57 protein-coding genes and 1 riboswitch (2 of these 58 cut by a window edge) are annotated in these 54,266 nt (G+C 72.7%); of the genes, 35 read left to right on the forward strand and 22 right to left on the reverse strand.

Annotation, left to right across the window (positions count from 1 at the left end; all coding sequences use genetic code 11):
* The 3 genes from ACIG0D_RS30875 to ACIG0D_RS30885 all read right to left on the reverse strand — a co-directional run.
* Positions 1-874 carry the 5' portion of an acyl-CoA dehydrogenase family protein gene (locus tag ACIG0D_RS30875; protein ID WP_399807402.1) on the reverse strand. Its footprint begins 311 nt before the window's first position, so the window shows 874 of its 1,185 coding nt (coding positions 1-874); its start codon is at positions 872-874; its stop codon lies off the left edge, out of view.
* Positions 871-1,836 carry an NADPH:quinone oxidoreductase family protein gene (locus ACIG0D_RS30880; protein WP_399807404.1) on the reverse strand — a complete coding sequence of 322 codons (966 nt, stop codon included), beginning with the start codon at positions 1,834-1,836 and terminating at the stop codon, positions 871-873. Before ACIG0D_RS30880 ends, ACIG0D_RS30875 begins: the two co-directional genes overlap by 4 nt.
* Positions 1,837-1,949: 113 nt before the next feature.
* Positions 1,950-2,531, reverse strand: a complete 582-nt coding sequence (locus ACIG0D_RS30885; protein WP_399807407.1) for a helix-turn-helix domain-containing protein — start codon at positions 2,529-2,531, stop codon at positions 1,950-1,952.
* 78 nt (positions 2,532-2,609) lie between these two features.
* On the opposite strand from ACIG0D_RS30885, the gene ACIG0D_RS30890 reads away from it, so the two are divergent.
* The 5 genes from ACIG0D_RS30890 (at position 2,610) to ACIG0D_RS30910 (ending at position 7,463) form a co-directional block, all read left to right on the forward strand.
* Positions 2,610-3,614, forward strand: a complete 1,005-nt coding sequence (locus ACIG0D_RS30890; RefSeq protein ID WP_399807410.1) for an NAD(P)/FAD-dependent oxidoreductase — start codon at positions 2,610-2,612, stop codon at positions 3,612-3,614.
* Positions 3,615-3,684: 70 nt separating this feature from the next.
* Complete coding sequence (locus ACIG0D_RS30895; RefSeq protein WP_399807413.1) at positions 3,685-5,223, forward strand: ATP-dependent DNA ligase; 1,539 nt, start codon at positions 3,685-3,687, stop codon at positions 5,221-5,223.
* Positions 5,220-5,684, forward strand: a complete 465-nt coding sequence (locus ACIG0D_RS30900; RefSeq protein WP_399807416.1) for an NUDIX domain-containing protein — start codon at positions 5,220-5,222, stop codon at positions 5,682-5,684. The genes ACIG0D_RS30895 and ACIG0D_RS30900 overlap by 4 nt, the downstream gene beginning before the upstream one ends.
* A 134-nt stretch (positions 5,685-5,818) precedes the next feature.
* The gene (locus ACIG0D_RS30905; protein ID WP_399807418.1) at positions 5,819-7,204 is read left to right on the forward strand and encodes an NADP-dependent succinic semialdehyde dehydrogenase; all 1,386 of its coding nucleotides are present in this window, start codon (positions 5,819-5,821) and stop codon (positions 7,202-7,204) included.
* A 25-nt stretch (positions 7,205-7,229) separates the two neighbouring features.
* Positions 7,230-7,463 (forward strand): DUF6213 family protein, encoded by a 234-nt coding sequence (locus tag ACIG0D_RS30910; RefSeq protein ID WP_165996104.1) that lies wholly within the window; start codon positions 7,230-7,232, stop codon positions 7,461-7,463.
* 175 nt (positions 7,464-7,638) lie between these two features.
* Here ACIG0D_RS30910 and ACIG0D_RS30915 read toward each other — a convergent pair whose 3' ends face one another.
* On the reverse strand, positions 7,639-8,865 hold the full coding sequence (locus ACIG0D_RS30915; RefSeq protein ID WP_399807423.1) for an acyl-CoA dehydrogenase family protein: 1,227 nt from the start codon (positions 8,863-8,865) through the stop codon (positions 7,639-7,641).
* Positions 8,866-9,034: 169 nt separating this feature from the next.
* Here ACIG0D_RS30915 and ACIG0D_RS30920 point away from each other — a divergent pair, with 169 nt between their 5' ends.
* Complete coding sequence (locus tag ACIG0D_RS30920; RefSeq protein ID WP_399807426.1) at positions 9,035-9,679, forward strand: TetR family transcriptional regulator; 645 nt, start codon at positions 9,035-9,037, stop codon at positions 9,677-9,679.
* Between the two features lie 89 nt (positions 9,680-9,768).
* Here the strand turns inward: ACIG0D_RS30920 and def are convergent, their stop codons facing one another.
* Entirely contained in the window at positions 9,769-10,314 is a 546-nt protein-coding gene (def, locus tag ACIG0D_RS30925; protein WP_399807429.1) for a peptide deformylase, read from the reverse strand.
* A 155-nt stretch (positions 10,315-10,469) separates the two neighbouring features.
* On the opposite strand from def, the gene ACIG0D_RS30930 reads away from it, so the two are divergent.
* The 7 genes from ACIG0D_RS30930 (at position 10,470) to ACIG0D_RS30960 (ending at position 18,569) form a co-directional block, all read left to right on the forward strand.
* The gene (locus ACIG0D_RS30930) at positions 10,470-11,708 is read left to right on the forward strand and encodes a MurT ligase domain-containing protein (protein WP_399807432.1); all 1,239 of its coding nucleotides are present in this window, start codon (positions 10,470-10,472) and stop codon (positions 11,706-11,708) included.
* 22 nt (positions 11,709-11,730) lie between these two features.
* On the forward strand, positions 11,731-12,459 hold the full coding sequence (locus ACIG0D_RS30935; protein WP_165996115.1) for a type 1 glutamine amidotransferase: 729 nt from the start codon (positions 11,731-11,733) through the stop codon (positions 12,457-12,459).
* Between the two features lie 230 nt (positions 12,460-12,689).
* Complete coding sequence (locus tag ACIG0D_RS30940; RefSeq protein ID WP_399807435.1) at positions 12,690-13,715, forward strand: 6-phosphofructokinase; 1,026 nt, start codon at positions 12,690-12,692, stop codon at positions 13,713-13,715.
* A 157-nt stretch (positions 13,716-13,872) separates the two neighbouring features.
* Positions 13,873-14,823, forward strand: coding sequence for a cytochrome c oxidase assembly protein (locus tag ACIG0D_RS30945; RefSeq protein ID WP_399807438.1), 951 nt, complete (start codon positions 13,873-13,875; stop codon positions 14,821-14,823).
* 68 nt (positions 14,824-14,891) lie between these two features.
* On the forward strand, positions 14,892-16,520 hold the full coding sequence (locus tag ACIG0D_RS30950; RefSeq protein ID WP_399807441.1) for a DUF6777 domain-containing protein: 1,629 nt from the start codon (positions 14,892-14,894) through the stop codon (positions 16,518-16,520).
* Between the two features lie 26 nt (positions 16,521-16,546).
* Positions 16,547-18,385: a protein kinase gene (locus tag ACIG0D_RS30955; protein ID WP_399807444.1), complete on the forward strand. Its 1,839-nt coding sequence runs from the start codon at positions 16,547-16,549 to the stop codon at positions 18,383-18,385.
* Positions 18,386-18,398: 13 nt separating this feature from the next.
* The gene (locus tag ACIG0D_RS30960) at positions 18,399-18,569 is read left to right on the forward strand and encodes a hypothetical protein (RefSeq protein WP_165996125.1); all 171 of its coding nucleotides are present in this window, start codon (positions 18,399-18,401) and stop codon (positions 18,567-18,569) included.
* A 19-nt stretch (positions 18,570-18,588) separates the two neighbouring features.
* On the opposite strand, the gene ACIG0D_RS30965 is transcribed toward ACIG0D_RS30960, so the two are convergent.
* The 4 genes from ACIG0D_RS30965 to ACIG0D_RS30980 are packed head-to-tail and all read right to left on the reverse strand — an operon-like array spanning position 18,589 to position 22,657.
* On the reverse strand, positions 18,589-19,794 hold the full coding sequence (locus tag ACIG0D_RS30965) for a sensor histidine kinase (protein ID WP_399807448.1): 1,206 nt from the start codon (positions 19,792-19,794) through the stop codon (positions 18,589-18,591).
* The gene (locus ACIG0D_RS30970; RefSeq protein ID WP_399807451.1) at positions 19,791-21,500 is read right to left on the reverse strand and encodes a cation acetate symporter; all 1,710 of its coding nucleotides are present in this window, start codon (positions 21,498-21,500) and stop codon (positions 19,791-19,793) included. Before ACIG0D_RS30970 ends, ACIG0D_RS30965 begins: the two co-directional genes overlap by 4 nt.
* A gap of 11 nt (positions 21,501-21,511) precedes the next feature.
* A complete protein-coding gene (locus ACIG0D_RS30975) occupies positions 21,512-21,898 on the reverse strand; it encodes a hypothetical protein (RefSeq protein ID WP_399807454.1) in 387 nt (128 codons plus the stop codon).
* Positions 21,899-21,901: 3 nt separating this feature from the next.
* On the reverse strand, positions 21,902-22,657 hold the full coding sequence (locus ACIG0D_RS30980) for a LytTR family DNA-binding domain-containing protein (RefSeq protein ID WP_365767562.1): 756 nt from the start codon (positions 22,655-22,657) through the stop codon (positions 21,902-21,904).
* Between the two features lie 89 nt (positions 22,658-22,746).
* On the opposite strand from ACIG0D_RS30980, the gene ACIG0D_RS30985 reads away from it, so the two are divergent.
* From ACIG0D_RS30985 to ACIG0D_RS31000, 4 genes are all read left to right on the forward strand, one after another.
* Positions 22,747-23,241, forward strand: a complete 495-nt coding sequence (locus ACIG0D_RS30985; protein WP_399807457.1) for an Lrp/AsnC family transcriptional regulator — start codon at positions 22,747-22,749, stop codon at positions 23,239-23,241.
* Between the two features lie 152 nt (positions 23,242-23,393).
* A complete protein-coding gene (gene ddaH / locus ACIG0D_RS30990; protein WP_399807460.1) occupies positions 23,394-24,218 on the forward strand; it encodes a dimethylargininase in 825 nt (274 codons plus the stop codon).
* Complete coding sequence (rocD, locus tag ACIG0D_RS30995) at positions 24,215-25,441, forward strand: ornithine--oxo-acid transaminase (protein WP_399807463.1); 1,227 nt, start codon at positions 24,215-24,217, stop codon at positions 25,439-25,441. The genes ddaH and rocD overlap by 4 nt, the downstream gene beginning before the upstream one ends.
* A gap of 72 nt (positions 25,442-25,513) precedes the next feature.
* The gene (locus ACIG0D_RS31000) at positions 25,514-26,233 is read left to right on the forward strand and encodes a lysophospholipid acyltransferase family protein (RefSeq protein ID WP_399807466.1); all 720 of its coding nucleotides are present in this window, start codon (positions 25,514-25,516) and stop codon (positions 26,231-26,233) included.
* 63 nt (positions 26,234-26,296) lie between these two features.
* Here the strand turns inward: ACIG0D_RS31000 and ACIG0D_RS31005 are convergent, their stop codons facing one another.
* The 8 genes from ACIG0D_RS31005 to ACIG0D_RS31040 form a co-directional block, all read right to left on the reverse strand.
* The gene (locus tag ACIG0D_RS31005; RefSeq protein WP_399807469.1) at positions 26,297-27,916 is read right to left on the reverse strand and encodes an alpha/beta hydrolase; all 1,620 of its coding nucleotides are present in this window, start codon (positions 27,914-27,916) and stop codon (positions 26,297-26,299) included.
* 146 nt (positions 27,917-28,062) lie between these two features.
* Complete coding sequence (locus tag ACIG0D_RS31010; RefSeq protein ID WP_399807473.1) at positions 28,063-28,827, reverse strand: urease accessory protein UreD; 765 nt, start codon at positions 28,825-28,827, stop codon at positions 28,063-28,065.
* Positions 28,824-29,504, reverse strand: a complete 681-nt coding sequence (gene ureG, locus ACIG0D_RS31015) for an urease accessory protein UreG (RefSeq protein ID WP_399807476.1) — start codon at positions 29,502-29,504, stop codon at positions 28,824-28,826. Before ureG ends, ACIG0D_RS31010 begins: the two co-directional genes overlap by 4 nt.
* A 153-nt stretch (positions 29,505-29,657) precedes the next feature.
* Positions 29,658-30,332 (reverse strand): urease accessory protein UreF, encoded by a 675-nt coding sequence (locus ACIG0D_RS31020; RefSeq protein ID WP_399807479.1) that lies wholly within the window; start codon positions 30,330-30,332, stop codon positions 29,658-29,660.
* Positions 30,332-32,053, reverse strand: a complete 1,722-nt coding sequence (locus tag ACIG0D_RS31025) for an urease subunit alpha (RefSeq protein ID WP_399807483.1) — start codon at positions 32,051-32,053, stop codon at positions 30,332-30,334. Before ACIG0D_RS31025 ends, ACIG0D_RS31020 begins: the two co-directional genes overlap by 1 nt.
* Positions 32,046-32,357 carry an urease subunit beta gene (locus tag ACIG0D_RS31030; protein ID WP_399807486.1) on the reverse strand — a complete coding sequence of 104 codons (312 nt, stop codon included), beginning with the start codon at positions 32,355-32,357 and terminating at the stop codon, positions 32,046-32,048. The genes ACIG0D_RS31025 and ACIG0D_RS31030 overlap by 8 nt, the downstream gene beginning before the upstream one ends.
* Positions 32,358-32,367: 10 nt before the next feature.
* Positions 32,368-32,670, reverse strand: a complete 303-nt coding sequence (locus ACIG0D_RS31035; RefSeq protein ID WP_399807489.1) for an urease subunit gamma — start codon at positions 32,668-32,670, stop codon at positions 32,368-32,370.
* A gap of 187 nt (positions 32,671-32,857) precedes the next feature.
* Entirely contained in the window at positions 32,858-33,487 is a 630-nt protein-coding gene (locus ACIG0D_RS31040) for a TetR/AcrR family transcriptional regulator (RefSeq protein WP_399807492.1), read from the reverse strand.
* 106 nt (positions 33,488-33,593) lie between these two features.
* On the opposite strand from ACIG0D_RS31040, the gene ACIG0D_RS31045 reads away from it, so the two are divergent.
* Positions 33,594-34,565, forward strand: a complete 972-nt coding sequence (locus ACIG0D_RS31045) for an ABC transporter permease (RefSeq protein WP_399807495.1) — start codon at positions 33,594-33,596, stop codon at positions 34,563-34,565.
* 108 nt (positions 34,566-34,673) lie between these two features.
* On the opposite strand, the gene ACIG0D_RS31050 is transcribed toward ACIG0D_RS31045, so the two are convergent.
* Complete coding sequence (locus tag ACIG0D_RS31050) at positions 34,674-34,952, reverse strand: type II toxin-antitoxin system Phd/YefM family antitoxin (protein WP_399807497.1); 279 nt, start codon at positions 34,950-34,952, stop codon at positions 34,674-34,676.
* Between the two features lie 73 nt (positions 34,953-35,025).
* Between ACIG0D_RS31050 and ACIG0D_RS31055 the strand changes: the two genes are divergently transcribed.
* The 3 genes from ACIG0D_RS31055 (at position 35,026) to ACIG0D_RS31065 (ending at position 37,029) form a co-directional block, all read left to right on the forward strand.
* Positions 35,026-35,673: an ATP-dependent Clp protease proteolytic subunit gene (locus ACIG0D_RS31055; RefSeq protein ID WP_399807500.1), complete on the forward strand. Its 648-nt coding sequence runs from the start codon at positions 35,026-35,028 to the stop codon at positions 35,671-35,673.
* Between the two features lie 7 nt (positions 35,674-35,680).
* Positions 35,681-35,989: a hypothetical protein gene (locus ACIG0D_RS31060; RefSeq protein WP_399807503.1), complete on the forward strand. Its 309-nt coding sequence runs from the start codon at positions 35,681-35,683 to the stop codon at positions 35,987-35,989.
* 356 nt (positions 35,990-36,345) lie between these two features.
* A riboswitch (cyclic di-AMP (ydaO/yuaA leader) is annotated at positions 36,346-36,552 on the forward strand.
* Between the two features lie 3 nt (positions 36,553-36,555).
* Positions 36,556-37,029, forward strand: a complete 474-nt coding sequence (locus ACIG0D_RS31065) for a C40 family peptidase (RefSeq protein WP_399807506.1) — start codon at positions 36,556-36,558, stop codon at positions 37,027-37,029.
* 155 nt (positions 37,030-37,184) lie between these two features.
* Here ACIG0D_RS31065 and ACIG0D_RS31070 read toward each other — a convergent pair whose 3' ends face one another.
* Positions 37,185-37,643, reverse strand: a complete 459-nt coding sequence (locus ACIG0D_RS31070) for an ATP-binding protein (protein WP_399807509.1) — start codon at positions 37,641-37,643, stop codon at positions 37,185-37,187.
* Positions 37,644-37,855: 212 nt separating this feature from the next.
* Between ACIG0D_RS31070 and ACIG0D_RS31075 the strand changes: the two genes are divergently transcribed.
* Together ACIG0D_RS31075 and ACIG0D_RS31080 are read left to right on the forward strand one after the other, a co-directional pair.
* Entirely contained in the window at positions 37,856-38,716 is an 861-nt protein-coding gene (locus tag ACIG0D_RS31075; RefSeq protein ID WP_399807512.1) for a helix-turn-helix domain-containing protein, read from the forward strand.
* 9 nt (positions 38,717-38,725) lie between these two features.
* Positions 38,726-38,947, forward strand: coding sequence for a DUF397 domain-containing protein (locus ACIG0D_RS31080; protein WP_365766851.1), 222 nt, complete (start codon positions 38,726-38,728; stop codon positions 38,945-38,947).
* Positions 38,948-38,989: 42 nt separating this feature from the next.
* Here the strand turns inward: ACIG0D_RS31080 and ACIG0D_RS31085 are convergent, their stop codons facing one another.
* A complete protein-coding gene (locus ACIG0D_RS31085; protein WP_399807516.1) occupies positions 38,990-40,117 on the reverse strand; it encodes an 8-amino-7-oxononanoate synthase in 1,128 nt (375 codons plus the stop codon).
* Positions 40,118-40,264: 147 nt separating this feature from the next.
* Between ACIG0D_RS31085 and bioB the strand changes: the two genes are divergently transcribed.
* The 4 genes from bioB (at position 40,265) to ACIG0D_RS31105 (ending at position 44,363) form a co-directional block, all read left to right on the forward strand.
* Positions 40,265-41,503 (forward strand): biotin synthase BioB, encoded by a 1,239-nt coding sequence (gene bioB / locus ACIG0D_RS31090; RefSeq protein ID WP_399807518.1) that lies wholly within the window; start codon positions 40,265-40,267, stop codon positions 41,501-41,503.
* Complete coding sequence (locus ACIG0D_RS31095) at positions 41,496-42,776, forward strand: adenosylmethionine--8-amino-7-oxononanoate transaminase (RefSeq protein ID WP_399807520.1); 1,281 nt, start codon at positions 41,496-41,498, stop codon at positions 42,774-42,776. Before bioB ends, ACIG0D_RS31095 begins: the two co-directional genes overlap by 8 nt.
* A gap of 1 nt (position 42,777) precedes the next feature.
* Positions 42,778-43,506: a dethiobiotin synthase gene (bioD, locus tag ACIG0D_RS31100; RefSeq protein ID WP_399807522.1), complete on the forward strand. Its 729-nt coding sequence runs from the start codon at positions 42,778-42,780 to the stop codon at positions 43,504-43,506.
* A gap of 164 nt (positions 43,507-43,670) precedes the next feature.
* Positions 43,671-44,363 carry a class I SAM-dependent methyltransferase gene (locus tag ACIG0D_RS31105; RefSeq protein WP_399807524.1) on the forward strand — a complete coding sequence of 231 codons (693 nt, stop codon included), beginning with the start codon at positions 43,671-43,673 and terminating at the stop codon, positions 44,361-44,363.
* Between the two features lie 22 nt (positions 44,364-44,385).
* Here the strand turns inward: ACIG0D_RS31105 and ACIG0D_RS31110 are convergent, their stop codons facing one another.
* On the reverse strand, positions 44,386-44,760 hold the full coding sequence (locus ACIG0D_RS31110; RefSeq protein ID WP_399807527.1) for a fic family toxin-antitoxin system, toxin component: 375 nt from the start codon (positions 44,758-44,760) through the stop codon (positions 44,386-44,388).
* A gap of 4 nt (positions 44,761-44,764) precedes the next feature.
* Positions 44,765-45,028, reverse strand: coding sequence for a toxin-antitoxin system HicB family antitoxin (locus tag ACIG0D_RS31115; protein ID WP_399807529.1), 264 nt, complete (start codon positions 45,026-45,028; stop codon positions 44,765-44,767).
* Between the two features lie 138 nt (positions 45,029-45,166).
* Here ACIG0D_RS31115 and ACIG0D_RS31120 point away from each other — a divergent pair, with 138 nt between their 5' ends.
* The 8 genes from ACIG0D_RS31120 to purB all read left to right on the forward strand — a co-directional run.
* On the forward strand, positions 45,167-46,042 hold the full coding sequence (locus tag ACIG0D_RS31120; protein ID WP_399807531.1) for an ABC transporter ATP-binding protein: 876 nt from the start codon (positions 45,167-45,169) through the stop codon (positions 46,040-46,042).
* A gap of 4 nt (positions 46,043-46,046) precedes the next feature.
* Positions 46,047-48,614 (forward strand): ABC transporter permease, encoded by a 2,568-nt coding sequence (locus ACIG0D_RS31125; RefSeq protein ID WP_399807535.1) that lies wholly within the window; start codon positions 46,047-46,049, stop codon positions 48,612-48,614.
* Positions 48,615-48,662: 48 nt separating this feature from the next.
* Entirely contained in the window at positions 48,663-49,553 is an 891-nt protein-coding gene (locus tag ACIG0D_RS31130; RefSeq protein ID WP_399807537.1) for an LLM class F420-dependent oxidoreductase, read from the forward strand.
* Between the two features lie 87 nt (positions 49,554-49,640).
* The gene (locus tag ACIG0D_RS31135) at positions 49,641-50,069 is read left to right on the forward strand and encodes a GNAT family N-acetyltransferase (protein WP_399807540.1); all 429 of its coding nucleotides are present in this window, start codon (positions 49,641-49,643) and stop codon (positions 50,067-50,069) included.
* A gap of 154 nt (positions 50,070-50,223) precedes the next feature.
* Complete coding sequence (locus ACIG0D_RS31140) at positions 50,224-51,573, forward strand: hemolysin family protein (protein WP_399807542.1); 1,350 nt, start codon at positions 50,224-50,226, stop codon at positions 51,571-51,573.
* The gene (locus ACIG0D_RS31145) at positions 51,570-52,592 is read left to right on the forward strand and encodes a hemolysin family protein (RefSeq protein WP_399807545.1); all 1,023 of its coding nucleotides are present in this window, start codon (positions 51,570-51,572) and stop codon (positions 52,590-52,592) included. Before ACIG0D_RS31140 ends, ACIG0D_RS31145 begins: the two co-directional genes overlap by 4 nt.
* Before the next feature lie 343 nt (positions 52,593-52,935).
* The gene (locus tag ACIG0D_RS31150; protein ID WP_399807547.1) at positions 52,936-53,733 is read left to right on the forward strand and encodes an SGNH/GDSL hydrolase family protein; all 798 of its coding nucleotides are present in this window, start codon (positions 52,936-52,938) and stop codon (positions 53,731-53,733) included.
* 135 nt (positions 53,734-53,868) lie between these two features.
* A protein-coding gene (purB, locus tag ACIG0D_RS31155) for an adenylosuccinate lyase (RefSeq protein ID WP_399807549.1) crosses the window boundary here: on the forward strand, positions 53,869-54,266 show its 5' end (the start). Its footprint extends 1,045 nt past the window's final position; the window shows 398 of its 1,443 coding nt (coding positions 1-398); it begins with the start codon at positions 53,869-53,871; the stop codon falls past the right edge of the window.

Consider the following 54,266-nt stretch of genomic DNA (forward strand, 5'->3'; position numbering starts at 1 on the left):
CGACGAGCTGCTGGCGCAGGCGTTCGCCGGTGAGGCGGGCGACCTCGGCCTCCACCCAGAGGGTGAGCAGCCGCTGGTGCAGGTCGGGGGTGCGCAGCTCGGGGCGTTCCCGCCAGGTCTTCACGACCGGGCCGATCATGCCGCCCTCGCGCGGGACGCGCATGCCGCCGATGGCGACGCGCTCGTTGTTCAGGGTGGTCTGCGCGACCCGCCAGCCGTCGCCGACCTCGCCGAGGCGGCGGGAGTCGGGGATGCGGACGTCGGTGAGGAAGACCTCGTTGAACTCGGCCTCGCCGGTGATCTGCCGCAGCGGGCGGACCTCGACGCCGGGGTCGGTCATGTCGCACAGGAAGTAGGTGATGCCCCGGTGCTTGGGCACGTCCGGGTCGGTGCGGGCGATGAGGATGGCCCAGCGGGCGAGGTGGGCGCTGGACGTCCACACCTTCTGCCCGTTGACCACCCAGCCTCCCCCACTCTCACGCACCGCGCGGGTGCCGAGCGCGGCGAGGTCGGATCCGGCGCCGGGCTCGCTGAAGAGCTGGCACCACACCTCCTCGCCGGTCCACAGCGGCTTCAGGAAGCGCTTCTTCTGCTCCTCGGTGCCGTACTGGAGGATCGTCGGGGCGGCCATGCCGAGGCCGATGCCGATGCGGCGGGGGTCGTTGTCCGGGGCGCCCGCGGCCTCGAGTTCGGCGTCGACGACGGCCTGGAGGGAGCGCGGGGCGCCGAGTCCGCCGAGGCCTTCGGGGAAGTGCACCCAGGCGAGCCCCGCGTCGAAGCGGGCCCGCAGGAACTCCAGCCGGTCGGTTTCGGCGGGTGGGTGCGCGGCCAGGAACTCCCGGGTGCGGCGGCGCAGTTCGGCGGCGTCGGTCATGCGGACTCCTCCATCACGACGGCGATCCGGCCGGTGCTGCGGCCGTCCGCGACTTTCTGCACGGCGGCCGCGGCCTCGGCGAGCGGGACGCGCTCGCTGACCAGCGGCTTGATCGCGCCGCGGGCGGCCAGCTCGGTGAGCTGGTCGTGGCAGTGCCGCACCAGCTTCGGGTTCTTGGTGTTGTACAGGCCCCAGTGCAGTCCGAGGACCGAGTAGTTCTTCACCAGGGCGTGGTTGAGGGCGGGGCTCGGGATGGTGCCGCTGGCGAAGCCGACGACCACGATCCGCCCCTCGAAGGCGACCGTCTTGGCGGACTGGGTGTAGGCCTCGCCGCCGACCGGGTCGTAGATCACGTCGGCGCCGCGGCCTGCGGTGGCCTCCTTGACGGCGGCGACGACGTCCTCGGCCCGCCGGTCGATCACCACGTCGCAGCCCAGCTCGCGGGCGACGGCGGCCTTCTCGGCGCCGCCGACGACACCGATGACGGTGGCGCCGGCCGCCTTGCCGAGCTGCACGGCCGCGCTGCCGACCCCTCCTGCGGCAGCGTGGACGAGCAGCGTCTCGCCGGCTTCCAGCCCGGCCCGGCGGTGCAGGCCGAACCAGCCGGTCTGGTAGCCGATGTGCAGGGCGGCGGCCTCCGCGTCGTCCAGCGACTCGGGGGCGGGCAGCAGCGCGGCGGCGTCCGCGACGGCGTACTCGGCGAAACCGCCGTACGGCAGCGCCGGGTTGCCGATGACACGGCGGCCGTCCTCGGTCTCGCCGCAGATCTCCACGCCGGGGGTGAACGGCAGCGGCGGGCGGATCTGGTACTGGCCCCGGCACAGCAGCGCGTCCGGGAAGTTGATGTTCGCGGCGCGGACCCTCACCAGGACCTGGCCGTCGCCGGGCGTGGGCCGCTCGGCCTCCGCCAGGCGCATCACCTCACTCGGCTCGCCGTTCTCGTGCACGTGCCATGCCTGCATGCGGGGCCTCCACGGGACTGCTTCGTCTGACCGGGGTCGAACCGCATACTAAGCGGTCGCTTGCCGATCAGGGAACAGTCGCGTGGGTCACCCGTCCGGCACCTTCACCGTCCTCACCCGTTCGAGGCCGCCTTCGGCCGCGCCCGCACATGCATCCGCTCCCCCTGCGGGCCGAACAGACTCAGGAACTCCACCGGCCCCTCCCCCGCCGACCCGAACCAGTGCGGCACCCGGGTGTCGAACTCGGCGGCCTCCCCCGCCGTGAGCACCACGTCGTGATCGCCCAGGACCAGGCGCAGCCGCCCGGACAGCACGTACAGCCACTCGTACCCCTCGTGGGTGCGCGGCTCCGGCTCCCGGTTGCGCCGCGGCTCGATGATCTTGTACGCGTGGAGCCCGCCCGGCTGGCGGGTGAGCGGCCACAGGGTCCGGCCGTCCCGCGTGAGCGGCTTCGCCCGCACCCGCGGATCGCCGACCGCCGGGGCCCCCACCAGCTCGTCCAGGGGCACATGGTGGGCCTGGGCGATCGGCAGCAGCAGCTCCAGGGAGGGTTTGCGCTGCCCCGACTCCAGCCGCGAGAGGGTGCTCACCGAGATGCCCGTGGTCTCGGAGAGGGCCGCGAGCGTCACCTCCCGCTCCTTCCGGATCCGCCGCAGTCTGGGGCCGACGCCCGCGAGTACCTCTTCCGTCGTCATGGTCGTATTGCAGTTTCGGCAAACATGTTTGTCAATGCCGCACCGCTTCGGCGACCGTCGGACGTGGAGGTGGTCACCATGACCGAGAACCCGAACGCGAACGACAACCCGAACGGGAACGGCACCGGGAACGCGGACGACACCGCGTACGAAGTGATCGTCGTCGGCGGGGGCGCCGCCGGCCTGTCCGCCGCGCTGGTGCTGGGCCGGGCCCGGCGCCGCACCCTGGTCGTCGACGCGGGCGAGCCCCGCAACGCGCCCTCCGCCCATATGCAGGGCTATCTGTCGCGGGACGGCATGCCGCCCGCCGAGTTCCTGGCCCTCGGCCGCGAGGAGATCGCCCGCTACGGCGTCGGCCTCGTCCGGGACCGGGCGGTGGACGTCACCCGCGACGGCGCCGACGGGGACTTCGCCGTGCGCCTGGCGAGCGGGCGGACCGTGCGCGCCCGGCGGCTCGTCGTCACCACCGGCCTCAAGGACGAGCTGCCCGCCGTGCCGGGCGTCGCCGAGCGGTTCGGCCGGGACGTGCTGCACTGCCCGTACTGCCACGGCTGGGAGGTCCGCGACCAGGCCTTCGGCGTGCTCGGCGCGACCCCGCTGAGCGTGCACCAGGCGCTGATGGTCTCCCAGTGGTCCAAGGACGTGACGTTCTTCCTGCACACGGTCGCCGAGGAGGATCTGTCGGACGACGATCTGCGCCGGCTGGCCGCCGCGGGGGTCTCCGTGGTGCCCGGCGAGGTGGCGGGCCTGGTGGTCGAGGACGACCGGCTGACCGGGGTGCGGCTCGCGGACGGGACGGTCCACGCGCGCGAGGCGCTGTTCGTCTCCCCGCGCCCGGTGCCGCAGACCGCGCTGCTGGAGCGGCTGGGCGCCGACTTCCACGACACCCCGTTCGGCAGCTACCCGGTGGTCGACGCGAACGGCCTGACCAGCGTCCCCGGCGTCTGGGCGGCGGGCAACGCGATCGGGTTCGCCGAGCAGGTCGTCCACGCGGCGAGCGGCGGCTACCGGGCCGCCGCGGCCCTCAACGGCGAACTGCTGATGACGGACCTGGACGTTCTGGCACCGGCCTCGCGGGGCTGAGGCCGGTCCGCCCTCTACCCGCCCCCGCCCGCAGGTGTGGAACCGCCCCGACCGGTGCACCATGAAACCCATGCTGCTGGCCCGGCTCGCCCAGGTGTCCCGGGAGGTCGCCGCCACCTCGGCGCGGTCCCGGAAGACCGCGCTGCTCGCACAGCTGTTCCGGGAGGCCGAGGCGGCGGACGCCCCCGTCGTCATCCCGTATCTGGCGGGCCGGCTGCCGCAGGGGCGGCTCGGTGTCGGCTGGAAGGTGCTCGGCCGCCCGGTCGCCCCGGCCGCCGAACCGACCCTGACCGTGCGCGAGGTGGACGCCCGGCTCACCGAACTGGGCAAGGTCGCCGGGCCCGGCTCGCAGGCCGAGCGGGCCCGGCTGGTCGGGGAGCTGATGGGCGCGGCCACCGAGGAGGAGCAGCGGTTCCTGCTCGGCCTGCTCACCGGAGAGGTCCGGCAGGGCGCGCTCGACGCGGCGGCCGTGGAGGGCCTGGCGGAGGCGACGGGCGCGCCGCCCGCCGAGGTCCGCCGCGCGGTGATGCTGGCGGGCTCGCTCCAGACCGTGGCGGAGGCGCTGCTCACCGAGGGCCCGGCCGCGCTGGAGCGGTTCCGGCTCACCGTCGGCCGCCCGGTGCTGCCGATGCTCGCGCACAGCGCGTCCTCGGTGGCGGAGGCGGTCTGCAAGCTGGGCGCGTGCGCGGTGGAGGAGAAGCTGGACGGCATCCGCGTACAGGTCCACCGGGACGGCGGCACCGTACGGCTGTACACCCGCACCCTCGACGACATCACGGACCGCCTCCCCGAGGTGACGTCGGCGGCGCTGGAGCTGCGCGGTGAGCGCTTCGTGCTCGACGGCGAGGTCATCGCCTTCGACGAGGACGGCCGGCCGCGCTCGTTCCAGGAGACAGCGGGCCGGGTCGGCTCCCGGGTGGACGTGGCGACCGCCGCCGAGGCGGTCCCGGTCTCCCCCGTCTTCTTCGACGCCCTCGCCGTCGACGGCCGCGACCTGCTCGACCTGCCGTTCGCCGAGCGGCACGCGGAGCTGGCCCGGCTGGTGCCCGAGCCGATGCGGGTGCGGCGCACGGTGGTGTCCGGCCCCGACGACCTGCCCGCGGCGGAGGAGTTCCTGGCGCGGACGCTGGCCCGCGGCCACGAGGGCGTGGTGGTCAAGGACCTCGCCGCGCCCTACAGCGCGGGCCGGCGCGGCGCGTCCTGGCTGAAGGTCAAACCGGTGCACACCCTCGACCTGGTGGTCCTGGCCGCCGAGTGGGGCCACGGCCGGCGCACCGGCAAGCTGTCCAACCTGCACCTGGGCGCCCGCCGCGCGGACGGCTCGTACGCCATGCTCGGCAAGACCTTCAAGGGCATGACCGACGCGATGCTGGCCTGGCAGACGGAACGCCTGCGAGGACTGGCATTGTCCGACGACGGCCATGTGGTGACCGTACGGCCGGAGCTGGTGGTGGAGATCGCCTACGACGGCCTGCAGCGCTCCACCCGCTACCCGGCCGGCGTCACCCTCCGCTTCGCCCGCGTGATCCGCTACCGCGAGGACAAGCGCCCGGAGGACGCCGACACCGTCGAGACCCTGCTGGCCGCCCATCCGGAGGTACGGCGGTGACGGCGCGGCGCAGCGCGGGCCTGCTGCTGTTCCGGCGCTCCGAGCAGGGCCTGGAGGTGCTGCTCGGGCACATGGGCGGCCCGTTCTTCACCCGGCGGCAGGCCGGCGCGTGGACCGTCCCGAAGGGTGAGTACGACCCGGACGAGCCCGCCTGGGAGGCGGCCCGCCGGGAGTTCCGCGAGGAGCTGGGGGTGGCGCCGCCGGACGGGGAGGCCGTACCGCTCGGTGAGGTCCGGCAGACCGGCGGCAAGATCGTCACAGTGTGGGCGGTGGAGGGGGACCTGGACCCGGAGACCATCGCCCCCGGCACGTTCTCGATGGAGTGGCCGCCGAAGAGCGGGCGGACGCAGGAGTTCCCGGAGCTGGACCGGGTCCGGTGGTTCGGCCTGGACGCGGCGAGGACCGTGATCGTCACCGCGCAGACCGCGTTTCTCGACCGGCTGGCGGAGCACTCGCCCTGAGCGTGAGCCGCCAGGGGCGCCCGGTGCCGGATGGGGCGCCCCGGAGGCGGACAAACCAACACGGACGCCCCGCGTTGCGGCCCCCGCCGCCGCGCGCGAAGGTCGAAGCACAGTCCCTTGCCAGGAGGTCAGCCATGCCCATCGCGACGGTGAACCCGGCGAACGGCGAGACGGTCAAGACGTACGAGGCCATGGGCGAGGAGGAGATCGCACGCCGTCTCCAGCTCGCCGAGGCCACCTTCCGCACCTACCGGACGACCTCCTTCGCCGAGCGGGCCCGGCTCATGCACCGGGCCGCCGACCTCCTCGACGAGGACCAGCAGGACATCGCCCGGGTGATCACCACCGAGATGGGCAAGCCGGTCCGGCAGGCGCGCGCGGAGGCGGCCAAGTGCGCCAAGGCGATGCGCTGGTACGCCGACCACGCCGAGGAGCTGCTGGCCGACGAGGAGCCCGCCGAGGCGGACGTGAAGGACTCGGGCGCCTCCCGCGTGCTGGTCCGCTACCGTCCGCTCGGCCCGGTCCTCGCGGTGATGCCGTGGAACTTCCCGCTGTGGCAGGTGATCCGGTTCGCCGCGCCCGCGCTGATGGCGGGCAACGTCGGCCTGCTCAAGCACGCCTCGAACGTCCCCCAGACCGCGCTCTACCTGGAGGACCTGTTCCACCGCGCCGGCTTCACCGAGGGCGCGTTCCAGACCCTGCTGATCGGCTCCGCGGCGGTCGACGACATCCTGCGCGACGAGCGGATCAAGGCGGCCACCCTCACCGGCAGCGAGCCCGCGGGCCGCGCGGTCGCCTCCACCGCCGGAGAGATGATCAAGAAGACGGTGCTGGAGCTGGGCGGCAGCGACCCCTTCATCGTGATGCCGTCGGCGGACCTGGACCGGGCCGCCGAGGTGGCCGTGAACGCCCGCTGCCAGAACGCCGGTCAGTCCTGCATCGCCGCCAAGCGGTTCATCGTGCACGCGGACGTCCACGACGCCTTCGCCGAGCGGTTCACGGCCGGGATGAAGGCACTGAAGGTGGGCGACCCCACGGACGAGGAGACCGAGGTCGGGCCGCTGTCCAGCGAGCGCGGGCGGGCCGATCTGGAGGAGCTGGTGGACGACGCGGTGCGCGGCGGCGCGAGCGTGCTGTGCGGTGGCGAACGGCCCGACGGGCCCGGCTGGTACTACCCGCCGACCGTGCTCACCGGGATCACCCGCGAGATGCGCATCCACCGCGAGGAGGCGTTCGGACCAGTCGCCACGCTGTACCGGGCGGGCGATCTCGACGAGGCCGTGCTGATCGCCAACGACTCGCCCTTCGGACTGAGTTCGAACGTGTGGACCCGCGACGAGAGCGAGGTCGACCGGTTCGTACGGGACCTGGAGGCGGGCGGGGTGTACGTCAACGGGATGACCGCGTCCCATCCGGCGTTCCCGTTCGGCGGAGTGAAGCGGTCCGGTTACGGGCGTGAGCTGTCCGGGCACGGAATCCGCGAGTTCTGCAACATCACCACGGTTTGGCACGGTGCGTGAGGGCCGCACGGATACGATCCCGGTTGTGAACCGCGAAGTGACTCTGCCTCTGATCGTCGATGACCGCGGGAACCTCCAGGTGGCCGCGGCCGATGTGAGCAAGCTGCTCCGCATGGTGGGCGGGCGGTGGCTGCATCTCGTCGAGGCCGGTGAGGAGGGGCTCGACGAGGACACCGTGGCCGCGTTGACGATCGAGCTGGCGAAGCTGGCCGACCGGATCGACGTGGCGTGCATCGCGCACAGCAGCGGAGCGCCGTAGAACGCGCGTCAGGCGCGCCGCCTGGCCCGGTACTCCTTGCAGAACTCGCGGAGGATGAAGCAGCCCGCGGTGGCGACGGCGAGCAGCACCAGGAGGCCGAGCAGGCCGGGAAGAACGATCATGCGGTCAGCATGACAGACGCCCTTCCCGGCCGGCGCCGGCGGTGTGCCGTTCGCTAGCGGATCGGCATGCCCGACAGGGTGCGGGCGATGACCAGGCGCTGGATCTCGCTGGTGCCCTCGAAGATGGTGTAGATGGCGGCGTCCCGGTGCATGCGCTCCACCGGGTACTCCCGGGTGTAGCCGTTGCCGCCGAGGATCTGGATCGCCTGGGCGGTGACCTTCTTGGCGGTCTCGCTCGCGAACAGCTTCGACATCGAGCCCTCCGCGGCGGTGAACGGCTTGCCGTTGATCGCCATCCAGGAGGCCCGCCACACCAGCAGGCGGGCGGCGTCGATCTGGGTGCGCATGTCGGCGAGCTGGAAGGCGACGCCCTGGTTGTCGATGATCGGGCGGCCGAACTGCTCGCGGGTCTTCGCGTAGTCGAGGGCGACCTCGTACGCGGCGCGGGCGGTGCCGACGGCCATGGCGCCGACGGCCGGGCGGGACGCCTCGAAGGTGGCCATGGCCGCGTTCTTCAGGCGCTCGCCGCCCCCCTTGGCCTTCTCACGGGCCCGGGCGAGCCGCTCGTCCAGCTTCTCCTTGCCGCCGAGCAGGCAGGAGCCGGGGACGCGCACGTTGTCGAGGATGACCTCGGCGGTGTGCGAGGCGCGGATCCCGTGCTTCTTGAACTTCTGGCCCTGGGACAGGCCGGGGGTGTTCGGCGGGATGATGAAGGACGCGTGGCCCTTGGAGCCCAGCTCGGGGTCGACGACCGCGACGACCACGTGGACGTTGGCGATGCCGCCGTTGGTGGCCCAGGTCTTGGTGCCGTTGATCACCCACTCGTCCTTGGCCTCGTCGTAGACGGCGCGGGTGCGCATGGAGGCGACGTCGGAGCCGGCGTCGGGCTCGGAGGAGCAGAACGCGGCGACCTTGACGTCGTTCGCGTCGCCGTACATCTGGGGGATCCAGGTGCCGATCTGCTCCTCGGTGCCGTTGGCGAGGACGCCGACGGCGGCGAGGCCGGTGCCGACGATGGACAGGGCGATGCCCGCGTCACCCCAGAACAGCTCCTCCATGGCCATGGGTATGCCGAGGCCGGTGGGGTCGAAGTACTGCTGGGCGTAGAAGTCGAGGGAGTAGATGCCGACCTTGGCGGCCTCCTGGATGACCGGCCAGGGGGTCTCCTCGCGCTCGTCCCACTCGGCGGCCGCGGGGCGGATCACGTCGGCGGCGAAGCCATGGAGCCAGTCCCTGACCTCCTTCTGTTCGTCGTTCAGCTCCATGGTGAACTCGGCCATGTCCCCTCCAGCGGCGCACGTGCGTGTTACTTGCGGTAACCGCAGTCTGTTACCGGCGGGTAGGAAAAGTCAACTCACCAGAGCCCCCCGGCAGCCCGTTCGATGCGCGAGGGCCGTCGAGTGCTACTTTGCCCAGGCGTTACCGAGAGAGCACGGGTGGGGAGAGACCATGGACACCACGCAGCGGACCGAGCAGCAGCGGTCCGCCGACCGCCGACGGCGCGAGCTGCTGGAGGCCGCGGACCGGGTGGTGCTGCGGGACGGACCGCAGGCGTCGATGAACGCCATCGCCGCGGAGGCGGGTATCACCAAGCCCATCCTCTACCGCCACTTCGGCGACAAGGGCGGGCTGTACGCGGCGCTCGCCAAGCGCCACACCGACGCGCTCCTCGACTCCCTGCGGGCGGCGCTGGACGCGCCCGCGGACCGGCGCGAGCGGGTCGAGTCCACGCTGGACACCTATCTCGCGGCCATCGAGGCGCGGCCCCAGGTCTACCGGTTCCTGATGCATCCGGCGGAGGGCGGCCAGACCGGCGACCAGGGCTTCGACGTCGGCAAGCACTCGGCGCCCGTGCTCCGCAGGATGGGCGAGGAGCTGGGCAAGGTCATCCAGGAGCGGGTCGACCTCGGGCCGGACAGCGAGCGCCTGGCGCGGGTGTGGGGACACGGCATCGTCGGGATGATGCACGCGGCCGGGGACTGGTGGCTGGGGGAACGGCCGTGTTCGCGGCAGGAGTTGGTGCGCGCCCTGGCCGATCTGCTGTGGGGCCGGCTCGCGGCCGCGGGGGACAGGATGGGCGGTCCGGGGTTCTGACGGTCAGCTTTCGGCTGCAGGCCGTGTCTGGTTTCTCGCGCCCACGCGGCGGAGCCGCATAGAGATACGGCCCCGCGCCCCTGACGAGTTCACCCTGGCCGGCGCCAAGAGGCTCGGCTCACTTTTCGCATCAGCCTGCGGTGGCGCCAACCCTGTACGCGGTCCGCGTAGACCTTCCCCTCCAGGTGGTCGCACTCGTGCTGGAGGCAGCGGGCGAAGAAGCCCGTGCCGTGGACCGTGACCGGCTCGCCGGTCATCGTGAAGCCCTCGACGACCGCGTGGTCGTAGCGCTCCGTGCCCGCCTCCAGGCCCGGCAGGGACAGACAGCCCTCCGGGCCACGGATCACCACCCCGTCCGTCTCCACCAGACGCGGGTTCACCACATGCCCGAGATGCCGGACATCCTCGTCGTCCGGGCAGTCGTAGACGAACACCCGCACCGACTCCCCCACCTGGTTCGCCGCCAGCCCCACCCCCCGGGCCGCGTACATCGTCGCGAACAAGTCCTCCACGAGCCGGGACAGTTCGGGGCCGAAGTCGGTGACCTCCGCGCACGGCGTGTGCAGAGCGGGGTCGCCGAACAGGGTGAGGGGCCGGACGCGCCCGCGGGCGCCCGGGATCGAGCCGTGTCGCATGGCCGCAAGGGTACGGTTCCCTCAGCCCTCGCAGTGCCGCACAGCCGCGGGCGCGGGCCGGGATTCGGGAGTGCGAATGGATCTCGATAGGCTGACCACCACCACGTTGCCGAAGGCTTGAGGCGCGGCGCGTACGCAAGGAGGATCGAGAACTGATGGCAGGCAACTCGGACCCGCTCACGCCGCGGGCCAAGCTGGCCGTGACCGCGGGCAAGGCGGTCGCAGCGGCATCCCGTGCCGCGGGACGCGGCAGCGGTTCGGTGATCGGGGGCCGGGTGGCCCTGAAACTCGACCCCGACCTCCTCGCCCGGCTCGCCCAGAACCTGGACGTCGTCCTGGTCTCGGCGACCAACGGCAAGACCACCACCACCCGGCTGATCGCCGAGGCCCTGCGGGCCGCGGGCCCGGTCGTGTCCAACGCGCTCGGCGCGAACATGCCGGCCGGCATCACCTCGGCGCTGGCGGGCGGCTCGGACGCCAAGTACGGCGTGATCGAGGTCGACGAGAAGTACCTCGCGGGCGTCGCCCGGGACACCGACCCCAAGTGCATCGCGCTGCTGAACCTCTCCCGCGACCAGCTCGACCGGGCCGCCGAGACCCGCATGCTCGCCGAGAACTGGCGCGAGGGCCTGGCCGGCTCCAAGGCCGTGATCGTCGCCAACGCCGACGACCCGCTGGTCGTGTGGGCGGCCTCGTCCTCCCCGAACGTGATCTGGGTCGCCGCCGGGCAGATGTGGAAGGACGACGCCTGGTCCTGCCCCGCCTGCGGCGGTGTGATGCAGCGCCCCGGCGACGACTGGTTCTGCGGCGAGTGCGGCTTCCGCCGCCCCACCCCGACCTGGGCGCTCTCCGGCGACCACGTCCTCGACCCGCACGGCTCGGCCTGGCCGATCCACCTCCAGCTGCCGGGCCGCGCCAACAAGGCCAACGCCGCCTCCTCGGCCGCCGTCGCCGCCGTCTTCGGCGTGCCCCCACAGGTGGCCCTGGAGCGCATGTACCAGGTGCAGGCCGTCGCCGGACGCTACGACGTCGTCCAGTTCCAGGGCCGTGACCTGCGGCTGCTGCTGGCGAAGAACCCGGCCGGGTGGCTGGAGACGTTCTCCCTCATCGACCCGCCGCCCACCCCGGTGATCCTCTCCGTGAACGCGCGCAGCGCCGACGGCACCGACACCTCCTGGCTGTGGGACGTCGACTACACCCGGCTCACCGGCCACCCGATCTTCGTCATCGGCGACCGCAAGCTCGACCTGGCGGTCCGCCTGGAGGTCGCCAACCAGCACTTCCAGGTCTGCGACAACCTCGACCAGGCCGTGCAGACGTGCCCGCCGGGCCGGATCGAGGTCATCGCGAACTACACCGCGTTCCAGGATCTGCGCCGCCGCGTCGGCAACTGAGTGAGTCGGAAGGACAGTGACTATGAGCGACAACGGTCTGCGGATCGTCTGGATCTACCCCGACCTGCTCAGCACCTACGGCGACCAGGGCAACGTCCTCGTCGTGGAGCGCCGGGCGCGGCAGCGGGGCCTGGACGTGGCCCGGCTCGACGTGCGCAGCGACCAGCCGATCCCGACCTCCGGCGACATCTATCTGATCGGCGGCGGCGAGGACCGGCCGCAGCGCCTCGCGGCCGAGCGGCTGCGCCGGGACGGCGGTCTGCACCGGGCGGTGGAGAACGGCGCGATCGTGTTCTCGGTCTGCGCCGGCTACCAGATCCTCGGCCACGAGTTCATCAACGACCTCGGCCAGCGCGAGCCCGGCCTCGGCCTGCTCGACGTGGTGTCGGTGCGCGGTGAGGGCGAGCGGTGCGTGGGCGACGTGCTCGCGGACATCGACCCGCGGCTCGGGCTGCCGCCGCTGACCGGCTTCGAGAACCACCAGGGCGTCACCCACCTCGGGCCCACGGCCCGCCCGCTGGCGCAGGTGCGGCTCGGCAAGGGCAACGGCACGGGCGACGGCACGGAGGGGGCGTACAACGACACCGTCTTCGGCACGTACATGCACGGTCCCGTCCTCGCCCGCAACCCGCTGATCGCGGACCACCTGCTGAAGCTGGCCCTCGACGTCAACGCGCTGCCGCCGGTGGACGACCGCTGGTACGAGGCCCTGCGCAACGAGCGCATCGCGGCTGCGCAGCAGCCTGCGTGAACACTGTTGCGCAGCAGCCTGCGTGAACACCTTTGCGCAGCAGCCTGCTTAACCGGTTTTCCATCGGGGGTTCATGAGCCCGTCTGATGGTGCATCCGCACAGGTGAGCGGGGTCGTCCAGCAGGCGGACGCCTGGTTCGGCCCCGCCCCCGAATGCCGCTAGGGTGGCGGGGATTCCCGCCGGACAGCGTGGTCCGGTCACCGGCCCACGTTGAGAAGGTATTCGGGCTATGCGCATTGGTGTCCTCACGTCCGGCGGCGACTGCCCCGGTCTGAACGCCGTCATCCGGTCCGTCGTGCACCGTGCCGTCGCCGACCACGGCGACGAGGTCATCGGTTTCCGGGACGGCTGGAAAGGCCTCCTGGAGTGCGACTACACGAAGCTCGACCTTGACGCGGTCGGCGGCATCCTCGCCCGCGGCGGCACCATCCTCGGCTCCTCCCGGGTCCGTCCCGAGCATCTGCGGGACGGCGTGGAGCGGGCCAAGGGGTATGTCGCGGAGCTGGGTCTCGACGCGATCATCCCGATCGGCGGCGAGGGCACGCTGAAGGCGGCCCGGCTGCTGTCGGACAGCGGTCTGCCCATCGTGGGCGTGCCGAAGACCATCGACAACGACATCGCTGTCACCGACGTCACCTTCGGCTTCGACACCGCCGTCGGCGTCGCCACGGAGGCGCTGGACCGGCTGAAGACCACCGCCGAGTCCCACCAGCGGGTGCTGATCGTCGAGGTCATGGGCCGGCACACCGGCTGGATCGCGCTGCACTCCGGGATGGCGGCGGGCGCGCACGCCATCGTGGTGCCGGAGCGGCCGTTCGACATCGACGAGCTGACCGCGCGGGTCGGCGAGCGGTTCGAGGCGGGCAAGCGGTTCGCCATCGTCGTCGCGGCGGAGGGCGCCAAGCCGAAGCCCGGGACCATGGCCTTCGACGAGGGCGGCAAGGACATCTACGGGCACGAGCGGTTCGCCGGGATAGCGCGTCAGCTCTCCGTGGAGCTGGAGCAGCGGCTCGGCAAGGAGGCGCGGCCGGTGATCCTCGGGCATGTGCAGCGGGGCGGGACGCCGACGGCGTACGACCGGGTGCTGGCGACGCGGTTCGGGTGGCACGCGGTGGAGGCCGCTCATCGCGGCGAGTTCGGGATGATGACGGCGCTTCGGGGGACCGACATCGTGATGGTGTCCCTGGCGGAGGCCGTCGAGTCCTTGAAGACCGTTCCGGAGGAGCGGTACGCGGAAGCGGAGTGTGTGCTTTAACCGTCCGGCGGGTGTGGGTTGTCTGTGGTTTCTCGCGCAGTTCCCCGCGCCCCTGAGGTGAGTCCAGCGGCCCCCGGTCGAAAGGCCGGCCGGGGGCCGCTTTACTCTTGTGGGCGGTACAGACAGCACAAACCCCCCACGAAACAGGAGCCGGCGGATGGATCACAGCGGGCACGGCATGATGATGGATCTGCCGCCGTTCACGCTGGGGAGGGGGTTGCAGTGGTCCGCGGACCCCTTCTTTCTCGTCGCGTGTCTGCTGGGTCTTGCGCTCTACGGCTGGGGTGTCGTCCGGCTGACGCGGCGGGGTGACAAGTGGCCGGTCGGGCGGACCGTCTCCTTCGTCGCCGGTGTGCTCAGCATCGGGCTGATGATGAACACCGCGCTGAACGACTACGGCATGGTCATGTTCAGCGTGCACATGGTGCAGCACATGGTGATCAGCATGCTGTCGCCGATCCTGCTGCTGCTCGGTGCCCCGATCACGCTGGCGCTGCGGGCGCTGCCGCCGGCCGCGCGGGGCAGCAAGGGGCCGCGCGAGCTGCTGCTGATGCTGCTGCACAGCCGGTACATGCGGATCGTCACCCACCCGGTCTTCACGATCCCGCTGTTCATCGCCAGCCTGTACGCCCTGTACTTCACCCCGCTGTTCGACTTCCTGATGGAGTCCAAGCCGGGCCACATCGCGATGATGGTCCACTTCCTCGCGACCGGTCTGGTGTTCTTCTGGCCGATCATGGGCGTGGACCCGGGTCCGCACCGGCCCGGCTATCTGATGCGGATGCTGGAGCTGTTCGCGGGCATGCCGTTCCACGCGTTCTTCGGCATCGCGCTGATGATGGCGTCGCAGCCGATGGTCGGCACCTACGCCGATCCCCCCGCCTCCCTCGGCATCGACGCGCTCTCCGACCAGAACGCGGCCGGCGGTATCGCCTGGGCGTTCAGCGAGATCCCGTCCGTGCTGGTGCTGATCGCGCTGCTGTTCCAGTGGTACGGCTCCGAGCAGCGGCAGGCCAAGCGCAAGGACCGGGCCGCGGATCGTGACGGCGACAAGGAACTCGAGGCTTATAACGCCTATTTGGCCTCACTGAACGCACGAAGCCGCTGAACTTCTTTTCCGGGCGGTTCGGTTCAGTAGCATGAAACGCGTCGGGGGGACCGCCGGGGGGAGCGGTGATGGCCGTTCGCGTTGTGCTGCGCAGGGTCGCGTTCGCGTTGGTGTGCGTACTGATATCGAGCGGGTGTCAGAGCGACGAACGTGCGTTCGCGGTGAAAGCCGTGGCGGCGGGTGTGCCGTCCCTGGCTCCGTTCTTCGACGAGGACGCCGGGCTCGGGCATGACGCGGGCGTACGCTCGCGACCTGCGCCCGGCGGGGTCCAGCAGGGTGACACACCCGGTCTCTACGGCGGCACGAGGGAGCCGGAGATCTGTGATGTCGACCGGCTGGAGGAATTCCTCACGGATCCCGCGAATGAGCGGAAAACACAGGCCTGGGCTTCCGTGCTCGGTGTCACCACCGATGGGATTCCGCGATATCTCGACCGGCTGACACCGGTTCTTCTGCGGACCGACACGCTGGTGAAGAACCACGACTACAAGAAGGAAAAAGCGGTTCCCTTCGATGCCCTGCTCCAGGCGGGAATCGCGATTCTCGTCGACGAGCGGGGGCTGCCCGCCGTGAAGTGCTCGTGCGGAAATCCGCTGCGTCCCTTCGAGGGGGACATCAGGAGGATTTCCGTCCGGTTCGAGGACGGCAACGAGAAGTGGAAGGGCTTCGACCGCTCGTCCGTCGTGGCCGTACGGCCCGCTCCCCGGACTCTGGACCGGCTGGCCCTGGTCGATGTCGAGGACCCGGGCCGGGGCATCCACCGGCCCGCCGGGACGACCGGCCCGGACGACTCGGTCTTCGACGCGAGGGAACCGCGTGCGGTGCCCGAGGTGACCGGGTCGGCCTTCGGGCGGGCGAGCCGGGTGCTGGCCGGGGCGGGGCTCGCCGTCGTGGTCGACGGGGGCGGGCTGCCGCCGCACGACGCCCGGGTCACGGCGTCCGACCCGCCGGCGGGGACCGAGCTGCCGTTCGGCGCGTTCGTGCGGGTGCGGGTGAGCGGCGCGGGCGGGGGTGACGGCGCGGGGGGTGGATCGGGGTCGGTCCCGGGGGCCTCGGGCTCGTCGGGCTCGTCGGGCTCGTCGGAGGTGTCCGGCTCCGGGGGATCCCCGGGTTCGCCGGGTTCCTCCGGCTCGTCGGACGCGTCCGGCTCCGGGGAACCCAAACCCTCGGACTCCCCGGGCTCCCCGGTTTCGCCGGAATCGCCGGAATCGCCGGGCGCGTCGGATCCCGCAGGGTCCCGAGACCCCTCGGATTCGCCCGGCTCATCGGACTCGCCTGGACCGTCCGGGCCCTCGGGGCCGTCGAAGCCGTCTGAGCCTTCGGACTCCCCCGGCTCCTCGGCCTCGCCCGGCCACTCCGACCCGCCGGGCTCCTCCGACTCCCCCGGCTCTCCCAACCGCCCAGGCTCTTCCGGCTCCCCCGGCGACGGCTACCCCGGCTCCCCGGACCCGCCACGCCCGTCCGACTCGCTCAGGCCCCCCGGCTCCCCCAGCTCCGCCGCCCCCACGCGGGCGCCCTCCGAGCGACCACCGTCCCCCTCTCCCCCAAGGGACGAGCCCCCGTCGTCGCCCGCCTCCTCCACGCCGCCGCCGTCACCGCCCCCGCCCAGTGATCCGCCCCCCAGTGCTCCGGCTCCACCCCCCACTCCCGCCGGCGCCCCCGCCAACGTCGCCCCCACCCCCACCACCACTCCGTAGCCCCCCGCAGAACCGGGAGTCACCGGATGTCCTCAGGACCCTCGACGTCGGGAGTGGGCCGGGTCATCGCCGGCCGCTATCTGCTGCTGCACCGGCTCGGCAGCGGTGGGATGGGGCATGTGTGGCTGGCGCACGACCAGAGACTGGCCTGTGAGGTGGCGCTGAAGGAGATCGTGTTCCGGGACCCGGCGGAGGCGTACCACGAGCGGGAGGCGCGGGTCGCGCGGGCCCGGGCGGAGGCCCGGCACGCGGCCGGGCTGCGCGGGCATCCGCATGTGGTGACCGTGCACGACGTGCTGGAGCACGAGGGGCTGCCCTGGATCGTCATGGAGTACGTGGCGGGCGCCGTGGACCTGCGGGAGCTGGTCGCGCGGCGTGGCCCGCTCGCCCCGGCGGAGTGCGCCCGGATCGGCCTCGCGGTGCTGGACGCGCTGACCGCCGGGCACCGGCGGGGCGTCCTGCACCGGGACGTGAAGCCGGCGAACATCCTGCTGGCACCGGACCGCGCGGGGGCGCCGTACGGGCGGGTCCTGCTCACCGACTACGGGATCTCGGTGCGGCCGGACGCCGGGGAGCCGCGCTACACGCTGGCGTCCGCGCTGGTGGGCACGGCCGGCTACCTGGCGCCGGAGCGGGCCACCGGAGGGCCGCCCACCGAGGCCGCCGATCTGTTCTCACTGGGCTGCACGCTGTACTACGGCGTGGAGGGGCGCGGCCCGTTCGAGCGGGAGTCGCAGCTTGCGGAGCTGACCGCCGTGGTCGCCGAGGAGCCGCGCCCGCCGGTGCGCTCGGGCGCCCTGGAGCCCGTCGTACGGGCGTTGCTGGTGAAGGATCCGGCGCGGCGAATGGGGGCGGCGGAGGCAGAGGCGGCGCTGGCGGGGATCGTCGTACCGCAGCCGCGGGACCACGGCCGCACGCGGACGGAGCCCGGGTCGCAGCCGCCGTGGGGCGGGGTGCCGGACGGGCCGGGGTTCGGGCACGCCCCGATGCCGGACGGGCCGGGGTTCGGGCACGCCCCGGTCCCGGACCGGCCGCGCCGGGCGCTCCCCCGGGCGGTGCGGGCGGCGCTCGCGGGCGGGCTCGGGCTGGCGCTGGCGCTGGGCGGGGTCTGGTACGCGACCGCCGACCGGTCCACGGCCGGCGGTGGGACGGCGGACGCGTTGCCGTACGGGGCGGACGTGGGGCTCGCCCGGCCACTGCGGGACGGGGACTGTGTGCTCGCCGAGTGGCCGGGCGCGCGGTTCGCGGGTATGCCCCGGCTGGCGCTGGACCCGAGCTGCGGGGACGCGGCGCCGGACGGGCAGGTGATGGGGTTCGTGCCGGCCGGCTCGGCCGGCGAGGCGCGGGAGCGGGGGCCGGCGCGGTGCGAGGAGCTGACGCGGGAGCTGCGGGAGCGGCTGGCGGAGGTGCGCAGCGTGGCGGTCGTACCGACCGACGAGGGGTTCGAGGCGGCCGGGCGGCGCACCGCGTGTCTGCTGCTGGGGGCGCGCGGGCCGGTGTACGGGCCGCTGGGCGGGCATCGTGCGCCGGGCATGGTGTTCACGCACACGGCGGCCATGCAGAAGCGGGACTGTCTGGACGTGCGCTCTCCGCGGGAGGTGCGGCTGGTCTCGTGCGGCGGCAGGTACGACGAGCAGGTGCTGGGGTTCACCCGGCTGGCGGAGGGCATCACGCCGGCGCAGGCCCGGACCCGGTCGGACGCGGCGTGTGCCCGGGACGTGCCGCCGGGCGACTACGGATTCGACCCCTCCGTGTACGAGTCGGGGTCCTGGACCGGCCAAGGGGCCCGGAAATCGGGCACACATTTGGTCGTCTGCACCGTACGGAAGCAGAACGGGGGCACCATGGAGGGGGACGAACCATGAGGAGGGTGTCGCGATGCCCGGTTCTACGGACGGCTCGACGAAGACCATGGGGGTGCTCACCCTCGGTGGGCTCGTCGTGGTGACGGCCTACACGGTGGCGCTCGGCAGCAACGGCTGGCTGTGGTTCGGCTGGGTCGTGCTGGGTCTGATCACCCTCGGCATGGTGGCCACCCGCAGCACCTGACACCCGTACTCGCCGCCACTCACTCCTCGGCGAGGCGGCCCGCCGAGTGCACGCCCGGCTGGTACTTGGGCAGCCGGGCGGTGACTTTCATGCCCGCGCCCACGGCGGTCTCGATGACGAGGCCGTGGTCGTCGCCGTAGACCTGGCGGAGCCGGTCGTCGACGTTGGACAGCCCGATGCCGCCGGACGGGCTGACCTCGCCCGCGAGGATGCGGCGCAGCAGGCCGGGGTCCATTCCGGCGCCGTCGTCCTCGATGACGACCACGGCCTCGGCGCCCGCGTCCTGCGCGGTGATGCTGATGCGGCAGGTGCCGGCCTTGCCCTCCAGGCCGTGTTTGACGGCGTTCTCCACCAGCGGCTGGAGGCACAGGTAGGGCAGGGTGACCGGCAGCACCTCGGGGGCGATCTGCAGGGTGACCGAGAGGCGGTCGCCGAAGCGGGCCCGGACGAGCGCCAAGTAGTGGTCGATGGCGTGGAGTTCGTCGGCGAGGGTGGTGAAGTCGCCGTGCCGGCGGAACGAGTAGCGGGTGAAGTCGGCGAACTCCAGGAGCAGTTCGCGGGCGCGCTCGGGGTCGGTGCGGACGAACGAGGCGATGACCGCGAGCGAGTTGAAGATGAAGTGCGGGGAGATCTGGGCGCGCAGGGCCTTGATCTCGGCCTCGATGAGGCGGGTGCGGGAGCGGTCGAGGTCGGCGAGTTCGAGCTGGACGGAGACCCAGCGGGCGACCTCGGCGGCGGCGCGCACGAGGACGGCGGACTCGCGGGGCGCGCAGGCGACGAGGGCGCCGTGGACGCGGTCGTCGACGGTGAGGGGGGCGACGACGGCCCAGCGCAGGGAGCAGTCGGGGACGTCGCAGGTGAGCGGGAACGCCTCGCCGCGGCCGGTCTCCAGCGGGCCGGCGAGCCGTGCCATGACCTCGGTGCGGTGGTGGGCGCCGACGCCGTCCCAGGCGAGGACGCGGCCGTCGTCGGTGAGGCAGAGGGCGTCCGTGCCGAGCAGGGTGCGCAGCCGGCGGGCCGACTTGCGGGCGGTCTCCTCGGTGAGTCCGGCGCGCAGCGGGGGCGCGGCGAGGGAGGCGGTGTGCAGGGTCTGGAAGGTGGCGTGTTCGACGGGGGTGCCGAGGCCGCCGAGGTGCTGGGTGCGGGCGGTGCGCCGGCCGAGCCAGAAACCGGCGGCGAGGAGGGGCAGGACGGCCACGCACAGCCCGGCGAGGAAGCCGGTCATGTCTTGACCTCCGTGCGCAGCTGTTCCGGTAGGTGGAAGCGGGCCAGGACGGCCGCGGTCCCCTCGGGGACGCGGGCCGGGGTGGCGAGCGACACCAGGATCATGGTGAGGAAGCCGAGCGGCACCGACCACAGCGCGGGCCAGGCGAGCAGGGCGTGCAGCGGGCCGTCGGCGAAGCCCGCCATGGTGGCGGCGACGGCGGCGAACGCGGAGCCGCCGCCGACGAGCATCCCGGCGGCGGCGCCGGGCGGGGTGAGCCGCCGCCACCAGATGCCGAGGACGAGCAGCGGGCAGAAGGAGGACGCCGAGACGGCGAAGGCGAGCCCGACCGCGTCGGCGACGGGCAGCCCGCCGACGAGCACGCTCGCCGCGAGGGGTGCGGCCATGGCGAGCAGGGTGCCGAGCCGGAAGTGGCGGACGCCGCGGGAGGGCAGCACGTCCTGGGTGAGCACCCCGGCGACGGCCATGGCGAGTCCGGAGGCGGTGGACAGGAACGCGGCGAAGGCGCCGCCGGCGAGCAGCGCGCCGAGGAGGTCGCCGCCGACTCCGCCGATCATCCGGCCGGGCAGCAGGAGGACGGCGGCGTCGGCGTCGCCGGTGAGGGTGAGCTCGGGGGCGTAGAGGCGGCCGAGGGCGCCGTAGAGCGGGGGCAGCAGGTAGAAGGCGCCGATCAGGGCGAGGACGGCGACCGTGGTGCGGCGGGCGGCGACGCCGTGTGGGCTGGTGTAGAAGCGGACGACGACGTGCGGCAGGCCCATGGTGCCGAGGAAGGTGGCGAGGATCAGTCCGTACGTGGCGTAGAGGGGGCGTTCCTCGCCGCCCGCGGTGAGGGAGGTGGACATGGCGCCGTTGCCGCCGCGGTCGGCGGCGGGGACGGGTGTGCCGGGGGCGAAGGTGAGGTGGGTGCCCTGGTCGATGCGGTGGGTGCCGGCGGGCAGGCGGAGTTCGGTGCCGTCGTGGGCGCGGCCGTCGACGGTGCCGTCGACGGTGACGGTCAGGGGGCGTTCCAGGCGCAGGTCGAGGGTGGCGTCGACGCGGACGGAGCGCTGTTCGCGGAAGGCGGGCGGTTCGTCGAAGGCGCGGCGGGGGGCGCCGTCGGCCTGCCAGGCGAGGACGAGGAAGAAGGCGGGGACGAGCAGGGCGGTGAGTTTCAGCCAGTACTGGAAGGCCTGGACGAAGGTGATGCTGCGCATGCCGCCCGCGGCGACGATGGCCACGACGACGACGGCGACGATGATCCCGCCGAGCCAGTCGGGCGCCCCGGTGAGCACGGTCAGGGTGAGTCCGGCGCCCTGGAGCTGGGGCAGCAGGTAGAGCCAGCCGACGCCGACGACGAAGGCGCTCGCGAGGCGCCGTACCGCCTGGGAGGCGAGCCGGGCCTCGGCGAAGTCGGGCAGGGTGTAGGCGCCGGAGCGGCGCAGCGGGGCGGCGACGAAGAGCAGCAGGACGAGGTAGCCGGCGGTGTAGCCGACGGGGTACCAGAGCATGTCCGGGCCCTGGACGAGGACGAGGCCGGCGATGCCGAGGAAGGAGGCGGCGGAGAGGTACTCGCCGCTGATGGCGGCGGCGTTCAGGCGGGGGCCGACGGTGCGGGAGGCGACGTAGAAGTCGGAGGTGGTGCGGGAGATGCGCAGGCCGAAGGCGCCGACGAGGACGGTGGCGAGGACGACGAGGGCGACGGCGGGGACGGCGTAGTTCGAGTTCATCGCGGAAGGGTTCAGCGGTCCTCGACCAGGCGGACGAAGTCGCGTTCGTTGCGTTCGGCGCGGCGGACGTACCAGTGGGCGAGCAGGACGAGCGGGGCGTAGAGGCAGAAGCCGAGGACCAGCCACTGGAGGCGGCCGGCGTCCGGGGCCGCCGCGAAGAGCAGCGGGAGCGGGCCGATCAGCAGGACGAGGACGGCGCACACGGTGAGGGCGGCGCGCAGCTGGGTGCGCATGAGGGAGCGGACGTAGGTGTGGCCGAGGGTGGTCTGTTCGTCGATCTCGGTGCGGGGACGGTAGGCGTGGGGGTGCCGCCCGCGTGAGCGGAGCCGGGCGTGCGGGTGGGTGCGGCGGGGCGGGGCGGTGACGACGACCCGGCGGTCGGCGGCGCTGTTCGGCACGGGTCAGGTCCTCCTCATCAGCAGATCCCGCAGCTCGCGGGCGTGGCGGCGGCTGACCTGGAGTTCCTCGGAGCCGACCAGGACGCTGACCGTGCCGGCGTCGAGGCGGAGTTCGCCGATGTGGCGCAGGGCGACGAGGTGGCGGCGGTGGATGCGGACGAAGCCACGGGAGCGCCAGCGCTCCTCCAGGGTGGACAGCGGGATGCGGACCAGGTGGCTGCCGCCCTGGCCGGTGTGGAGGCGGGCGTAGTCGCCCTGGGCCTCGACGTGGGTGATGTCGTCGACGGCCACGAAGCGGGTCACCCCGCCGAGCTCGACGGGTATGTGGTCGGGGTCGGGTTCGTGGACGGGGATGCGGGGGGTGGCGGTGCCGCGCAGTTCGGCGGCGCGGCGCACGGCTTCGGCGAGGCGTTCCTTGCGGACGGGTTTGAGGACGTAGTCGATCGCCTTGAGGTCGAAGGCCTGGACGGCGAAGTCCTCGTGGGCGGTGACGAAGACGACCAGCGGGGGCCGGGCGAAGCCGGTGAGCAGGCGGGCGAGGTCGAGGCCGTCGAGGCCGGGCATCTGGATGTCGAGGAAGACGACGTCGATCGCCTCGGGCCCGTCGGGTCCCGACTCCAGGGCGCGGTTGATGCGGCGCAGTGCCTCGGTGGCGTCACCGGCGCCCTCGGCGCTGCCGACGCGCGGGTCGGCGTGCAGGAGGTAGAGCAGTTCCTCCAGCGAGGGGCGTTCGTCGTCGACAGCCAGGGCGCGCAGCATGAACCCGGAGTGTAGGAGCAATTCGTACGTCTGCACACGGGCTGTCGCGGGACCGTTGTCAGGACGTTCCCGCTGGATACAGTGCGGCCATGAACAGCAGGCCGGCACCGTTCGACGACCTCGACCGGAAGATCGTCACCGCGCTGATGGCGAACGCGCGGACCAGTTTCGCCGAGATCGGGGCGGTGATCGGGCTGTCCGCGACGGCGGTGAAGCGCCGGGTGGACCGGTTGCGGGAGACGGGGGTGATCACGGGGTTCACGGCGACGGTGAAGCCGTCGGCGCTGGGGTGGCGTACGGAGGCGTATGTCGAGGTGTACTGCGAGGGCGCGGCGCCGCCGCGGCGGCTGGCGGAGGTGGTGCGCAACCATCCGGAGATCACGGCGGCGATGACGGTGACGGGCGGCGCGGACGCGCTGCTGCATGTGCGGGCGCGGGACGTGGAGCACTTCGAGGAGGTGCTGGAGCGGATCCGTGCGGAGCCGTTCATCCGGAAGACGATCAGTGTGATGGTGCTGTCCCATCTGCTCCCTGAGAGTCCTGAGGCGGGTGCGAATCAGCCCGCTCCGGACGACGGAGGGTGACCGAGGTAAACGCAGGAGACGTGCGTCTTCCCTGATCACAACGCAGCGATCCTGCGTGAGCGCGCAGCTTTCGTTTCTTGTCGGTCGTCCGCTCGCTTTCTACCGTTGTGTCAACCCCCAGTAGACACCGCAGGAAGCGGAGGAACCCCTCTGTGTCCGAAAGCCGTGCGCCGCGCCGGCGGCGCTTTCTCGTCTGCGAACCCAGACACTTCGCCGTGCAGTACGCGATCAATCCCTGGATGCACCCCGACGTCCGGGTCGATGTCGATCTCGCGCAGGAGCAGTGGCAGAAGCTGATCGCGGCCTACCGCGCGCACGGGCATACGGTCGAGGCCGTGGAGCCGGTGGCGGGCCTGCCGGACATGGTCTTCGCCGCGAACTCGGCGTTCGTCGTCGGCGGCCGGGTCTTCGGCTCCCTCTTCCACGCCCCCGAGCGCCGTCCGGAGTCCGTGCACTACGAGACCTGGTTCAAGGCGGCGGGCTACGACGTGTACCGGCCGGAGTCGGTGTGCGAGGGCGAGGGCGACCTGGTGTGGACGGGCCGGTACGTGCTGGCCGGCACCGGGTTCCGTACGACGCGGGAGGCGCACCGCGAGGCGCAGGAGTTCTTCGGGCACCCGGTGATCAGCCTGACGCTGGTCGACCCGTACTTCTACCACCTGGACACGGCGCTGTTCGTGCTGGACGACTCCGCCGACGGCAACAACATCGCGTACTACCCGGAGGCGTTCTCCCCGGGCAGCCGTGAGGTGCTGCGGCGGCTGTATCCGGACGCGGTGCTCGTCGGCCGCGACGACGCGATGGCGTTCGGCCTGAATTCGGTGTCCGACGGCCGCCATGTCTTCATCGCGCCCAGGGCCGAGGCGCTTGCCGCCCGCCTGGACGACCACGGTTACATCCCCGTCCCCGTCGACCTGTCGGAGTTCCACAAGGCCGGCGGCGGCATCAAGTGCTGCACTCAGGAGATCCGTTCATGACCGCACCCGCCCGCACCGCCCGTGACTCCGCCGAGCTGATCGCCGCGGAGCGGCCCGTGCTCGCGCACAACTACCATCCGCTGCCCGTGGTGGTGGCCCGCGCCGAGGGCTCCTGGGTGGAGGACGTCGAGGGCCGCCGCTACCTGGACATGCTGGCCGGTTACTCGGCCCTGAACTTCGGCCACCGCCACCCGGCGCTGATCGAGGCCGCGCACCGCCAGCTGGACCGCCTCACCCTCACCTCCCGCGCCTTCCACAACGACCGGCTCGCCGAGTTCGCCGAGCGCCTGTCCGCGCTCACGGGGCTGGACATGGTGCTGCCGATGAACACCGGCGCGGAGGCGGTGGAGAGCGGCATCAAGGTGGCCCGCAAGTGGGCGTACGACGTCAAGGGCGTACCCGCCGACCGGGCGACGATCGTGGTCGCGGCGGAGAACTTCCACGGCCGTACGACGACGATCGTCAGCTTCTCCACGGACGAGGTGGCGCGGACCGGCTTCGGCCCGTTCACGCCCGGCTTCCGGATCGTGCCGTACAACGACCTGGCGGCGCTGGAGGCGGCGGTCGACGAGACGACGGCGGCGGTGCTGATCGAGCCGATCCAGGGCGAGGCGGGTGTGATCATCCCCGACGAGGGCTACCTGGCCGGGGTCCGGGAGCTGACGCGCCGGGCGGGCTGTCTGTTCGTCGCGGACGAGATCCAGTCCGGCCTGGGCCGCACCGGCCGCACCCTCGCCGTCGAGCACGAGGACGTCGTCCCGGACGTGGTGCTGCTCGGCAAGGCGCTGGGCGGCGGCATCGTGCCGGTGTCCGCGGTGGTCGCCCGCCGGGAGGTCCTGGAGGTGCTGCATCCGGGCGAGCACGGCTCCACCTTCGGCGGCAACCCGCTCGCCGCCGCCGTCGGCACGGCCGTGGTCGAGCTGCTGGAGACCGGCGAGTTCCAGCGGCGCGCCGCCGAGCTGGGCGTGGTCCTGCGGGGCGGCCTGACCGATCTGGTCGGCAAGGGCGTGGTCGGCTTCCGCGCGCGCGGTCTGTGGGCGGGCGTCGACATCGACCCGGCCATCGGCACCGGCCGCGAGATCAGCGAGCGTCTGATGGGCGAGGGCATCCTCGTGAAGGACACGCACGGCTCGACGATCCGGCTGGCGCCGCCGCTGACCGTCACGGGTGAGGAACTGCGCTCGGCCATCGGGGCGTTGGAGAAGGTGCTGGCACAGGGCTGAGCCCGGGGCCTTCCCCTGGATCGCCGAGTCTTCAACGATGATGGGGAACCCCTGACAGGAGGTGCGTTCCCCTTGTTCTACCACCTGCTCAAGCACGTACTGCTGGGACCGCTGCTGAGAGTGGTGTTCCGGCCGAGGATCGAAGGTCTGGAGCATGTCCCGGCGTCGGGTGCGGCGATCGTCGCCGGGAACCATCTGTCGTTCTCGGACCACTTCCTGATGCCGGCGGTGCTGAAGCGGCGGATCACCTTCCTGGCGAAGGCGGAGTACTTCACCGGGCCCGGGCTGAAGGGACGGCTGACCGCCGCGTTCTTCCGCAGCGCGGGGCAGATCCCGGTGGACCGCTCCGGGAAGGACGCGGGGCAGGCGGCGATCCGGGAAGGGCTCGGGGTGCTGGGCAGGGGCGAGCTGCTCGGGATCTACCCGGAGGGGACGCGGTCGCACGACGGGCGGCTGTACAAGGGGAAGGTCGGGGTCGCGGTGATGGCGCTGAAGGCCGGGGTGCCGGTCGTGCCGTGCGCGATGATCGGCACCTTCGAGGCGCAGCCGCCCGGCCGGAAGCTGCCCCGAGTCCACCCGGTGGTGATCCGCTTCGGCGAGCCGCTGGACTTCTCGCGGTACGCCGGGATGGAGAACGAGAAGGCGATCCTGCGGGCCGTCACCGACGAGATCATGTACGCGATCCTGTCGCTGTCCGGGCAGGAGTACGTCGACCGGTACGCGGCCGACGTGAAGGCGGAGGAGGCAGCCGCCGCGAAGGAGCGCAGGCCGCGGCGGCTGCCGCCGCGCTGAGTACGCGGGAGGGGCGGCCGGTGGTGACACCGGCCGCCCCTCGCGTCGTATCGCCGGTACGGCTTACGGCTTCGGCGTGGTGTGCGGCTCGCAGGTCACGTCCCGGGCGTCCAGCTCGCCGGTGAGCAGGTAGGCGTCCACCCGGTTGTTGACGCAGGAGTTGACCAGCCCGGTCACACCGTGGGAGCCGGCGTCCTTCTCGGTGATCAGGCGGGAGCCCTTGAAGCGCTGGTGCAGTTCGAGGGCGCCGCCGTACGGGGTGGCCGCGTCGCGCTCGGCCTGGACGATGAGCACCGGCGGCAGGCCCTTGCCGGTCTTCACGTCGACCGGGGTGTGCTGCTTGACCGGCCAGGTGGCGCAGGGCAGGTTCATCCAGGCGTTGGACCAGGTCAGGAACGGGTGGTCACGGTGCAGCCGGGTGTTGTCCCGGTCCCAGCGCTCCCAGCTCGTCGGCCACTTGGCGTCGGCGCACTCGACGGCGGTGTAGACGGCGTTGCCGTTCTCGGAGGCGGCGTTGCCCGCGGTGTCGGACAGGTCCGGGGCGGCGGCGTCGACCAGGGCCTGGGTGTCACCGGCGACGTACTTGCTGAAGACGGTGGCCACCGGCACCCACGCGGAGTCGTAGTACGGGGCGCTCTGGAAGAAGCCGATCAGCTCGGCCGGACCGACGACCCCGCCGATGGGCTCCTTCTTGGCGGCGGCGCGCAGCTCGAGCCACTTGGCCTGGACCTCGGCGCGGGTGGTGCCGAGGTGGAAGGTGGCGTCGTTCTTCGCGACCCAGTCCTGCCAGTCCTGCCAGCGCATCTCGAAGGCGACGTCCTGGTCCAGGTTGGCCTGGTACCAGATCTTCTCGCGGGACGGGTTGACCACGCTGTCGACGACCATGCGGCGGACGTGGCCGGGGAAGAGGGTGCCGTAGACGGCGCCGAGGTAGGTGCCGTAGGAGACGCCGAGGAAGTTGAGCTTCTTCTCGCCGAGCGCGGCGCGGATGACGTCGAGGTCGCGGGCGGTGTTCGGGGTGGTCATGTGCGGCAGCATCTCGCCGCTGCGCTCGTAGCAGCCCTCGGCGTACTCGCGGGCCAGCTTGCGCTGGGCGAGCTTGTCGGCCTCGGAGTCGGGCACCGGGTCCATCTTGGGCGCCTTGACGAACTCCTGCGGGTCGACGCAGGAGATGGGCGTGGACTTGCCGACACCACGCGGGTCGAAGCCCACGAAGTCGTAGGCCTTGGCGACGTTCTGCCACACCGGGGCCTTGGTGGTGACGCGGCGCGGGAAGCGCAGGCCGGAGCCGCCGGGGCCGCCCGGGTTGTAGACGAGGGCACCCTGCCGCTCGGACTTCGTGCCGGTGTTGCCGACGCGGTCGACGGCGAGCTTGATCTGCTTGCCGTACGGCTTCGCGTAGTCGAGCGGCACGGTGACCCAGCCGCACTGGATCGGCTTCTCCAGCCCCCAGCCGGCGGGGCAGTCCTGCCAGTCGATGCCCTTGTGCGCGGCGCGGGCCGCGGCGATCGCGACGCCCCGGGCCTCCCGGTCTCCACCGTGGCGGGACTCGGTGGCGGTCGTGGCGCCCGCGTCCGCGCTCGCCGTCGGTGCCGCGACCGCCCCGGCTATCAGGGTCGCCGCGACGAGCACCCCGGCCGAACCGAGCGTCGCCGTCCGCCTCTTTGGTCTGTTGTCCCTCAAGTGGGGCCTCCCCCTGCGTCGTTCGCTGGACAAGGGGAGATCCTGGCCTCTGCGGGACCGCCGGGAACAGGGGTGACCCGTCTTCTTTGCCAATCCGATAACCGGATAAGCCGACACCGCTGAGCGGGCGAACGCGGTGCGTACCGCTACCCGAGGTCCGCGCGGGCCGCGTCCAGCAGCCGGCGCAGCCGCAGGGCGTCCGGGGCGACGGCGGTGACCAGGGCGGCGGGACCGGCGAGGGGCATCAGGGCGGCACCCTCCCCCAGGAGCCGCGCCGGCACCGGCCGCGCCGCGAACTCGGGTCGTACGACCACCAGTTGCCCCACCGCGCGGTGCCCGCCGAGCCCGGCCGGGCCGTCCCACCCACCGGGCGCGCCGGTGCCGCACGCCAGCTCCTGGTCGAGCACGGTGCGCCCGGCGACCCGCAGGGTCAGACGGCTGGTCAGCCGCCCCGGCTCCTCCCCCACCCGGCCGAGCACCTGCTCCTCGCGCAGCACCAGCCGCCCCGCCGCCCCCAGCTCGGCACGGGTCCGCACGGTCAGGTCGCTGCCCGCGGCGCAGATCAACTGCTCCGGCAGCCAGTGCAGTTCCCCGCCGTCGGCGACGCTGAGCCGTACGTCGTAGTGGGCCCCGCCCCTGGCCTGGCCCGGCAGCGCGATGGTGGCGGCGGCCGAGCCGATGTGCAGCCGTGCCCCTTCGGCCACCTCCGTCTCCACCGTGAAGTGGTCGCCGCCGAGCGGCCCGCTCATCGCGCCGACGAGCATGACCCGGGCCTCGCCGCCACTCCCCCGGGTCCGCCGCGGCGCGAGCGGCCCCTCGCCTTCGAGCACGGGCAGCGCCGTACCGCCGCGCCCGTCGTCGGTGGCGCGGATCCGTGCCGTGGCCCGCACCCCGGCGGTGGCGGTGCTCATGCGGTCCACGCGGCGAGCCGCTCCCGCACCCAGCCGGCGACGTCCGCGACACCGGTCTCGCCGCGCAGCGACTGGAAGACGACCGGCAGATCACCGCGCTGCGCCTTGGCGTCCGCCGCCATCCGGGCGAGGTCGGAGCCGACGTACGGCGCGAGGTCGGTCTTGTTGACCACCAGCAGGTCCGCGGTGCTGACCCCGGGCCCGCCCTTGCGGGGGATGTCGTCGCCGCCCGCCACGTCGATCACGAAGATCTGCGCGTCCACGAGCCCCTTGGAGAAGGTCGCCGTGAGATTGTCCCCACCCGACTCCACGAGGATCAGATCCAGCGGCCCGACCTCGTCCTCCAGGTCCTCCACCGCCTCCAGGTTGGCGGAGATGTCGTCCCGGATCGCGGTGTGCGGGCAGGCGCCGGTCTCCACCGCGGTGATCCGCTCCGGCGGCAGCACGGCCTCCCGGAGCAGGAACTCGGCGTCCTCCCGCGTATAGATGTCGTTCGTGACGACGGCCAGCGACAACTCCTCACGCAGCGCCCGGCACAGGGCGGCGACGGTGGCGGTCTTCCCGGACCCGACGGGCCCGCCGAGTCCGATACGCAGGGCCCGCCGGGTGCCGTCGGGCCGCCGCGCGTCGGCGCTCACGGCGGCGGGGCCCGGGTGGTGGGAGTGATCGAGATGCATGAGAAGCAGCTCCTTTTCGTGAGGATATGGGGCCTTGGGGCAAAACCAGCCCGTCCGGCGTTTGAGGACGAGGCCGTTCAGGCCGACAGGGGGGTCTGGGCGGCAACGCCCCCCAGGGTCGGGAACGGGAAGGGGCGGCGGGGGCGAAACCCCCTAGGACGCGAACAGCCGCACGGCCCACCCCGCATGCGCCTCGGCCCCCATCTCCAGCAACACCCCGGACGCCGCGGGCAACGCGTCGACCCCCTCCACGACAACCGCCCGCGCCGCCCCGACCGCCCGCTCCACGACGAGATCCAGCTCCGGCGCCAGCCGCGCCAGCACCCCCGTCCCGTCGAACGGATCGAGACTCAGCAACCGCACGGCCGCACTCACGGGCCCGCTCACACTCTCGTACGCCGCGCAGTACGCCGCGTCGACCGCCCCCAGCCCCGCCGCCCGCGCCACGACCCCGAGCACGACGGGCTGGTGCGCGCCCTTGGGAAACGACCGCGCGAGAGCGTCGAGTTCAGCCGACGGCCACGTCGCCCGCGCCGCCCGCATCAACTGACGCCCCAGCCTGCGCGCGACCAGGCGCAACGCCGGCGACGGCGTCCGCGCGTCCGCGGCGGCGTCCAGCTCCAGCGGGTCGTACCCAAGTGCGGCAGCGCCCGCCAGCCCGGCCGACACCAGCCCCGCCGTGTGCAACCGCCCCCGGCAGAACTCCTCCAGGCTCGCCGCTCCCGTGATCCGCCCGGCCTTGACGGCGGCCTCCGCCCCGCCGGAGTGGGCGTGCCCACCGGCGGGGAAGCGGCCGTCGGCCAGGACGAGCAGTGCCGCGCGCCCCATCAGAAGAGGAAGTAACGCTGGGCCATGGGCAGTTCAGCGGCCGGAGTGGCCTCGACCAGCTCCCCGTCGATGTACACGGCGAAGCTGTCGGGGTCGATCCGTACGTCGGGCCGCGCGTCGTTCTCGAGCATGTCCGCCTTGGTCACCGCGCGCGTCGACCGGATCGCGGTGAACCGCTTGCCGAGCCCGAGCCGCTCCGGCAGCCCGTCCTCGACGGCGAGCGGGGCGACGAAGTTGACCGAGTTGGCGGCGGGCGCCCGCCCGATCGCGCCGTACATCGGACGCGGCAGGATGGGCTGCGGGGTGGGGATGGAGGCGTTGGCGTCGCCCATCTGCGCGTACGCGATCTGCCCGCCCTTGAGGACGAGGAGCGGCTTCACCCCGAAGAAGGCCGGTTCCCACAGCACCAGGTCGGCGAGCTTGCCGCTCTCCACGGACCCGATCTCGTGGGCAAGGCCCTGGGCGAGCGCCGGGTTGATCGTGTACTTGGCGACATAGCGACGCACCCGGCGGTTGTCCGCGCGCCCGTCGCCGGGCAGGGCTCCGCGCCGCCGCTTCATCACGTGCGCGGTCTGCCAGGTGCGCAGGATCACCTCGCCGATCCGGCCCATGGCCTGGGAGTCGGAGGAGATGATCGAGATCGCGCCGAGGTCGTGCAGGATGTCCTCCGCCCCGATCGTGGACGGCCGGATCCGGGACTCGGCGAACGCCAGGTCCTCGGGGACCGCCGGGTTGAGGTGGTGGCACACCATCAGCATGTCGAGGTGTTCCTCGGTGGTGTTGACGGTGAAGGGCCGCGTCGGATTGGTCGAACTCGGCAGCACGTTCGCCTGGGAGACCACGGTCATGATGTCCGGCGCGTGGCCGCCGCCCGCGCCCTCGGTGTGGTACGAGTGAATGCCGCGCCCGGCGATCGCCGCGAGGGTGTCGCCCACGAACCCGGCCTCGTTGAGGGTGTCCGTGTGGATGGCGACCTGGATGCCGGTCCGGTCGGCGACGGTCAGCGCGGCGTCGATGACGGCCGGGGTGGAGCCCCAGTCCTCGTGCAGTTTCAGCCCGAGGGCGCCGCCGCGGATCTGGGAGAGCATCGCCTCGTGGGAGACGGTGTTGCCCTTGCCGAGGAAGCCGATGTTGAGCGGGTACTGCTCCATCGCCTCGAACATCCGGGCGAGATGCCAGGGTCCGGGGGTGACGGTGGTGGCCTTGGAGCCCTCGGCGGGTCCGGTGCCGCCGCCGACCAGCGTGGTCACGCCGGAGGCCAGCGCCTCGTCGGCGATCTGCGGGCAGATGAAGTGGACGTGCGCGTCGATGGCGCCGGCGGTGACGATCCGTCCGTTGCCCGCGATGACCTCGGTCTCCGGGCCGATGACCAGCTCGGGGTGGACCCCGTCCATGGTGTCGGGGTTGCCCGCCTTGCCGATGCCGGTGATCCGGCCGTCGCGGATGCCGATGTCGGCCTTGACGACGCCCCAGTGGTCGACGATCACGGCACCGGTGATGACGGTGTCCGGGGTCCCCTCGGCCCGGGTGGCCCGGGACTGGCCCATGGACTCCCGGATGACCTTGCCACCGCCGAACACCGCCTCGTCACCGGAGCGTCCGGGGCCGCCCGAGCGGTCCTCCTCGATCTCGATCAGCAGATCCGTGTCGGCGAGCCGAATGCGGTCGCCGGTGGTCGGGCCGAACAGATCGGCGTACGCGGCACGCGAGATCTCAGGCATCGAGGGCACCTCCGGTCTCGCCGCGCAGCCCGGGCACGATCCGGGCGCCGGTGAGCGGGACGAGTTCGACGTCGACGGGGATCCCGGGCTCGAAGCGCACGGCGGTGCCGGCGGCGACGTTGAGCCGCTTGCCGCGCGCGGCGGCACGGTCGAACTCCAGGCCGGGGTTGGCCTCGGCGAAGTGGTAGTGGGAGCCGACCTGGACGGGCCGGTCGGCGGCGTTGAGGACGGTCAGCCGGGTGACCTCGCGGCCCTCGTTGTACACGACCGGGTCGTCGGCGAAGAGGACCTCTCCGGGAATCATCGAGGCCCCTTCAGACGATCGGGTGGTGGACGGTGACGAGCTTGGTGCCGTCCGGGAAGGTCGCCTCGACCTGGACGTCGTGGATCATCTCGGGCACGCCCTCCATGACGTCGTCCCGGGTGAGCAGCTTGCGCCCGGAGGCCATGAGTTCGGCGACGGTGCGGCCGTCCCGCGCGCCTTCGAGGATGTGCGAGGTGATGAGGGCGACCGCCTCGGGGTGGTTCAGCCGCAGTCCGCGGGCGCGCCGCTTCTCGGCGACGTCGGCCGCCACATGGATCAGCAGCCTTTCCTGTTCGTGCGGGGTCAGTTGCACGTCCCACCTCACATCCTCGCTCCGGGCCGTGCGGGGCCCGGTTGCCGCCGCCACCGCGACAGGGGATAGATGTAACACACAGACAGATGGCGCGATTGGCGCGATCGGGAAAGAAAAACCCCTGGTGGCGTGGATGGGCAGGCTAGTTCGCCGGAGTTTCAACGACGTTAACCGGGCCTTGGTCACCTCATGACCCGGAGCTGGTCTCCCCCATACTCATCAGCGCCCGCAGCCCGTTGCGCAGCACCTCCACGGGCACCGGCCCGAACAGCGACTGCTGGACGATGAATCCCTGCACGGTGGAGATCATGGTGCGGGCGACGTCGTCCGCGGGCACGTCGGCCCGCATCATCCCGCTCTCCTGATAGGCCTCGACGACCCGGGTCCAGGCGGCGCGCACCGCGGCGTAGCCCTCGTCGAGCACGGCCGCCAGCCGCTCGTTGCGCACGGTCTCCGTCCAGACCTGCACGACCAGCCGCGCGAAGGCCGGCTCGCCGTCGGCCGTGACGAAGGCGCGGGCGTCCAGGGTGCGGCCGAGGACCGAGGCGACCAGCTCGTCCGGGGGCGGCGGCGGGCTCTGCCGGGCGGCCTCCTCGAAGGCGGTGCGGACCTCCCCCATCACCTCGGCGACGATGGCGCCGATCAGCTCGTCCTTGCCGCTGAAGTACCGGTAGACGGCGCCCGCGGACAGGTCGACCTCCTTCAGCACGTCCTGCATCGACGTGGCGTGGAAGCCGTTGCGGGCGAAGCAGGCCGCGGCGCCGTCGAGGATCTGCCGGCGGCGGGCGTCGAGGTGTTCCTGGGATACACGGGCCATGGTCCACAACCTAAAACGAACGTTCATTCTTGACAAGACGCCGCCACGGCGTGACGGTGAGAGGGAAGAAAAACGAACGATCCTTCTCTTTGACTGGGGAGCCCCCATGTCCGCCACCCGCAGGCCCCTCGCGGTCGCCCTCCTCGTCCCGCTCCTGGCCGCCCTGGCCCTGTGGGCCTTCGCCTGGCCCGCCGCCCGCACGGCACCGCGCGACCTGCCGCTCGGCGTCGCCGGCCCGGCCGCCGCGGTCGCCCAGACCGAGCAGCGGCTGTCCCGGCACGAGGGCGCCTTCGAGATCCACCGCTACGCCGACGAGGCCGCCGCCCGCGACGCCATCGAGGACCGCACGGTCTACGGCGCGATCGTCGTCACCGAGCAGGGTCCCCGGCTCCTCACCGCCTCGGCCGCGAGCCCGATGGTGGCCCAGCTGCTCCAGCAGGCGGTGGCCGGCGACACCCCGGTTCCGTCGGTCGACGTGGTGGCCGCACCCGAGGACGACCCGCGCGGCGCGGCGTTCGGCGCGAGCGTGCTGCCGCTCACCCTGGCCGGGATCGCGGCCGGTTCCGCGGTGACCCTGCTGGGGCTGCGGGGCGCCCGCGCGGTCGCCGTACTCGTCGCCGCCTCCGCGCTCGTCGGCATCGCCGCGGCGGCGATCACGCACAGCTGGCTGGGGGTCCTCACCGGCGACTGGTGGGCGGAGGCCGGGGCGCTCGGCCTGACCTCGCTGGCAGTCGCGGGCGCGGTCGCCGGGCTCGCCGCCCTCATGGGCCCCGCCGGGATCGCGCTGGGCGCCGCCGTGGTGATGCTGCTCGGCAACCCGTTCTCCGGCGCCTCCTCCGCGCCGCAACTGCTGCCCGAGCCCGCCGGAGCGATCGGCCAGTGGCTGCCGCCGGGTGCCGGAGCGTCCCTGCTGCGCTCGGTGTCGTACTTCGACGGCGCGGCGGCGACCGGCCCCGCCCTCACCCTGACCTGGTGGGCGGTGCTGGGCCTGGGGGCGGTGCTGCTCGGCTCGGCACTGAGGTCGCGTACGGCGAGGACCGAGCAGACGGCGGAACGGAAGCCCGCGCTCACCGGCTGACCACCGGCCATCGGCCGGTCATGACCGACCGTGCGTCCCCGCAGTAGCGGACGGGGGCGCACGGTCTTCGTTTCCCCGCCTTCGCCGCCTTCGCTTCTCCGCGGGCCGCTACGAGGGCTCGGGCCCCCGGTGCTCCGCCGCGATGCCGAACCGCTGCCGTTCGCGGGGAGCGGACGCGACCTCGCGGACCCGGGAGACGGCGCTGATCACCTGCTCCTCCTCCGCCTCCCCCAGCTCTTCGAGTCGCTGCAGGTCAGCGGCGGAGACAAGGGCGACGAGGGGCTTGCCGTGACGCGTCACGACGACGCGCTCACCGCCGTAGACCACGCGGTTGATCAGGTCGGCGAGCTCAGCCCTGGCTTGCGTCACCGGAATCTCGTAGGCCATGGCCTCCACATTACGTCATGTACGTCCTGTACATTTTTTACAGAGACTGCTCTGCCGTGAGGAGGCGTCCGCCATGACCCGAGAGTCCGTCCCGCCGTCCGCCCGCTACGTCCTGCCCGAGTTCACCGAACGCACGGGCTTCGGCCACCGCACCCTGGATCCGTACTCCAAGCTGCTGGAGGAGCGGATCGTCTTCCTGGGCACACCGATCGACGACACCGCGGCGAACGATGTGATGGCCCAGTTCATGCATCTGGAGTACCAGGCCCCGGACCGGGACATCTCGCTGTACATCAACTCCCCCGGCGGCTCGTTCACCGCCATGTCGGCGCTCTACGACACGATCCGGTACGTGAACTGCGACGTGGAGACGATCTGCCTCGGCCAGGCAGGCTCCTCCGCCGCCGTGCTCCTGGCCGCCGGGACGCCGGGCAAGCGATACGCCCTGCCCGGCGCCCGGGTGGTGATCCGTCAGCCCGCGTTGCCGGAGCCGGTGCGGGGACAGGCCGGCGATCTCGCCATCCAGGCCGAGGAGTTGGTCCGCGTCCGGTCCCGCCTGGAGGAGATGCTGGTACGGCACACCGGGCGCAGCCGGGAGCAGGTGACCGCCGACATCGAGCGGGACACGATCCTCACCGCCCGGGAGGCGCTGGAGTACGGCCTGATCGACCGGATCATCACCGACCGCAGGGCCTCGGGCACCGCGCCCGGCGGGAGGTGAGCCGCCGATGCTGCCGCCCGAACTGCCGCCGCTGCCCGCGCTGACCCGCGCCGAGAGCGAGTTGATCGACCGTTACCTGGAGGTGGTGGACCTGCTCGGCCGGATCAACCCCGGCCGCCACGGTCACACGTACGGCGGACTGCGGGCCGCCCAGGCGCTGGTGGGCAAGGCCGCCGCCCTGCGCGACGCGCTGGCGCTGATGCACCAGCGGGGCGAGACGGAGCTGCACGCGCCGACGCTCGCGCGGGCGCTGCGCGTGCTCGACGGCGAACGCCGCACGGCGCGCGTCACCCTTCCGCCGCGCTCCGACAGTTGACGGCCCGGCACGCGTGAGCGGGGCTCGCCGCGCAGGTGGCGAGGCGTGCGCGGTCCGGCTGAAACGGACTGAACGGATTACCCACGTTCGGCGTAGCCACACCTCCTTTTTCGAGCTGGCTCAGGTTGCGCCGAGGGCGGTCCCTCGGGGCGGAATTGGGCATTCCGTCGCTGGTCCGGGGGGCAGTTGCGGTCTTGACTTCCGATCGCTCGTCAGGGTGTCCACCCGAACGGGTGAGTGGTGAGGAAGACCACAAATCCCCGGTTGCGTTGGGATTTTCGGACATGTGTGAGTCAAGATCCCTGTCTGACGACAAGACCCCGCCACCGCGGCGGGGCGATCCGGGCGGACGCCGAGTCCTGCCGCCGCCTGGATGCCCGGTCGACAGGAAGTGGATCGGCAGGAGTGGAGGACCCAAGCACGACGGGTCGCCGGTACGGACGGCTCCGCGAGGAGACGCCGGATCGAGCAGCCCTTGGGGTGAAGCCGCGGCAACGCGGCCGGGCTACTTCGCCAGCCCGAATCCGACAGGTCATCCTTCACAGGCGGCTGACGAAGGGTTGCGCATGAACGCGCTCAATCGTGTCCCGTCGCTCATGGCCCGGGCCGGCACGGCCTCGGCCCTGACCCTGGCCGCGGTCGGCGGCTCCGTGGTCGCCCCCGGCTTCGCCCCGGAGGCCGCGGCCGCCACGCCGGCAACGAAGGCCCTCCAGGTCGCCGCGTCCAAGAAGGGCTCCCCCTACAAGTGGGGCGCCACCGGACCGAAGCGGTTCGACTGCTCGGGGCTCACGCTCTACTCGTACAAGAAGGCGGGCAAGACCCTGCCGCGTACGGCCGCGGCGCAGTACAACAAGACGCGCCACATCTCCGCGAAGAGCCGCAAGGCCGGAGACCTGGTGTTCTTCCACTCGGGGTCCAACGTGTACCACGTGGGCATCTACGCCGGAAAGGGGAAGATCTGGCACGCCCCGAAGACCGGGGACGTCGTGCGGCTGCAGAAGATCTGGACGAAGAGCGTCTGGTACGGCCGGGTCAAGTGACCCCTGCGGGCCGGTGACGGCGCCCCTGACCCGCCGTCACCGCGCCCGGCAACGTCCGTGAGCGACCAGCCGGGCCCGCGCGCACCCGCGCGCGGGCCCGGCCTGCTTGTCGTGGGGCCGGCGCGCGCGTCGGTTTCGCGGCCGGGAGAGCCGGGTCAGGGTTCCTGCTGCTGTACCGCCGTCACCGGCCGGGCCGGGACCTTCCAGGGGAGTTCGATGGCGACGGTTTTGCCGCCCTCGCGGGTGGGGCGCACTCTCAGCCGGCCGCCGCACTCGGCGGTGAGACAGCGGATGATCACCATGCCGCGGCCGTTGTCCTGCTGCACCGCGTCCGGCAGCCGCTTGGGGAACCTCGGGTGGCTGTCCGTCACACCGATGCGCAAGTGTTCGTCACGGTCCACTTCCACGTCCACCGTGAAGGTGGGTGACTCCCCGAAGGTGTGCTGTACGGCGTTGGTGGCGAGTTCGGAGACGATCAGCCGGATGGTATCGGCCACCTCCGCGTCGGACGGCAGACCCCACTCGGCCAGGGTGCCGACCACATAGGCGCGAGCCGCGGAGACCGAGGCTGGATCGCTCGGCAGAGTGACGGATGCTTCCAGATGGTCTGCCATGGCGATGTCGTCCCTTTCCCACGGGACCGCGGACCGACACGAGGGCGAACGTTCGAGTACGGTCCCGGACTGGTGCTTCGTCGCCAGACTGCCACCATCGGGGCGATCCCGGTGGCGATCCACCAAGATATGCATATATCTGTCGCTCGAAGCGGTGAACTCTGCGACGACAGACCGTATTTGGGCGGCTCGGTTGGAGTAAGGAGGAGCCCATGCAGCACGGTCCTGCGGTACGCCGCCGGAAACTGGGCGCCGAACTGCGTGCGCTGCGCACGGGTGCGGGCCTGACGAGTGGTGAGGCGGCGCGGCTGGTGGGTTGGCACCAGTCCAAGGTGAGCCGGATCGAGACGGGCGCGAGCGGGGTGAAACCGGCCGATGTGCGGTTACTGCTGGATGCCTACGGGGTGAGCGATCCCCAGCTGCGGGAGTTGCTGCTGGTGCTGGCGGGGTCGGGCTGCGGGCAGGGCCGGGACCACTGGTGGCACGCCTATCGCGGGGTGCTGCCGCCCACCTACCGGGACTTCATCAGCCTGGAGTCGCAGGCCAGCGGCATGCGCACCCTGGAGACCTCGGTGGTGCCCGGGCTGCTCCAGACGCCCGAGTACGCCCGCGCGGTGACCCGGGCCGCCGTGGAGGGCCTGGACGAGGACCGGCTGGACACGCTGGTGGAGGTGCGGCTGGCCCGGCAGGACGTCCTGCGCTCCCAGCCGCCGCTGCGGCTCAGCGCGGTGCTGGACGAGGCGGTGCTGCGGCGCGAGGTCGGCGGCCCGGACGTCATGGAGGACCAGCTGCTCCGGCTGATGGAGGCGGCGCGGTTGCCGCAGGTGGGGCTCCAAGTGCTGCCGTTCGCCGCGGGGGCCCACATCGGCGTCACCGGGCCTTTCGTTATCTTCTCATTTTCGAACACTTCTGATCTGGATGTGGTTGTTCTCGACCACTTGACGAGTAGCCTCTATCTCGAACGGAAAGAAGATGTTGGGGCCTACACCGAGGCTTTCGACGCGCTTCGGAGGCACGCCCTGTCACCCGAGGAATCGTTGGAATACATCGCCGGGATAGCTGACGGCGCGTAAGGAGGCACCATGACCGTTCTGCCTCGGAACGTACCTTCCACGACCCATCTATCCGATGTCCACTGGCTGCGCAGCAGCTACAGCACGGGAGCGAACAACTGCGTGGAGACGGCCAGGCCCCGCTCGGGCGCCTGGGCCGGACTGCTCGCCGTACGCGACTCCAAGGACCCGGCCGGGCCCGCGCTGGTCTTCTCACCCGAGACCTGGGCGCACTTCACGGCCGCCGTCTGACCCACCGTCCACCGGGAGCGACGCACGGCCGTGGACGCCGACTCATGGCCGCGTTTCGCCGATCACACGTACAGCGCGTTCGATCTGGTCCCCGGAGAGGTCCGCGCGGGCGGTCAGCCGCAGCCGGGAGATGCCGTCGGGCACGGAAGGAGGTCGGAAGCAGCCCACGGCGAGTCCGGCGGTCCGGCAGTCGGCCGCCCAGCGCACGGCGCTCTCCGGGGACGGAGCGCGCACCGACACCACAGCGGCGTCCGGCCGTACCGCCTCGTGGCCCGCGGCCGTCAGCCGGGCGTGGAGTTCGCCCGCCACCGCGCGCGCCCGCTCCGCCCGCTCCGGCTCGCGGCGCAGCAGCCGCAGGGCCGCCAGGGCCGCGCCCGCCGCCGCCGGGGCGAGCCCCGTGTCGAAGATGAACGTCCGGGCCGCGTTGACCAGGTGGTCGATCACCCGGGCCGGGCCGAGCACCGCGCCGCCCTGACTGCCCAGCGACTTGGAGAGGGTGAGCGTGACGACGACGTCGTCCGCGCCCGCCAGGCCCGCCGCGTACGCGGCACCCCGGCCGCCCGCCCCGAGCACCCCGAGGCCGTGCGCGTCGTCCACCACCAGCCCGGCCCCGTGCTCCCGGCAGGCCGCCGCCAGCTCCGCCAGCGGGGCCGCGTCGCCGTCCACCGAGAAGACCGTGTCGGACACCGCGACGGCCGGCCCGTCGTGGGTCCCGATCGCCTTGCGGACGGCGTCCGGGTCGGCGTGCGCCACCACCTGAGTGGTGCCGCGGGCCAGCCGGCAGCCGTCGATGAGGGAGGCGTGGTTGCCCGCGTCGGAGACGATGAGCGAGCCGTGCGGGGCCAGCGCGGTGACCGCGGCGAGGTTGGCCGCGTAGCCGGAGGAGAAGACCAGGGCGGCCTCGAAGCCGCAGAAGTCGGCCAGCTCGCGTTCGAGTTCCCCGTGGAGTTCGGTGGTGCCGGTGACCAGCCGCGAGCCGGTCGAGCCGCCGCCCCAGACGCGCGCCGCGCGGGCCGCGCCCTCGGTGACCTCGGGGTGGCGGGCCAGGCCCAGGTAGTCGTTGCTCGCGAGGTCCAGCAGGGGCGAGTCGGCGGGCCGGGGCCGCAGGGTGCGGACGAGTCCCGCGCCGCGGCGCAGTTCCGCCTGCTCGTCGATCCAGCCGAACGCCATGGGTCCTCCGGGGATTTTGTAGGCAGTGCACAGACACTAGCGGCCCGTCCCGCGGGCCAGGATGTGGCAATCCACACACCACGAAGTGACGCTGTTGTGCGAACTCTCCTTGGCCCGGAGCACCTCCGTAGGACAGGATCGGCTCTCATGGACCTGCTGAACACGCTGGTGGACAAGGGGCTTCGGCGCGAGCTGCCGACCCGCGAGGAGGCGCTGGCCGTCCTCGCGACGACCGACGACGAACTGCTCGATGTGGTGGCCGCGGCCGGAAAGGTACGCCGCCACTGGTTCGGCCGACGGGTGAAACTCAACTATCTCGTCAACCTGAAGTCCGGCCTGTGTCCGGAAGACTGCTCCTACTGCTCCCAGCGGCTCGGCTCCAAGGCCGACATCCTGAAGTACACCTGGCTCAAGCCCGACGAGGCCTCCAAGGCCGCCGCCGCGGGCCTGGCCGGGGGTGCCAAGCGGGTCTGCCTGGTGGCCAGCGGGCGCGGTCCGACGGACCGGGACGTGGACCGGGTCTCCGAGACCATCAAGGCGATCAAGGAGCAGAACGAGGGCGTCGAGGTGTGCGCCTGCCTGGGTCTGCTCTCCGACGGCCAGGCGGAGCGGCTGCGCGAGGCGGGCGCCGACGCCTACAACCACAACCTGAACACGTCCGAGGGGACGTACGGGGAGATCACGACCACGCACACCTACGCCGACCGGGTCGACACCGTGCAGAAGGCGCACGCGGCGGGCCTGTCGGCGTGCTCCGGCCTGATCGCGGGCATGGGCGAGAGCGACGAGGACCTGGTCGACGTCGTCTACTCGCTGCGCGAGCTGGACCCGGACTCCGTCCCGGTGAACTTCCTGATCCCGTTCGAGGGCACCCCGCTGGCGAAGGAGTGGAACCTCACCCCGCAGCGCTGCCTGCGGATCCTGGCGATGGTGCGGTTCGTCTGCCCCGACGTGGAGGTGCGGATCGCGGGCGGCCGTGAGGTGCATCTGCGCTCCATGCAGCCGCTGGCGCTGCACCTGGCGAACTCCATCTTCCTCGGCGACTACCTCACCAGTGAGGGCCAGGCCGGCAAGGCCGACCTGGAGATGATCGCGGACGCCGGGTTCGAGGTGGAGGGCGCCGACCAGGTGACCCTGCCGGAGCACCGCGCGCAGGCCGGCGGCGGCTGCGGCTCGCACGCGAGCGCGGGCGGCGGGTGCGGGTCCCACGAGGACGCGGGCGCCGGGTGCGGGTCCCACGAGGACGCGGGCGCCGGGTGCGGGTCCCACGAGGGCGGCGGCGTGTGCGGTACGGCCGCCGCGGTGCCGGCGGCGACCGAGCCGCGCACCGACCTGGTCGCCGTACGCCGCCGGGGCGCCGGGACGGATCTCGCGCCCAATGCCTGAGCTGAGCGTGCCGGAGCTGCTCGAACTCGACCGGCGGCACGTCTGGCATCCGTACGGCCCGATGCCGAACCAGCAGGTCCCGCTCGTCGTGGAGTCGGCGAGCGGGGTGCGGCTGAAGCTCGCGGGCGGCTCGGAGGAGCTGGTCGACGGCATGTCGTCCTGGTGGTCGGCCATCCACGGCTACAACCACCCGGTGCTGAACGAGGCGGCGCGCGAGCAGCTGGGGCGGATGAGCCACGTCATGTTCGGCGGGCTCACCCACGAGCCCGCCGTCCGGCTGGCGAAGCTCCTTGTCGACTTGTCGCCCGAGGGGCTGGAGCATGTGTTCCTCGCCGACTCCGGTTCGGTGTCGGTCGAGGTCGCGGTCAAGATGTGCCTCCAGTACTGGCGTTCGCTGGGCCGCCCCGAGAAGCACCGGATGATGACCTGGCGGGGCGGCTACCACGGGGACACCTGGCAGCCGATGGCGGTCTGCGACCCCCAGGGCGGGATGCACCAGCTGTGGACCGGCGTCCTGCCGCGCCAGCTCTTCGCGGACCCGCCGCCCGCCGAGTACGAGGAGGCGTACGCCGACCACCTGCGCACCCTGATCGCCGAGCACGCCCACGAGCTGGCCGCGGTGATCGTCGAGCCGGTGGTGCAGGGCGCGGGCGGGATGCGGTTCCACTCCCCCGCCTATCTGCGGGTGCTGCGGGAGGCGTGCGACGCCCACGACGTGCTGCTGGTGTTCGACGAGATCGCCACCGGGTTCGGCCGTACGGGCGCGCTGTTCGCGGCGGAGCACGCGGCGGTGTCGCCGGACGTGATGTGCGTGGGCAAGTCGCTCACCGGCGGCTATCTGACGCTGGCGGCGACGCTGTGCAACCCCCGGGTGGCGGACGGGATCTCGCAGGGCGAGGTGCCGGTCCTCGCCCACGGCCCGACCTTCATGGGCAACCCGCTGGCCGCCGCGGTGGCCTGCGCCTCGATCGAGCTGCTGCTCGGTCAGGACTGGCTCGCCGACGTCAAGCGGATCGAGGCGGGCCTGCGGGACGGGCTGGCCCCGGCCGCCGGGCTGCCCGGGGTACGGGACGTACGGGTCCTCGGCGCCATCGGGGTCGTCCAGCTCGACCATCCGGTCGACATGGCGGCGGCCACGGCGGCGGCCGTGCGCGAGGGCGTGTGGCTGCGGCCGTTCCGCGATCTGATCTACACGATGCCGCCCTACATCACGGGCGACGCCGACGTGGCACGCATCGCGCGCGCGGTGTGCGCCGCGGCACGGGAGGGATGACATGCCGGTCCTGGTGATCACGGGTACGAACACGGAGGTCGGCAAGACCGTCACGACGGCCGCCGTCGCCGCGGCGGCCCTCGCGGCGGGGCGGTCGGTGGCCGTGCTCAAGGCCGCGCAGACGGGCGTACGGCCCGACGAGCGCGGTGACGCCGACGAGGTGGCGCGGCTCGCGGGCCCCGTCACGGCGGCCGAACTCGCCCGCTACCCGGAGCCGCTGGCGCCGGGGACGGCGGCCCGGCGGGCCGGGATGGCGCCGGTGCACCCGCAGGACGTCGCCGAGGCGGCGGCCAAGCTGGCCACCGAGCACGATCTGGTGCTGGTCGAGGGCGCGGGCGGGCTGCTCGTCCGCTTCGACCCGGCGGGCGGCACGCTCGCCGACGTGGCCGCGCTGCTCGGGGCGCCGGTGCTGCTGGTGGCCTCGGCGGGCCTGGGCACGCTGAACATCGCCGAGCTGAGCGCCCGCGAACTGCGGCGCCGGGACGTGGAGTTGGCGGGCGTGGTGATCGGCAGCTGGCCCGACGAGCCCGACCTCGCCTGCCGCTGCAACGTCGCGGACCTGTCCGAGGTCTCCGGTGCCCCGCTGCTCGGCGCGGTCCCGGAGGGCGCCGGGTCGCTGGACCCCGCGGCGTTCCGCACCGCGGCGCCCGGCTGGCTGGCGCCGCGGCTGGACGGGTCGTGGGACGCGGAGGCGTTCCGGGTGCGGCAGGCGCCGGCGCCGGGACGGTAGCCGCGGGCGTGTGCCGGTGCAGGTGCACGCGGCCGTGTGCTCTCGTGAGGGTGTACGTGGACGTGTGCCCGTGAGGTGTACGCGGGCCTGTGCCGGTGAGGGTGCATGGGGGCCGTTCCGGGGGACAATCCCCGAAGGAGCAGTCCGCCCTCAGGGAGGTCCCCATGCCCCTACGGTTCGCCGGTGCCGGCAAGGCGGCGCGGGATCCCGTGCACCATCCGGTGTTCGCCCGCTGGTACGCCCGGGCCAGTGTGGCCGCCGAGACCCGGATCGGCATGGCGGGGGTGCGCGACCGGCTGCTCGCCGGGCTGTCCGGGCGGGTCCTGGAGGTCGGGGCGGGCAACGGCCTGAACTTCGCCCACTATCCGTCGGGGGTCGCGGAGGTCGTCGCCATCGAACCCGAGCGGCTGCTGCGGCAGTTGGCCGTGGAGGCCGCCCTGCGCGCCGAGACGCCGGTGGACGTGGTGCCCGGTGCCGCGGAGGCGCTGCCGGTCAAGAGCGAGGGCTTCGACGCGGTGGTGCTGTCACTGGTGCTGTGCAGTGTGCGGGACGTGCCGCGGGCGCTCGGCGAGGTGCGGCGAGTGCTCCGGCCGGGCGGTCAGGTGCGGTTCTTCGAGCACGGCCGGGGCGGCGGGCGGGCGATGCGGCTGACCCAGCGGGCCCTGGACCGCACGGTGTGGCCGCCGCTGACCGGGGGCTGCCATGTGGGGCGCGACCCGGTCGCCGCGCTGCGGGACGCGGGGTTCGAGCTGGGGCCGTACCGGCGGCTGATGATGCCGGAGAAGGGTCCGGCCCTGCCCGCCTCGTACTGCGTGCTGGGCACCGCCTGGCGGCCCGCCGCACCGGACACCCCCTAAGGGGAGTCTCCCCGGGCCGCCGCTACCGGCACCACTGGCGCAGTTCGCGCGCGATGTCGGGCAGCGACGCCTCGCCGTTCTTGACCAGCCGGGCCAGGTCGCGGACCTGCTCGGGCGAGGTGACGACCTTGAAGCCGCTGGCCACCAGGTAGGCGTAGGCGACCGCGGAGGCGAACAGGGCGTTGGAGCGCTCCAGCGCGGGAATGTGGATCAGCTGCTGGAGCAGGGCGGCGGCGCGGGTGTGCGGGGTGTCGTAGACGGGGACGTCGAATATCTCGGCCTGGTGCCGGGCGACCGCGGCGACGAGCGCGCCCCAGTCGGTGACCTGTGGGTCTCCGGGGGTCTTGCGCTCGGCGAGCATCAGCAGCCAGGCGAGGTCGATGCGCACGTCGCTCAAGGGATCAGCGACCGCCCTCGCCGAGGCCGCCCTCGCCACGGCCGCCTGCGCCGCGAGCGTTCTCGCCGAACTCGTCGGCGAACACCTTCTCGTACTGCTTCATGAAGTCGGCCGCGGCCTCCACGAAGGTGTGCCCGACCTCCCCGGTGTCCTGCCGGACGAGCTCCTCGATGTAGCGGTTCACGCTCATCCCGCGGGCGAGGGCGCGTTCGCGGGCGGCCCGGGCCGTGTCCTCGTCCACCCGCACGTTCAGCTGGGTCTTCGCCATACCTCGACGCTAGCGCCGGGGCGCTAGCACCGGCAAGGGCGCCCGACCCGCACCGATGGGGATACCGGGTGTGCGCCGGATCACATTACGCTCGACCAGGACAAGGAAGTCCGTCCGTCCCCGAGCTAGGAGGCAGCCTTGTCCACATCTGCGGAGCACACCCCGGTGCCGGTGTCCGCCGACGGGGTCGCGGCCCGCGCCCGCGGGCTGACCAAGGCGTACGGCTCCGGTGAGACGGCCGTGGTCGCCCTGCACTCGGTGGACGTGGACATCGTCCGCGGACGGTTCACGGCCGTCATGGGTCCCTCGGGTTCCGGGAAGTCCACGCTGATGCACTGTCTGGCCGGGCTCGACACGGTCACGGCCGGGCAGGTCTGGCTCGGCGGCACCGAGATCACCGGTCTGAAGGAGCGGGAGCTGACCCGGCTGCGGCGGGACCGGATCGGGTTCATGTTCCAGTCGTTCAACCTGGTCCCCACGCTGAACGCGCTGGAGAACATCACCCTGCCCATGGACATCGCGGGCCGCAGGCCCGATCCGCGGTGGCTGGACCAGGTCATCGACACGCTGGGGCTGCGGGACCGGCTGACGCACCGGCCGGCCGAGCTGTCGGGCGGGCAGCAGCAGCGCGTCGCCTGCGCGCGGGCGCTCGCCGCCCGACCGGAGCTGATCTTCGCGGACGAGCCGACCGGCAACCTGGACTCACGGTCCGGCCTCGAGGTGCTGGGATTCCTGCGGGAGGCCGTGGACGACCTGGGGCAGACCGTCGTCATGGTCACCCACGACCCGGGCGCCGCCGCCCACTCCGACCGGGTGCTGTTCCTCGCGGACGGCCGGATCGTCGACGAGATGGCGCGGCCGACGGCGGAGTCCGTGCTGGAACGGATGAAGCGCTTCGACGTCATCCGGGCCCCGTCCGAGCGCTCCCCCGGCGCCGACGGCGCGCCCGGCTCCGGCGCGGCCTCCGACTCCGGCCGGCCCGTCGGCTCCGGACCGACTTCCGACGAGGACTGACCCCGTGCTCAAGGCAACGCTCAGGAGCTTTCTCGCGCACAAGGGGCGGCTGCTGCTGTCGGCGCTCGCGGTAGTGCTGTCCGTGGCGTTCGTCGTGGGCAGCCTGATCTTCTCCGACACCGTCAGCCGTACGTTCGACCGGCTGTTCGCCTCGACGGCGGCCGACGTCACCGTCAGCCCGAAGGAGACCCTCGACGAGGCGGTGCCCTCGGGGATGACGGCCACCCTGCCCGCCGCGCTCGCCGACCGGGTCGCCCGGATCGACGGAGTGGCCGCGGCGCGCGCGGAGGCGGAGGTGCCGAACCTCACGGTCGTCGACGACCGCAACGAGTCCGTCAGCCCCACGACCGGCGCCCCCACCATCGGCACCGCCTGGCAGCCCACCGACCGCAGCCCCGTGGAGCTCACCTCCGGGCGCGCCCCGCGCGGCCCCGGCGAGATGCTGCTCGACGCGGAGACCGCGAACCGCGCGGGCGTCGCGATCGGCGACACGCTGACCGTGATCGCGCCGCCGGGCTCGTTCAGGACGCGCGTCGTCGGCATCGTCACCTTCACCACGACCAACCCGGGCGCGGCCCTGCTGTTCGTGGACACGCCGACCGCGCGGACCAAGCTGCTCGGCGACCCGGCCGCGGCCACCGCCATCACCGTCGACGCGGCGCCCGGGGTGAGCGACGCGACGCTCAAGCAGCGGGTGGCCGCCGCGCTCGGCGCCGACCGCTACGACTACCGGACCGCCGATGAACAGGCCCAGTCGGACGTCGAACAGCTGGGCGGGTTCCTCGACGTCATCAAGTGGGTGATGGTCGGGTTCGCGGGGGTCGCGGTGCTCGTGGGCGTGTTCCTGATCGTCAACACCTTCTCCATGCTCATCGCCCAGCGCACCCGCGAACTCGGCCTGCTGCGCGCGCTCGGCGCCGACCGGCGGCAGGTGCGCCGCTCGGTGCTCACCGAGGCGCTGCTGCTCGGGCTGGCCGGCTCGACGCTGGGCCTGGTCACCGGTATCGCGCTGGCGGCCGGGCTGATCGAGCTGATGGGCCTGATCGGCATGAACATCAAGGCCACCGAGATGGTGATCGGCTGGGGGACGCCGGTGACGGCGTACGTCGTCGGGGTCGGCGTCACCTTCGTCGCGGCGTATCCCCCCGCCCGGCGCGCGGCGGCCGTGTCGCCGATGGCGGCGCTCTCGGACGCGGAGGTCGCCGGGGTGGGCCGGCCACTGCGGGTGCGCGCGGTGGTGGGCGCGGTCGTCGGCGCGGCCGGGGCGGCGGCGCTCGTGGGGTGCGTGGCGTCGTCCGAGACGGGGTCGGCGGCCTCGCTGCTGGGGCTCGGGGTCGTTCTGACCCTGATCGCGACCGTGATCGCGGGGCCGCTGCTGGTCCGGCCGGTGATCCGGGTGCTCGGCGCGGCGTTCCCGGCGCTGTTCGGGCCGGTCGGGCGGATGAGCCAGCGCAACGCGCTGCGCAATCCGCGCCGTACGGGGGCGACGGCGGCGGCGCTGATGGTCGGGCTCGCGCTGGTCGGCGGGATGTCGGTGGCCAGCGCCTCGATGACCGAGTCGTTCGACCGGCAGATCGACAAGACGCTGGGCGCCGACTTCGTCGTCCAGAACACCAACTTCACGCCCTTCCCCCGGGAGGTCACCGACGCGGTGCGGGCCACGGAGGGCGTCGGGCTCGTGGTGCGCGGGACGTTGGTCCCGATCGCCGTACGGCTGCCGGACGGCGACCGGTTGGCGACGACGGCCGCGGGCTACGACCCCCGGCTGGACGAGGTCGCCAACATCACCTACGCGCGGGGCGACACGGCGGCGGCGCTCGCCGACGGGCGGCTGGCGATGGACGTGGACTTCGCCCGCGACCACGGGGTGCGCGTCGGCACCGAGCTGCCCGTGGAGTTCCAGGGCGGGCGGACGGCCGAGCTGACCGTGGGGGCGCTGACCGACCAGGACGCCCCCGAGGGGTTCGGCACGACGGGCGCGATCTACTTCGGGCGGGGCACGGTCGAGCGGTACGCGCCGGGCGGCCAGGACGCCGCGGTCTATGTGAACGCCGCCCCGGGCACCGACGTCGACGATCTGCGCCCGGCGCTGGAACGCACGCTCGACCCCTATCCGCAGGTGCAGGTGCGGGACCTGGCCGACTACAAGCAGCTGGTCCGCGACCAGATCGCCGTCCTGCTCTACCTCGTCTACGCCCTGCTCGGGCTGGCGATCATCATCGCGGTGCTCGGCGTGGTCAACACGCTCGCGCTGTCGGTGGTCGAGCGGACCCGGGAGATCGGGCTGCTGCGCGCGATCGGGCTGGGGCGGCGGCAGTTGCGCCGGATGATCCGGCTGGAGTCGGTGGTGATCGCGGTGTTCGGCGCGGTGCTCGGGCTCGCCCTCGGCCTGGTGTGGGGCCTGTGCACCCAGCAGGTGCTGGCGTTGCAGGGCATGACGGCACTGGCGATCCCGTGGACCACGATCGTGGCGGTCGTGGTGGGTTCGGCGGTGATCGGTGTGGTGGCGGCGCTGCTCCCGGCGTTGCGCGCGTCACGTATGAACGTGCTGGCGGCCATCGCGCACGAGTGATGGAATCGTGGCTGATACATCCAAGTCTTCGACGGCTGAGGAGAGTTCATGCCGCGCCCGTTCCGTTTCGGCGTCAACCTGCTGACCCCCGCGCCCGCCGCCGAGTGGCGGGCCAAGTGCCGCCGGGCGGAGGAACTGGGCTACGACGTGCTGCTCGTCCCGGACCATCTGGGCATGCCCGCGCCGTTTCCCGCGCTGGTGGCGGCGGCCGAGGCGACCGAGCGTCCCCGCGTGGGCACGTTCGTGCTCAACACGGGTTTCTGGAACCCCGCGCTGCTGGCCCGCGAGGTGGCCACGACGGACGCGCTCACCGGCGGCCGGCTCGAACTCGGCCTGGGCACTGGCTACGTCCGGGCCGAGCACGAGACGGCCGGGCTGCCGTGGGGGTCCCCCGGTGAGCGGGTGAGCCATCTGCAGCGCACGGTCGAGGAGCTGGACCGGCTGCTCGGCTCCGACGACCACCGGCCCCGGCCGGTCCAGCGGCCCCGGGTGCCGCTGCTGATCGGCGCTGGCGGCGACCGGATGCTGCGGCTCACCGCGAAGCACGCGGACATAGCCGCCTTCACCGGGGCGCGGGCGGTGCCCGGGAGCACGACCGGTGAACTGCTGCCGGTGACGGCCGAGGAACTGGACGAGCGCGTGGCGCTGTACCGGCGCGTCGCCGCGGACCGCGCGGAGCCCGCCGAGCTGAACCTGCTGATCCAGCACGTCGCCGTCACGAAGGACCCCGAGGCGGCCCTGCGGCCCTTCCTGCCGCACGTCCCCCACCTGAGCCTCGAGCAGGCCCTGGCGCTGCCCGTCGTCCTGGCCGGCACCGAGGAGGAGATCACCGAACGCGTGCTGGCCCTGCGCGAGCGGTACGGCTTCTCCTACCTGACGGTCCTGGAGCCGGCCATGGAGGCGTTCGCCCCGGTGATGGCGGGGTTGCGGGGGCGGTGAGCCCGGCGGCTGGCGGGGGCTGCCGCACGAGCGTCCGGATGCCGGAATGTGCCGTCCCGCGCGGTGCCGCGTGATGGGATGGGCGTCATGACTGACCTGCGGATACGGGCCGCGACGGCCGATGACCTCGATGCGGTGCTCGCCTTCTGGAAGATCGCCGCCGAGGGGACGAGCATCAGCGACGACCGGGACGGGGTGGAGCGGCTGGTCGCGCGGGATCCGGAGGCGTTGATCCTGGCCGAGCGGGCGGGTGAGCTGGTGGGCACGGTGATCGCCGGGTTCGACGGGTGGCGGTGCCATCTGTACCGGCTGGCGGTGCGTCCCGAGCGGCGGCGGCAGGGCATCGGCGCGGCGCTGCTCGCCGCGGCCCAGGAGCGGTTCGTACGGCTCGGGGGGCGCCGCGCGGACGCGATGGTGCTGACCCGGAACGAGACGGCGCACCACGCCTGGCAGGCTGCGGGGTACGCGCCGCAGGAGCAGTGGCGGCGGTGGGTGAAGCCGTTGACCGAATCCTGACCGATTCCCCGAGTCTTTTGCCGGTCCTTTACCATTGGAGGATCACTCGGTCCTCCAATGAAAGGTGTGAACGTCCGCCCATGGGCGAGCCTCCCAGTACCCGACATCGCGCGATCCTCCAGGCCCTGGCCGACCATGGGACGGAGGTGACCCGATGATCGAAGTGCTCCTCCTGCTGGTGGCCGTCCTGCTGTCACTCGTCTGCGGCGCCTTCGTCGCGGCGGAGTTCTCGCTGACCACCGTCGAGCGCGGCGAACTGGAACAGGCCGTGGAGCGCGGCGAGCGCGGCGCGGCCGGCGCGCTCAAAGCCGTGCGGAACCTGACCTTCCAGCTCTCCGGCGCGCAGCTCGGCATCACCGTCACCAACCTGGTCGTCGGCATGCTCGCCGAGCCGTCGGTCGCCCGGCTGATCGCGAGCCCGCTGCGGGCCGTCGGCGTCTCCCGGACCGCCGCGTCGTCGATCGCCCTGGTGCTCGGTACGGCGCTGTCGACGGTGTTCCTGATGGTCGTCGGCGAGCTGGTGCCCAAGAACTGGGCGATCTCCTCGCCGCTGGCCGTGGCCAAGCGGGTGGGCAACGCGCAGCGCTGGTTCAGCGCGCTGTTCCGCCCCTTCATCACCCACCTCAACAACACCGCCAACCGCGTGGTGCGCCGCTTCGGCATCGAGCCCGCCGAGGAGCTGGCCTCCGCGCGCGGACCGCAGGAACTCGCCGCGCTCGCCCGGCACTCCGCCCGCGAGGGCGCGCTGGAGCCGGACACCGCCGAGCTGTTCGTCCGCACTCTGAACCTGGCCGACCTGACCGCGGAGAACGTGATGACGCCCCGCGTGCAGGTCATCGCCCTCGACGCGCAGGCGACCTGCGAGGACGTGGCGAACGCGACCCGGGCGACCGGCCTGTCCCGGTTCCCGGTCTACCGCGGCAGCCTCGACTCGGTCGTCGGCACCGCCCACATCAAGGACGTCCTGGCCGTCCCCGCCGAGCGGCGGCCACGGGTGCCCGTCTCGGAGCTGATGCGCGAGCCGCTGCTGGTGCCGGAGACGCTGACCGTGGACCGGCTGCTGGACCGGCTGTCCGGCAAGCGGACGATGGCCGTGGTCATCGACGAGTACGGCGGCACGGCGGGCGTGGCCACCCTGGAGGACATCGTCGAGGAGGTCGTCGGCGAGGTCCGCGACGAGCACGACCCGCACGAGACGCCCGACCTCGCCCCGGTCGGCACCGACGAGCACGGCCACGCGCTGTATTCGGCGGACGGCGCCGCCCGGATCGACCAGCTGGCCCGCGTGGGCCTGCGCGCACCGGACGGGCCGTACGAGACGCTGGCGGGCCTGGTCGCCACCGAGCTGGGCCGCATCCCCACCGCCGGGGACGTGGTGCAGGTCGTCGGCTGGCGGATGGAAGTGCTGGACGCCGCCGGGCGCCGGGCGGCGCGGGTGCTGCTGCGCGCGCCGCTGGACGACGAGAAGGGTCTGGGCGACGACGAGAAGGGGGCGCGGGCATGACCGCCGTACAGCTGCTGATCGGTCTGGCGACCCTGGTCGTCAACGCCTTCTTCGTCGGCGCCGAGTTCGCGCTGATCTCCGTGCGGCGCTCGCAGATCGAGCCGTACGCCGAGCAGGGCGACCGGCGTGCCAAGAGCGTGCTGTGGGGTCTGCAGCACGTGTCCGCGCTGATGGCGGCGGCACAGCTCGGGATCACGCTGTGCACGCTGGTGCTGGGTGTGGTCGCCGAGCCGGCGATCGCGCATCTGCTGGAGCCCGCCTTCCACGCGATGGGCGTGCCGAGCGGTGCCGGACACGCGGTGTCGTTCGTCATCGCGCTGAGCCTGGCGACGTATCTGCACATGCTGCTGGGCGAGATGGTGCCGAAGAACATCGCCCTCGCCGAGCCGGTGCGCAGCGCGCTGCTGCTGGGGCCGCCGCTGGTGACGCTGTCGCGGGCGCTGCGTCCGGTGATCTTCACGATCAACGCCTTCGCGAACGGCCTGCTGAAGCTGCTGGGCATCCACACCCGCGACGAGGTGACCTCGACGTTCTCGGACGCCGAGCTGGCCCGGCTGGTCAAGGACTCCGGTGCGGCCGGGCTCATCGACGACCGGGCGCAGGAGCGGCTGCGCGACGCGCTGGAACTGGGCCGGCGGCCCGTGCGCGATGTCGTCCTGCCGCTGGAACGCGTGGTCTACGCGCGCGTGGGCGTCACCCCGGAGGAGCTGGAGGGCCTGTCGGCCGAGTCCGGCTTCTCCCGCTTCCCCGTGGTCGACGAGGGGCGGCGGATCGTCGGCTACCTCCATGTGAAGGACGCCCTGGACGCCTCCCCGCGCGATGTGCCGTTCCGGCTGCGCGACATGCGGTCCATCGCGCGCGTACGGGAGACGACGCCGCTGGACGACGTCCTCACCGCCATGCGCCGCAGCCGCACCCACCTGGCGGCCGTCCTGGGCACCGACGGGCGGCTGGCGGGCCTGGTGACGATGGAGGACGTGCTGCGGGAGCTGTTCGGGCAGCGGGCGGGGGAGGTCTGAGACGCCGCGTGAGTGTGCGGTGACGGGTGAGGGCGGCCCACCCGGCCCGGATGACGGATACCGGGCGGGAGGTGCCGGGGCGGCGGCTGCCGGGTGCCGGGTGACTGCTGACGGCTGCCGCGGGGCGGCGACGGGTGCCGGGCGCGGGTGCCGGGTGAGGCGTGACGGCTGTTCGGGTGCCGGGCGGCGGCGACGGCTGCCGCGGGGCGGTGACGGGTGCCGGGCGGCGGCGACGGCTGCCGCGGGGCGGTGACGGGTGCCGGGCGCGGCTGCCGGGTGAGGCGTGACGGCTGTCGGGGGACCGACCGACGGGTATGTGCTTCGGGATACCATCTGTGACGCCATGCAGACGAATCCCCCTCCCACGCACACCAGCCTGGTCGCGGTCGGCGACTCCTTCACCGAGGGCATGTCGGACCTGATGCCCGACGGGACCTACCGGGGCTGGGCCGATCTGCTCGCGGCCCGGATGGCCGCCCGCTCGCCCGGCTTCCGGTACGCCAACCTGGCGGTGCGCGGCAAGCTGATCGGGCAGATCGTGGACGAGCAGGTCGGCCCGGCCGCCGCGCTGGGCGCCGATGTGATCACCCTGGTCGGCGGCCTCAACGACACCCTGCGGCCCAAGTGCGACATGGGCCGGGTGCGGGGCCTGCTGGAGGAGGCCGTGGAGCGGCTGGCACCGGCCTGCAAGCAGCTGGTGCTGATGCGCAGCCCGGGCCGGCAGGGCCCGGTGCTGGAGCGGTTCCGGCCGCGCATGGAGGAGCTGTTCGCCTGCGTCGACGAGCTGGCCGCCCGGCACGGCGCCCTCGTCGTCGACCTGTACGGGGCGCCCTCCCTGGCCGACCCGCGGCTGTGGGACGTGGACCGGCTGCATCTGACGGGCGAGGGGCACCGCCGGGTCGCCGAGGCGGTCTGGCAGACCCTGGGCTACGAGCCCGAGGATCCGGACTGGCACGTCCCGCCCCCGCCCACCGCGCCGCCCGGCTGGGTGGCCCGCCGGATCGCCGACGTCCGCTTCACCCGGCAGCACCTGCTGCCGTGGATCGGCCGCCGCCTGACCGGCCGCTCCTCGGGCGACGGCCGCCCGCCGAAGCGCCCTGCGCTGCTGCCGTACGAGACGGCCGACGAGCTTGGCACCTGAGGGCGGTCGCGGTGCCGGCCGGCGAGGCGGGCGGCGCCGCCGTGGCCATACGCCCCGCGTGATGGGCGTCTCGTAGGTTCCACCCAAGGCTCCCGTGGCGCTGGCCTGCACGAACCACCAGTAAACTCTGGACACGTGACTTCAGCGCCCGCCAAGCCCCGCATCCCCAACGTCCTCGCCGGACGGTACGCCTCCGCCGAGCTCGCCACGCTCTGGTCGCCCGAGCAGAAGGTGAAGCTGGAGCGTCAGCTCTGGCTCGCCGTGCTGCGGGCCCAGAAGGACCTCGGGATCGAGGTGCCGGACGAGGCGATCGCCGACTACGAGCGCGTCCTCGACACCGTCGACCTCGCCTCCATCGCCGAGCGCGAGAAGGTCACCCGGCACGACGTGAAGGCGCGGATCGAGGAGTTCAACGACCTCGCCGGGCACGAGCACGTGCACAAGGGCATGACCTCCCGTGACCTGACCGAGAACGTCGAGCAGCTCCAGATCCGGCTCTCGCTGGAGCTGATGCGCGACCGCACGGTCGCCGT

The organism is Streptomyces sp. NPDC052773 (assembly GCF_044547145.1).
GTDB lineage: Bacteria > Actinomycetota > Actinomycetes > Streptomycetales > Streptomycetaceae > Streptomyces.

Coding starts and splice junctions, on each gene's coding strand:
- ACIG0D_RS30880 (WP_399807404.1), bottom strand. CDS start 1,836: ATGCAGGCATGGCACGTGCACGAGAACGGCGAGCCGAGTGAGGTGATG.
- ACIG0D_RS30885 (WP_399807407.1), bottom strand. CDS start 2,531: ATGACGACGGAAGAGGTACTCGCGGGCGTCGGCCCCAGACTGCGGCGG.
- ACIG0D_RS30890 (WP_399807410.1), top strand. CDS start 2,610: ATGACCGAGAACCCGAACGCGAACGACAACCCGAACGGGAACGGCACC.
- ACIG0D_RS30895 (WP_399807413.1), top strand. CDS start 3,685: ATGCTGCTGGCCCGGCTCGCCCAGGTGTCCCGGGAGGTCGCCGCCACC.
- ACIG0D_RS30905 (WP_399807418.1), top strand. CDS start 5,819: ATGCCCATCGCGACGGTGAACCCGGCGAACGGCGAGACGGTCAAGACG.
- ACIG0D_RS30915 (WP_399807423.1), bottom strand. CDS start 8,865: ATGGCCGAGTTCACCATGGAGCTGAACGACGAACAGAAGGAGGTCAGG.
- ACIG0D_RS30920 (WP_399807426.1), top strand. CDS start 9,035: ATGGACACCACGCAGCGGACCGAGCAGCAGCGGTCCGCCGACCGCCGA.
- def (WP_399807429.1), bottom strand. CDS start 10,314: ATGCGACACGGCTCGATCCCGGGCGCCCGCGGGCGCGTCCGGCCCCTC.
- ACIG0D_RS30930 (WP_399807432.1), top strand. CDS start 10,470: ATGGCAGGCAACTCGGACCCGCTCACGCCGCGGGCCAAGCTGGCCGTG.
- ACIG0D_RS30935 (WP_165996115.1), top strand. CDS start 11,731: ATGAGCGACAACGGTCTGCGGATCGTCTGGATCTACCCCGACCTGCTC.
- ACIG0D_RS30940 (WP_399807435.1), top strand. CDS start 12,690: ATGCGCATTGGTGTCCTCACGTCCGGCGGCGACTGCCCCGGTCTGAAC.
- ACIG0D_RS30945 (WP_399807438.1), top strand. CDS start 13,873: ATGGATCACAGCGGGCACGGCATGATGATGGATCTGCCGCCGTTCACG.
- ACIG0D_RS30950 (WP_399807441.1), top strand. CDS start 14,892: ATGGCCGTTCGCGTTGTGCTGCGCAGGGTCGCGTTCGCGTTGGTGTGC.
- ACIG0D_RS30955 (WP_399807444.1), top strand. CDS start 16,547: ATGTCCTCAGGACCCTCGACGTCGGGAGTGGGCCGGGTCATCGCCGGC.
- ACIG0D_RS30960 (WP_165996125.1), top strand. CDS start 18,399: ATGCCCGGTTCTACGGACGGCTCGACGAAGACCATGGGGGTGCTCACC.
- ACIG0D_RS30965 (WP_399807448.1), bottom strand. CDS start 19,794: ATGACCGGCTTCCTCGCCGGGCTGTGCGTGGCCGTCCTGCCCCTCCTC.
- ACIG0D_RS30970 (WP_399807451.1), bottom strand. CDS start 21,500: ATGAACTCGAACTACGCCGTCCCCGCCGTCGCCCTCGTCGTCCTCGCC.
- ACIG0D_RS30980 (WP_365767562.1), bottom strand. CDS start 22,657: ATGCTGCGCGCCCTGGCTGTCGACGACGAACGCCCCTCGCTGGAGGAA.
- ACIG0D_RS30985 (WP_399807457.1), top strand. CDS start 22,747: ATGAACAGCAGGCCGGCACCGTTCGACGACCTCGACCGGAAGATCGTC.
- rocD (WP_399807463.1), top strand. CDS start 24,215: ATGACCGCACCCGCCCGCACCGCCCGTGACTCCGCCGAGCTGATCGCC.
- ACIG0D_RS31010 (WP_399807473.1), bottom strand. CDS start 28,827: ATGAGCACCGCCACCGCCGGGGTGCGGGCCACGGCACGGATCCGCGCC.
- ureG (WP_399807476.1), bottom strand. CDS start 29,504: ATGCATCTCGATCACTCCCACCACCCGGGCCCCGCCGCCGTGAGCGCC.
- ACIG0D_RS31020 (WP_399807479.1), bottom strand. CDS start 30,332: ATGGGGCGCGCGGCACTGCTCGTCCTGGCCGACGGCCGCTTCCCCGCC.
- ACIG0D_RS31025 (WP_399807483.1), bottom strand. CDS start 32,053: ATGCCTGAGATCTCGCGTGCCGCGTACGCCGATCTGTTCGGCCCGACC.
- ACIG0D_RS31030 (WP_399807486.1), bottom strand. CDS start 32,357: ATGATTCCCGGAGAGGTCCTCTTCGCCGACGACCCGGTCGTGTACAAC.
- ACIG0D_RS31040 (WP_399807492.1), bottom strand. CDS start 33,487: ATGGCCCGTGTATCCCAGGAACACCTCGACGCCCGCCGCCGGCAGATC.
- ACIG0D_RS31045 (WP_399807495.1), top strand. CDS start 33,594: ATGTCCGCCACCCGCAGGCCCCTCGCGGTCGCCCTCCTCGTCCCGCTC.
- ACIG0D_RS31050 (WP_399807497.1), bottom strand. CDS start 34,952: ATGGCCTACGAGATTCCGGTGACGCAAGCCAGGGCTGAGCTCGCCGAC.
- ACIG0D_RS31055 (WP_399807500.1), top strand. CDS start 35,026: ATGACCCGAGAGTCCGTCCCGCCGTCCGCCCGCTACGTCCTGCCCGAG.
- ACIG0D_RS31060 (WP_399807503.1), top strand. CDS start 35,681: ATGCTGCCGCCCGAACTGCCGCCGCTGCCCGCGCTGACCCGCGCCGAG.
- ACIG0D_RS31065 (WP_399807506.1), top strand. CDS start 36,556: ATGAACGCGCTCAATCGTGTCCCGTCGCTCATGGCCCGGGCCGGCACG.
- ACIG0D_RS31070 (WP_399807509.1), bottom strand. CDS start 37,643: ATGGCAGACCATCTGGAAGCATCCGTCACTCTGCCGAGCGATCCAGCC.
- ACIG0D_RS31075 (WP_399807512.1), top strand. CDS start 37,856: ATGCAGCACGGTCCTGCGGTACGCCGCCGGAAACTGGGCGCCGAACTG.
- ACIG0D_RS31080 (WP_365766851.1), top strand. CDS start 38,726: ATGACCGTTCTGCCTCGGAACGTACCTTCCACGACCCATCTATCCGAT.
- ACIG0D_RS31085 (WP_399807516.1), bottom strand. CDS start 40,117: ATGGCGTTCGGCTGGATCGACGAGCAGGCGGAACTGCGCCGCGGCGCG.
- bioB (WP_399807518.1), top strand. CDS start 40,265: ATGGACCTGCTGAACACGCTGGTGGACAAGGGGCTTCGGCGCGAGCTG.
- ACIG0D_RS31095 (WP_399807520.1), top strand. CDS start 41,496: ATGCCTGAGCTGAGCGTGCCGGAGCTGCTCGAACTCGACCGGCGGCAC.
- bioD (WP_399807522.1), top strand. CDS start 42,778: ATGCCGGTCCTGGTGATCACGGGTACGAACACGGAGGTCGGCAAGACC.
- ACIG0D_RS31105 (WP_399807524.1), top strand. CDS start 43,671: ATGCCCCTACGGTTCGCCGGTGCCGGCAAGGCGGCGCGGGATCCCGTG.
- ACIG0D_RS31115 (WP_399807529.1), bottom strand. CDS start 45,028: ATGGCGAAGACCCAGCTGAACGTGCGGGTGGACGAGGACACGGCCCGG.
- ACIG0D_RS31130 (WP_399807537.1), top strand. CDS start 48,663: ATGCCGCGCCCGTTCCGTTTCGGCGTCAACCTGCTGACCCCCGCGCCC.
- ACIG0D_RS31135 (WP_399807540.1), top strand. CDS start 49,641: ATGACTGACCTGCGGATACGGGCCGCGACGGCCGATGACCTCGATGCG.
- ACIG0D_RS31140 (WP_399807542.1), top strand. CDS start 50,224: ATGATCGAAGTGCTCCTCCTGCTGGTGGCCGTCCTGCTGTCACTCGTC.
- ACIG0D_RS31145 (WP_399807545.1), top strand. CDS start 51,570: ATGACCGCCGTACAGCTGCTGATCGGTCTGGCGACCCTGGTCGTCAAC.
- ACIG0D_RS31150 (WP_399807547.1), top strand. CDS start 52,936: ATGCAGACGAATCCCCCTCCCACGCACACCAGCCTGGTCGCGGTCGGC.